Below are 57,671 nucleotides of genomic sequence, written 5' to 3'. Positions count from 1 at the left end.
GTTTTTTTCCCAAGTATAAAAATCCTTTAGCGGGGAAAATTGACCTTTTACGGGAAATGGTACAAACTTATAATTTCCATTTTCATCTTTTTTCAATAACCCTGACAGCAAGTTCTCAACTTTGTATTTGGCTGCATCATGTAGCAGAGACTTATCAAATAAATCATCTGGCTTTTTGATTTGTGCATATTCTACATAGCTTGAATGCTTCTTTTTTATAGAAGGAATCTGCTTGATCAAATCATCACGTGAGGCAAATGGAACTAGCTTTTCTCCCATGTAATGAAAAATGACGGGATCTTCCTGTTCATTGCCATCAAAATCATAATGATACAGCCAAAGAGGCCTTTCTGTACTTGCTTTCAATTTGCTGTTCAAACCTAAGTTTCCGATTAGTAAAATTGGATCAGAGTTAGATTCAAAAACCGAAATTGTATTGAAAAACCCAGCTCTTTCAGCATCTTCCCCAATGAAGGTTTGCCCAAAAAACAGATCCTCATTTTGCTTAAAAACCTTGATATCAGCCCACTCCCCTACCATTACAAGCTCTTTTTTCTGATCTCCATCTATATCAACCCAGATAGCCTTTTGTAGCATTCCTGTGTGAAAATCATTACCAAAAAACTGTCGAGTCCCATCTTTGAAACTCCCTTTGCCATCATTGATCAAAAGATAGCTATATGGCTTGGCTCCATAGTTTCCAGTGACAACAGAGGCTGTAATAAATAGGTCAGGTGCACCATCTCCATTCACATCATGAAAAGCGATTGAGGAAGTGTTTTCTCCAATAGGGGGGAGAGAATTTGGGGAAAACTGCAGATTTCCACTCCCATCATTGAGGTAGACTCGGTCAAAATTAAAAATATGTTGTTGTGGATTTTCATTCCCTCCGCTGCCAACATACAGGTCCAAAAAACCATCCCCATTCAAATCAATAAACTCTGCGACCACATCCTCCCCAGGTTTTAGCATTTCGAATACCGGATTTTCTTGAGCTACAAATGTACCATTGGCTTGTTGTATGTACAATGCAGAAGCTTGCCCTTTTGCCCCACCCACATAAAAGTCATCCAGTCCATCATTGTTAATATCGCCTATTGCTAAAGCAGGCCCTTCTGTGGAGTATTTTCTTGGAATTAAATATTCCCTTCGAGTGTCATCAAACTCTACATTCTCTTCATGTCTCCAGTTTATTCCCAAATCAACTACTCTAAATGCCGGCTCCGTAACTTTTTGAATGTATGTGAAGTCTTTCCCTTTCCCCTTTTCAATAATCAATCTTTTGTTAACTTCATTTTCATAGAAAATCTCTTTGTCTTTGGCATTCCAAACTACCATAACAGAATCAATTTTACTTCTATTTCCCAAACCAAAAGTCAAAGTGGTGGATGAACCAGATTGAAAACCTCTAGATGTGCTTAGCAGTTGATGAAAAATTTCACCTTGAGAAAACACAGTCACACCTGCACCAATACCAAACAAATTGCTTTTTTCACCCTTTAGATCTAATTGGACAAAGTTGTTTTTTAGGATTTGCTGAGAATTGTTTTTGTAAATAAAAGCATGATCATTGATATTATTGATAACCAAATCCAATGCACCATCATTGTTCAAATCTGCATACGCTGAGCCTGAAGAATAGGAAATGTGATCTAAACCCCATACCTCCGACACATTTGTAAAATCCAAAGCCCCACCATTTCTGAATGAATAATTTGAGAGCTTCATGGTTGGGAGCAACTCTATCAATCTATTAAACACCTCTTCTTCAGACAAATTTGGATCTTTTGATTGACTGTATTGCACGAAATCCAGGTCATTTGGTCTCTTTACAATTCCGTTTGTGATATGAATATCTTTGAATCCGTCATTGTCCATATCAAAAATCAAAGGAGACCAACTCCAATCGGTAGCAAAAGTATTTGTCAAAAGACCAATTTCAGCAAAGCGTTGATTCCCTTGATTCAGCTGAAGGTGATTTCTAACATACTGATCACCATAGCCGAATTTCTTCTTAATATCATATACCTCCTGCTTATCCTCACCAATCGATTTCATCCAAATCACAGGATCCTCCGGCAACATATCCGTAGTAAAAATATCTGGTAGGCCATCATTATTGATATCATTGATATCATTGCCCATGCTATACCTACTCGTATGGCTGATAAATTCACTTAAAGACTCCTTAAAGGTCCCATCTCCCTGATTGATATAAAGATAATCATCCTCGGTAAAGTCATTTGAAACATAAATATCCAGCCAGCCATCGCCATTGACATCTCCGATGCCTACTCCTAGACCAAAACCAAGACTACTTGACAAAATGCCCGCGTCTTCTGTAGCTTCCATCATTCTCATCTCCCCCTGAGACACCAAGCTTTTAAACAATTTATCTCCTCCCTTTTCATCTTGATCGGAAAATTTTGTGTCTGCATGGGTGAACACCTCAGGTTTTTTGATCGAATGATTCAATAAATACAAATCCAAGTCCCCATCTTGATCGTAGTCAAAAAACAATGCATGCGTAGAGAAACCCGTAAAATCAACACCAAATTCCGCACCTTTTTCTGAAAAAGTCAGATCTCCATTATTGATGTAAAGTTTGTTTTTACCCGAAATCCCCTTGTAATCTCCGACCTGACAAACATAGATATCCAGCAGACCATCACCATCTATATCCGCCATAGTCACCCCTGTAGACCAACCTCCATCCCCCACCACACCTGCAGACTCGGTGATATCTATGAATTGAAAATCTCCTTTGTTAAGATAAAGCTTATTTCCCCCTTGATTTGATGTGAAATAAATATCTACCAAACCATCATTATTGATATCGCCAATTGCTATTCCACCACCATTATAAAAATACAAGTATTCAAGGATATTCAATTGATCAGAAGAGACCAAATCATTCCTGAAATCTATGCCAGTTTGTGATATAGGAAGTAGAGAGAATAGCTTTATTTCTTCTTCCTTTTTCAAACAAGAAAACAATCCCAAAAGAACTAAACCTACTATATATTTATTCATCCAATCTTATGCTTTCAAATAATTATTTGACCACCTACTCACCAATAACTTAATTACTGATTACTAAAAAGACCACCACTCCAAAGGCTTATTGTTCTTCACAACCATCAACATTCTTTGCCCTTTGATATTTACTTCGTGCAAATTTCTAATATCACCTTCGAGCTTCAAACCATGAGTTCTGTTTTCCAAATATTCAAAAGTACCATCACCTTTCCCAATCATTACTTCTCCGTAGCTAGCATCATATTGACCTGCTTCTGGCTTGGCACCTTCTAAATTTCCTGCCATGATGATATCTTGAATGCCGTCGCCATTAATATCCGTCACAAGAGCCGCAAACATCCATGATCTTTGAGCTTTTCTAGGCAAGGGCTTTACTTCAAACCTACCTTCCCCTAGATTCATCATTACGGCAGAAGCTGCAAAATTGAATTCTTGAACTACAGATTTTGCCAATACTTCCGCTCCAAAAATATCTTCGATACTCTCTCTATTATAACTACTATATTTAAGATATTTTTTCTTAACAGATGGGATTTGTTTTTCAAGTTCGTGTTTTAGAATATAAGGAATATGCTTTTCTTCAATTTTTTTGGTATGGATTTGCTCGACACTTCCATTCTGATCAAAATCATTCACAAACATTCTTATTGGAGAATCGCTAGAAGGCTTAAACCTACTATTTAAACCATGATTCCCAAGTACGAAATCAGGTAGCCCATCATTATTAAAATCTCCGATTTCTATCGTTCTGTACCAGCCTTTATAAGCTTGAAATTCTGGCATTTCTATCTTCTCCAATTTACCTCCTGTATTTTTGAATAAAGTGGGAGCCATCCATTCACCTACCAGAATCAAATCATCTCTACCATCCCCATCATAATCTATCAATGCTGCGTCCGTCACTAGTCCAATCTCATTAAGTTCTGGAGCAAAACGGGATGTTTCATCCTTGAAATTACCACTTCCATCATTGATTAGAATAAAACTGCTTGCATTGACACCATAGACAAAAGGAATAAGTCTACCTCCCACAAACAAATCCAAATACCCATCACCATTGATATCCAACACTTTGACGACAGAGGTGCTATGCCTCAAGGTTTCCAACCCATTACTCTCTGCTTTAGTAAAAACACCTTTACCATTATTTATATAAAGCCTATCTGCCAATTCAGAAACTCCAAATGCGGCTTCGTTACTTCCGGAAGTCACCAACAGATCCAAGAATCCATTTCCATTGGCATCAAAAAAAACAGCGTCAGTATCTTCAGAAACCTTATCATTTTCAAAAGCCTTTTGATTGGATTGGACAAATGTGCCCTTGGAAGTTTGAATAAATAATTGCCCTGCGAAACCTTTTGCTCCCCCAAGAAATACATCTTCCAATCCATCACCATTCACATCCCCGAAAGTTGCTTTTGGCCCTTCAGTGGAGAGTTTGTGGTAAGTCAATCTGTCTCTATCAAAGTCCACAAATTGGTTCTCAACATGTACAAAATCCAAGATGTTATTTTTCTCTATTTTTTCGAACTTGGAAAGATTTGGTATTTCGAAAAAATCAAACCCCTCCGGGTTTTCTTCGGCGTTGCCCCATGTCAAGGTCAATAACTGATTAGCTGTGATTTCTTTCAAAATGGACACTTTACCATCAGGCCACCTTACCTGAATTTCATCTAATTTATCCACATTGCCTAGCCCAAAGGTTATCTTAGGATCTACAGAAGACTGAAACCCTCTATTAGGCATATGCTCTTGATAAAAAATTTTATCTCCTGATTTGAGTCGTATCTGCGTACCAATTGCTGATGTGTTTCCAAGTTTGCCCTCTAGTTTTATCTGGAGAAAGTTATTCTGCGGAAAAAACTCCCTACTTCTATTTTTATAGATAATGGCAACTTGATTGACATTATTGATAACCAAATCTAGAGCTCCATCATTATTTAGGTCTCCATAAGCCGAACCATTAGAATGAATAGGCTCCCCCATTCCCCATTCATGAATTACATTTGTAAATTGTAGCTCGCCTTTATTTTGAAAAGCATAATTAGAAACTGGGTTAATGGGAATTGGGTCTACAAGTGCATGATAATCGACGCCTTGCTGTGTGATTATCTTTCGCTTAGTATCTTCATTATCTATAAAATTCAAGTAATCGAGATCTGTGATATCCTGATAGATTCCATTCGCCACAAAAATATCTTTGTGACCATCATTATCCATATCAAAAAACAGTGCCGCCCAGCTCCAATCTGTTGCTTCCACATTGGAAAACCTTCCCATATCACTAAAACTACCATCTCCATTATTGACATGAAGCATATTTCGATTGAATTGGTAATGATATCCATACTGAAGGTTAAATTGAAATTTATCCCAGCTTTCAAATGTCGTCACCTGCTTCAGACGGTCTAAAGGCTCAGGAAGCATATCAGTTACAAAAATATCCAAAAAACCATTATTATTTATATCTGCTATATCAGCCCCCATAGAAGCTGCACTTGTCGAACGCATATAGCTTTCTAGGGATTCTGTGAAGGTTCCATCTTGATTATTGATATATAGGTAATCCTTTTCAAAAAAATCATTTGAAATAAAAATATCCATCCATCCATCTTGATTGACATCACCTATGGTAATCCCCAATCCAAAACCAATCAAACTACCATAAATCCCAGCTTCTTCACTGACATCTATAAATCTCCCGCCTTCGTTTCTAAACAATTTATCTCCACCTACAGAATCCCTTTTGGGCCTCTCGTTTTGCATCTTATTGAAGCTGCCTATTGCGGTATAGCTGTTGTTTAGCAAATACATATCTAAATCCCCATCATTGTCATAATCAAAAAATACGGCGTGTGTAGAGTAGCCTTGATCTGCCAAACCATACACTTCAGCCGATTCTGTGAATGTCCCGTCACCATTGTTGATAAATAGCTCGTTTTGCTTGTTATCCCCTGCCAAATCTCCTGAATTACAAACATAAATGTCCAAAAAGCCATCTCCATTCACATCCGCCATGGCTACACCTGTACTCCATGCTCTATTTCCCGCAACTCCAGCAATATCTGTGATGTCTTTGAATTTGAAATCACCTTCATTTAGATACAATTTGTTGTCACCTTGATTGGAGGTGAAATAAATATCTAAAAGTCCATCATTGTTGATATCACCCAAAGCAACACCTCCTCCATTATAGAAATTTCTATAGGTGAAAATATTAAACGCATCATCAAATTTCAGATTATTGCTAAATGTAACTCCTGAACTTGAAGATGGAATTGATTCGAACAAAGTGTCCTTCTCTTGCTCTTTTTTGTCGCAAGAAAAAAACATAGAAAGTCCAGATATTAATAATACAGAAATGTGGTTATGAAATTTCATTAAGCAATGTCTTTAATATCCTTTATCCTTAAATCCAAAATATCTACCCTCACGGCACTTAAGCTTTTTATATATACTCTAACCATCCTATTCCCATCTATTTTCACCATTGCAAAAGTACCTTTTGAATCTTCTACCTTAAAAAACCCTTTGCCATAAAGCTCCTCAAAATAACCAACAACATCTTCCAATAAATTTTGAGAGCTAAAATCTGGATTTGTGGGGAACCATCCGCTATATTGAAACTCAACTGGCATATAAAAAATCTTCCCATTTTCAAACTCAGGATAGAAAAACATACTTGCTGTTTTTCCAGATGGCAAACTTGGTTTGAATTCTACCATTAAAGAATGAGCTCCTTGCATAAGGATACCCTCTTTATTCATTTCCCAACAGGTACTGTAAAAATCTTTTCTTTCCATGCCAAATTTTAGTCCTAAAAATAATTCTTCCTCTACTCTTCCCGAGCTTAACTCTTTTTGTTTTACTTTTTCATATTCAGTCTTTCTTTCGCACGAAGAGAAAAGAATTATAATCAAAACAACAACCAATAGTCTAAATTTCATATCAATATTTTTTTCCACTTATTCAACTTCCTTTTTCAAAAACAACAATATCACAATTGTTTCTCACTACCAAATACTTGAAACCATCTACCCCTCTTAACTTCTTTATATCGCGTATTTCTCCATCTACAAACAACCCTGATTTTTCAGAGGATACAAGTTGAGGTATATGACCACCGTCACTCTTCAAATACCAACCATAACTCCCCATATTAATCCCTAGTTCAGGTTTTATCTTTGAAAGATTACCACCCAATATAATCTCCCAATTTTTCAGAGTATCTTTTTCTGCAAACACAGTAAATACCGGACTGGATTGAACTAATGAGGGAAGTTCAGAATGTCTATAAGTACCTTTACCATCATTTATGTATAGTTGACTTTCTAAAATCTGCGTTTTCAAAACTAGAGAGTTATCAAGTACATCTTGAGAAAACAACGTTTCCAAGGTTTTATTTTTGTAAGCATCATAATTCAATAATTGCTTCCTTAAATATGGCAACTGCTTTAGCAAAGGCCCCTTTAATACTAAGGGAAATGAAGAATCTCCTTCATATTGAGTTAAGATTTGTTCCACACTTCCATTTTGATCGAAATCATTCACATATAGTTGTAAAGGTTTTTCTATGGAGGCCTTCATCCTAGTGTTGAGCCCCATATTGCCGACTATAAAATCAAGTTTCCCATCATTATTTATATCCAACACTTGGATGGTATTCCATAGGCCATGAGTATTGGTCAAACCGAATTTTTCCGAAAAATCTTCATATTTCCCATTTATTTTTTTTAAAATATTTGATTGGCATCCACTCTCCCACAAGGATGATTTCTGACTCCCCATCTCCATCAAAATCTGCTATTGCAGCATCTCTTGTCATACCAATTTTCAAAAACACTTCTGCTACTGCAATAGTAACATCTTCAAAATATCCATTTCCGTCATTTTCCAAAATCCTCACATCCATGGGTAACCCATAGGCAAAGGGAATCGATCTCCCCCCAACCAACAAATCCAGATGCCCATCACCATTGTAGTCAAATACTTTTACAAAAGATGTACTCTCGGGCCTTGTTGGAATTTTGTCAGGAGACTTCGTAAACTTCCCCTTTCCATCATTGATGTAAATTCTATCCTGATAATTTGAATTGCCCAAGCCAAACTCAACACTTCCTGATGCAACATACAAATCCAAATGACCATCGCCATTGGCATCAAAAAACAATGCTTCTACATCTTCGGAAAGTTGATCTTCAGTAAACTCCTGAGTCATTGCAAAACTACCATCCCACGATTGCTTCCAAATCGAAGTTGCTTGTCCTTTAGCTCCTGGCAAGACAATATCATCCAGTCCATCACCATCTATATCGCCAACTCCGATTTTTGGCCCTTCATTGCTGATCATCCAAAACCTAAGCCTATCTCTGTCAAAATCCACATAATCACTTTCCTGATGCTTCCAAGGAATTTGATTTTTGGATTTTTTCAAGATTGGGCTTTGAGCGATAAAAGTTGGAGTCAAACTCTTAGGCGAAGCATTATCAGAAGACGTTACCAACAACTGATTTACTTCTACACTTTTCAGCAAAGTGATTTTAGAGTTTGGCCACTCAATCAAAATAGAATCTATCAAGTCTATTTGCCCTAGTCCAAAATGCATTCTGTGATCCACAGATGACATGTATCCTTTGACAGGATTATGCTCTCCGTAGAAAGTTTCGGATCCAGAATACAAGGAGACCTTAGCTCCAAAATTTCCGTTAAGATCTATTTGTAAGTAGTTGTTTTTGTTAATTATGTTGCTGTTATTTCTAAAAATAGAGGCCTCACCATTCAGGTTATTGATCACCAAATCCAAATCTCCATCGTTATCTAAGTCTGCATAAGCTGCCCCTGTAGAAAAGGTCAGTTGATTCATACCCGAAATAGCTGCAATATCCTCAAAAACAAATTCTCCTTTATTTCGAAACATAAAGTTTTGCTGTGGAACCGAAGGGAATTCATCAATCATTTTTGTTAGTAGAATAGAATCCTTCTTGTATTGGGATATCAAGTTCTGATTGTTCACATAATAATCAACATAATCAAAGTCTGTCAAATCTTTAACTATACCATTGGCGACAAAAATATCCCTCAAACCATCATTGTCCACATCAAAAATCAAAGCACCCCAGCTCCAGTCCGTTGCGTGCACGCCTGCTTGCCTTGCTACTTCTACGAAATGGACTTCATCCGAATCAGGTTTGAAACCCATATTTCTTTGTAAAGTATTTCTAGTAAATTGATGAAAATACCCAGCTTTAACATTTGCCTGATATTTATCCCATTCTTCAAAGGGAGTTTTGGTTTTGACCCGTTCCAAATCTGAGGGGAGCATTTCAGTAACAAAAATATCTGGCCAGCCATTATTGTTAAGGTCAGCGATATCCGCACCCATTGACCCCATGCTAATCTCTGACATCATACTTTCCAAATTTTCTGAAAAAGTACCATCACCATTGTTGATGTACAAATAATCTTTTTCAAAAAAATCATTAGAGACATACAAATCAGGCCATCCATCTCTATTTACATCAGATACTGTCACACCTAGACCATAACCTATTGTACTACCATAGATCCCTGCCTCTTCACTAACATCATGGTATTTCCCATTGTCATTGCGATAAAGCTTGTTACCACCCAAAGGATCCCTTACCTCTCTCTGTCCTAACCTCAGATCATTGATCCCAATAGATCTTGCCGAATTATTGAGCAAGTACATATCTAAGTCCCCGTCTTTATCAAAGTCAAAAAACACTGCATGTTGGGAAAGCCCTTCATCTGCCAAACCATATTCCTTGGACATCTCTGTAAATGTCAGGTCTCCATTATTTATAAAAAGTTCATTATGTCTTTGCTCACCACCAAGTGGCCCTGATTTACAAATATAAATATCTAAATAACCATCCCCATTGACATCGGCCATACTAACGCCTGTTGACCAAATCCCAGACACAGCCAAACCTGCCATTTCTGTAATATCTTCAAATTGAAAATTCCCCTTATTTAAATATAACTTATTCTCAACTTGGTTTCCCGTAAAAAAAATATCTACTAAGCCATCATTGTTGATATCTCCAAGTGCTACTCCACCTCCATTATAAAAATTCCTGAAAGTATAAGGATTGAATTGTTCTGTATAGCTCAACTCATTTTTGAAATTCACACCAGTATGAGACTTATCCATTAGTTCAAAAAGTAGTGGTTCTTCCATTTTTTCAGAACAAGAAAATGAGAGAAAAAAAAGAAACAAGGAATAAATTTGTACGGATGTAGTTTTCACTGAGAAGATTCGAATTAATTACAGATATATCCTCCTGCAGGATAAATGTACTAGCTTATAATTAAAAAGAAGTGTGCAAATGCACACTTCTTTAAAAAAACATATAGGATTTAAATTTAGTATCCAGGATTTTGAGTCAATCTCACATTTCCTTGAATCTTACTTAAAGGAATTGGGAAGACATTCCTTGTAGCAGGGGAGTTTGGTTTTTCCCACCAAGGAGATCCAAATCTATTGAATCTAATCAAATCAGATCTTCTCCAACCTTCTGCAAACAATTCTCTACCTCTTTCTTCCAATAAGCTATCCATTGTCAAAGTTGTAAAAGGATCTACACCTGCTCTCTGCCTCACTTGATTTACTAAGACCAAAGCCCCAGCTGCATTTCCTTGTCTCAAAAGCACCTCAGCTTTCATCAACAATGCATCAGCATATCTAAATACAGGGAAATCATTATTTAAATTAGACTGTGATCCAATAGGAATCTCAAATTTATTAACTCTTGCACCTGCTTGTCTAAAAGCATTTGGCTCCAACTGATTGATATTAGGAGTGAAATTAATATCAACACCGTCAGGATCACCATCAAAACCAGCATCATCCCTTAGGACAGTAACCCCATCAGATGCAAATTGAAGTCCTACCAAGAAGTTGTTTTTTCTCAAATCATCATCTTCATAGCTATTGTAGAATTCTTCTAAAGCTGCATATCCATTCCAAGGTTGTTCTACAAGTTCAAAAGTTTTTTGTGACTCGTAATGAAATGTCATATGGTGAATATTAAATCCAGGAGCATTGTTTGCATCAAAAGGTAACGTAAACATGTTCTCAGAAGAGTTACTATTAGCTGCAGAGAAGTTTGCAAAGTAATTTGGAGTCAAGCTATAAGGACCTTCATTGATAATAAAATCAAGCATCGCATTAGCTTCTGTCCATTTTGGCTGACCAATATACACTTCTGCATTCAAATAAAGCTTAGCAAGTATCATGTGTGCATTCCAATAATTGAAATTGGATCTTCTATTGTCTCTTGTCAACAGATCTGCATTCTCCAAAACACTAGTCTCAATAAAGTTAAACAACTCTTCTCTTGAAGAACTTGGAGGATTTGCATCGGTGGTTGTTTCAATTACCAATGGCACTCCACCACCAAAATTATCCAAAAGAACCAAATAACAGAACGCTCTTAAGACCTTCATTTCTGCTGACAATTCTACGACATCAGGAAACTGTTGGATCAAAGAATTAGTTTCTGCAATTACCCTAAAAGGCACATCCCAAATACCATTCAATCCGCCATCATCAATATTCCAAGTATGTCTATGAGCTCTCACCCAAATCCCTCCATCATTCCAGTCACCACCCTTTACAGGTATGGAGAGTTCATCAGAAGATATCTCTTGATAACTGTAGAACCCACCGTGAGAACCCCAGCTGCCATCATTCAATAGCCTACTGTAAGCAGATTGTTTCAGTACTTCTGCCAATTCAGGCGGAGCTTCGTTCAATAGTCTTTCCTGAGTCACCCCTGTCAAGACTTCCTGCTCCAACTCACATGAAATCATCGTCAAACCGACAATTCCCCCTACACATATTGCTTTTATATTTCGTAACATAGTATAAATCAGTTTATGTTATTTAAATGTTATTGTTAATCCAGTTGTCCATATTCTAGGTACAAAGTAAGTGCTTCTTCTTTCAATACCTGGCGCCAATTGGTCTGGGTTCATTGGGTCTAGTGTATCAGTCCACCTAACTTCTGGATCTACACCCGTGAAATTTGTGATAGTAAATAGATTCTGTACACCAGCATAGAATCTAAGGTTAGAAATGGCACTCGACCTAGTAGGTACATTGTAACCAATCTGTAAGTTATCCAGTCTTAGGAAATCACCTCTCTCAATGTAGAAATCTGAAATCTGCTCTGGAGCATTTGAAATCACTGGATTTGTAGGAGTGTTTTTTGTAATTACAGAGTTCCAAGTAGCATTTCCGTCACCTTCATAAAACAATCTGAAAGAGTTCAACATTTGATGCCCCCAAGACCCTCTCAACAAGAAGTTCATATCCCAGTTTTTGTAGTTAAACTGATTGGTAAAACCAAAGTCTCCCGTTGGCAAAGCATTTCCTAGCCTTTCGAATTCGTTTGGTGTAGTAGTAGAAAGTACAGCTGTACCATCAGACTCTATACTTACCAATCTTGGCCCATAGATATCACCTACGCGTTGACCTTCTATGTTTCTGATTACATCAGAATTGTTTACCCCTGGAGCACCAGGAATACCTCTTCTGATTTCAGGAAGAGTAAGTCCACCAGTACCTATATCTTGTATTCTAGCTCTTTTATACACAGTGAAAACGGCTGTTGGAGTCCAAGTAAAACCATTTCCTAGGTTAATGTTATTTGCAGTCATCAAGAACTCAAAGCCAGAACTATTCAATCCAGCAATGTTAGCCCAGATAGAACCAGCTGTATAATTTGGCTGAGAACCTCCTGGATTAAAAGGATTAGGCTGCCCAACATTTACACCTACGTTGAACAATAGATCTTCGATATTTCTTCTGTAATAGTCCATGCTACCTGTGATCTTACCATCAAACAAAGCATAGTCTAATCCAAATGTCAATTCTCTTGTTGTTTCCCATTTCAAGAATTGATTAGGGTTAGTAGTTTGTAATGGAGCAACCCAAGCAGTATTGATGTCATTTGCATCAAGTAAGATTCTATTTCCATTAAGGAAGATACTTTGAGCCAAATTCGGTGAAGGAGGTAACTGCCCAACAATACCAAAGGAACCTCTCAATTTGAATTGATTAAATGGTCCCATGTCAAAAATCTGTGACAAATCAGCACCTGCTGAAAAAGCAGGGAAGTAACCTGTTTGATTTTGAGCTCCAAAACCTGAATATGTTTCTGCTCTTAAAGTTGCAGAGAAGAAATATATGTTTCTAAAGTTAAAATTAGCACGACCAAACACAGAGTTCAAAGTAGACTTGGCTGCATTGCTATAGATGTTGGTATTATTACCAAATCTAATCCCCGCAGCACCAAGATTGTTCCAGCTTTGATCATATAAGAATTGTCTTACTTGAGCTCCAAAAGCTCTTTCTTCGAAAAGCTGTGTCTCTACACCACCCAACACTGACATATTCAAACCATCAAAAATCTCCTTTTCATATCTCAAATTACCAGAGATGACAGTATTTATTCTATCATAAGTGTTTTGTTGTGCTATACCATTGTTATTTCTACCACCATTTGGCGCTCCATCTAATCTAGACAGATACTGTCCGTTCAGTGTGTTTAAAATATCTTGGGAAAATTGTGCCGAGACAATCAAATCATCTGTGATATCATACTCTGCTCTGTAAGAATATAAAGCGTTTCTTACTTTAGTTTGATTTGTTCTCGTATTGATCAATGCAACTGGATTGTTATTATCAAATCCTGTTGGCTGAAAATACCCCCCATTCAATAATCCTTCTGGAGAATTGTCAAAAACAGGCATGGTTGGATTCAAAATTGTAGCAAACAATAATGCATCTCCTGGTATATCATTTGCCTCTGTATCTGTAAATGCAAGGTTTACATTCATTCTCAGCCTATTGTTTAAAGCTCCATGAGAAAGGTTTAATCTTGTATTTAATGTTTCTCTTCCAGAATTCTTAACGATACCTTGATTGCTTCTGTAATTGACAGATGCGAAATAAGATGTGTTTTCAAAACCTCCTGAAAGTGATGCATTTGTTGTTCCATTCAATGCAGTTCTCAATATTTCATCTCTCCAATTAGTATTATTACCAAAATCGGATGATTCAGGTCTTCTAGCACGGAATTCATCTGGTGACAACACTGGAATAAGGTTGGTAGCTTGTTCCGCTGATCCAAATGTATTTATGGTGACATTTGAGAATCCTTTCTTAGTACTTCCTTTTTTGGTAGTAATCAAAATCACACCCGACGCACCTCTTGTACCATAAATAGCGGCAGCAGAAGCATCTTTCAACACATCGATTGACTCAATGTCATTAGGATCTACAGCATCTATTGATGCACCAATCACACCATCCAAAACAACTAGCGGAGATGAATTCGCTCCAAACGAGGAAATCCCACGTAACCTAACTGTAGGCTGCGCATTAGGTGATCCACCAGGAGTTGAAATGTTCAATCCAGCGACCTTCCCTGTCAACAATGACTGTGGATTTGGAAAGTTACCTTTATTGAACCCTTCAGAACTTATACTAGCTACTGAACTTGTGATTTCCTTTTTATCTTGTGTACCATAACCAATTACTACGGCCTCCTGAAGAGATTGAATATCCTCATCTAGCTCTACATTGATTACACTTTGGTTACCAATGGTAATCTCTTGTGCACTAAAGCCTACAAAAGAAAACACCAATACTTGATCTCCTGGTTGAAGAGGAATGGTAAATTTCCCATCTAAGTCAGTGTTTGTTCCTCTGGTCGTTCCTTTGACCAATACTGTTACTCCAGGAAGGGGATCACCCATGGTTTTATCCAGGACTGTGCCTGAAACCTCCCTGCTTTGTGCGTTTGCCGATACTACAGCTGCAAAAAGCATTGCTGTAACCATCAGAAAAACTTTCATTTTTTGTAAATAATTTCTCATAGGGTTTGTTGTTTTGAAAAAAACGGTTTTCGGTTTAATAGTTAATTTCTCATCCAAGTTGAACGTTTAATTTTAATTTTGCAATTTTTAACAAACGCACAATGAGCCATTTGTAAAATCACGTGTTAACAGAATAAAGGTATTTTTTGCTAATCATCAACTTAAGCACACTTTTATTGATTAATCAGCAACCGAAAACGATTGAATTTTTCGAATAGTTAAAATTTTCGGATTTTATTATAAATGTGAAAAAAAAGGCTTTTTGAGTTTTGTCAGTCTTTACATTTTATCAAAATCAGCCTTCAATTACTTGAAACTGAATTTTACCAAATATTATATTGAATAATATTATATCGAAGAATCTTATGAAGAAAAAGTAGATTTTTATATAAAAACACACAAAAAACCTGATCAAGACTAAACCGTTAATTTTTGCAAAAACTTACCTGATAAGAAAAGCGTTTGATAAAAATGTTTTACTTTTCACATGCATAAATTTGAACGAGATGGTGAAATCAATAGATACTTTAAAGTTTTTTCTATTTTTTATCTTGATATGTGTCTTTGATAATAGCAAAGCTCAAGGTATTAGAGGTAAAGTAAACTCAGACTTAGGGGAACCTCTATCATATGCTTCTGTATATATAAGGAATCTTGGTGATGGGGTTCCCACCAATCAAAATGGAGAATACGAATACAAACTCAAACCAGGCTATTATGATATTGTGGTACAGTATCTAGGATACGCTGCTGTAGTACAAACAGTAGAGGTAAAAACTGAATGGGTTGAATTGAATTTTGAACTTCAGCAACAAACCTACGCCCTTCAGGAAGTTACTGTAAATAGTAAGGCTGAGGACCCTGCTCTTACTGTAATGAGAAAAGCTATTTCTAAAGCAAAATATCATAGACTACAAGTTCAAGAGTATAGTATGATGGTATATCTCAAAGGCACAGGGCAACTTACCAATGCTCCATTTTTTATAAAAAAACAATTAGAAAAAGAAGGTTTGAAACTCAATGAAGCATATACAACCGAATCTGTTTCTGAAATAACCTTCAAACAACCAAACACTATTGAAGAAAAAGTAATCAGTATCAGAACTAATGGAGAAAACAACCAAACATCCCCTGCCCCATACCTTGCTACAAGTTTTTATAATGAAAAAATCAATGAAGCGATTTCCCCTTTAGCACCTGCTGCATTTGCTTATTACAGATTTAGGCTTGAAGGCTCATTTGTTGAAAATGGCAATACGATCAATAAAATAAGAGTCACTCCACGATCTAGAGGAGAAAAGGTGTTTGAGGGAGTTATATTCATAATCGAAGACCTTTGGGCTATCCATAGCCTAGACCTAAAAACATCTCTCCTTGGCTTTGAGATCAATGCAAGACAACTGTATACTGAAGTTGCAGAAAATGTTTGGATGCCCACAACACACACTTATACTTTTGGAGGCAAATTCTTTGGCTTTGCAGGTGAATACAAATACCTCGCTTCGACAAGGGATTATAAAGTTCAATTAAATCCAGACCTTATTGTTGAAACAACCATTATTGATGAAAAAATCGAAGACATCCCGCAAGAGCGAGGTACTTTCGACAAAAATCTTTCAGCCTTGGATCAAATGGCTCAGGCAGACAAAATGACTCGAAAAGACTTTCGAAAGCTCATAAACGAATATGAAAAAGAAGCTGAGAAGGAAAGAGAAAACGTAGAGGTAATATCAAACAGGTCCTATAAGATAGATAGTTTAGCCAAAAAAAGAGATTTGAGCTATTGGGACAGTATCAGACCTGTAAAACTCACTCAAGCAGAAATAAGAGGCTACAAAAGAGATGACAGTGTGGCCGTAATTGAGGCTGCCAAGATCAGTGAAAATGATACCATCATTAAAAAGGCAAGGAGAAAATTCAACGCTACGGACATCATATCTGGAGGCACCTATAATTTTGGCAGGGGAAGATCAGCAGGTTTCAAGCCAAACATCTCCAAACTTTCATTCAATACAGTAGAAGGTTATAAAATGGGCTTAGCGGGTTTTTACAGAATAAGTAAAAGCACCAAAATGGCTGACAGTGTCACAAACCATGTTAAATCTTGGTATTTTGAGCCAGTGGTTAGATATGGATTCTCAAGTAAGCAATTTTATAGTGCAATGGATATCAGGCATTCTGTAAACAAAGGAAGACCCGGATACACTTTGGGTCTAAAAGGAGGTTCCTATATTTTTCAATACAACGCTGACAATCCTATCAACGAACAAGTCAATGCATTGTATTCCATTTTGCTAAGACAAAACTATATGAAACTATATGAGCAGGATTTTGCTACACTCTATTTTGCAAATAGGAAAAATGATGCCATCACCTACAGAACCAACCTGACATATGCCAACAGAAGAACCTTGGATAACAACAGCAATTTTAGCCTTTACAATAAGCCCGAAAGAGAATACACTGAAAACATTCCAGAAAACGTTGAGGCTTCAGCAAATGCTTTTGACAACCATAGGGCACTAATTTGGAACAGTAGTTTTGATTGGAGGCCTGGGGTTAAGTATGAAGTTAGGAATGGACGAAAATCTCCAATATACACTACAGCCCCTTTGTTAAAATTCTCATACACAAAAGGGATTAAAACCGGAAACTTCCAAGATCAAGCAGACTTTGATCTGGCTGAAATTGGACTTGAGCATTTCTTCAATTTTGGAGTCAGTGGAAAACTTGACTTCAACCTAAGGGCAGGCTCATTCTTAAACAACAACCAAGTCTATTTTCAAGACTTTGTGCATTTTGGAGGCAATAGAACCATATTTGCCAACATGGGCGTTGCATCAAACTATAGATTTATGGATTATTATAGATACAGCTCCCAATCAGACTATGTGAGCGGAATCGTCCATTATCAATTCAGAAAATTTTTACTTACTCAATTACCTATGCTTAGGTTCTCTGGTGTGAGAGAAAACGTTTTCTTCAATTATCTAAAAACAGCCAATTCTCCACATTATTGGGAAGTCGGTTATTCTTTGGACAATTTATTCAGGATTTTCAGACTTGAAATGGGCGCAGGATTTGAAAATAACCGTTATGAAAGAGGTGGAGTGAGATTGGGAATTGCTAGTTTTATCAATATAAATTGAAATTGATGAAAATTGGAAATTGGAAAAGTAATCAAACACAAACTTCAGCTAAATGTCTTTTTATGAGTATTTGAATAAGTGGACATGGATCATAAACAACCATATTTGGCAAGACTTTTTTTCTTCAACGGAAGATTAAGGCCATATGTGCAAATTTCATTTTCATCAATTAGCTAAAATGAAATCCTCAATCCAATTGTATGCTTTGTTTGGAGAATATAGAAATTGGATAATCATTGGTGCATGTTTCTTATTCTCTTGAAGGTGAAAATCAGGCTTGGGATTTATCTTTTTGTACGCTTCCAAAAATCTATCGGTAGTCTGTTTTATACTCGTCAATGTTTCTCCACCCATCATTATCATCATCGGTGGATCATTTTTATCCAAAAAATAAATCGGTGAAGTAGCTTTCCAAACTTCGGGATCATCAGTAAATGTCTTTAGGTATTTTGTTCCTGGAGCATATTTCTTTTCTTTCAAAAACCAATACATATCCAAACCCGCTGCATCAATAAGAATAGTCCCCCTGATTGGATTATCGATCTCTAAATCATCAAAATAATTATTTTTTACAGAAATCAAGCTTGCCAAATGCCCCCCTGCAGAATGACCTGAAACAAAAATCCTTTCCGGATCCCCTCCAAATGCTTGGATATTTTCATGTGTCCATTTCACAGCTTGAGCCGATGCAAGAGCCATTTCGCAAACTTGATATTCGGGACTGAGCGGATAATCAATTATTACCGCCACAATTCCTTTTCTCGCCAGCCTAGAACCAAAAAAACTATAAATTTCTTTTTTCCCAGAATCCCAGCTTCCTCCATGGATAAAGATCAAGACGGGATTTTTTCCATTAGCTTTTTTTGGAGCAAATACATTCAGTTGCTTTTCCGGAAGCTTTTCAAATGACTCTTTTTTCAAATATGTTATGTCTTTTGTTCTATTGACCGTCTTGAAAGAACAGGAAAAAGAAACAAGTGTGAGAAATAGGATCACTATAGTAAATTTGAAATATTTCATCGCAGCAAATTTATAGCATATACGAAAGAAGTAATCAATTGAAGCACTATATGATTTATTTAAAAAAAGAACCTAATTAAAAGTCTATATATCAAGTATCAACACAATCCCAATAAAAAAAACTACTCTTTCGATTTTGGCTTATAATCAGTATTTTTACTTTATGAGACAGGATGATTTGAAAAACAAAGTTGAAGAACCAACTGCCGATTATTTACCTACTGGACAAGTAGACGGTCACTACACCTATGCAGACTACCTGACTTGGCAGATGGAGGAAATGGTCGAGCTGATCAAAGGAAAAGTTTTTAAGCAAGCTGCAGCTCCGAGAGTTAATCATCAAAGAATAGCCGGATCAGTATTTACGGCTTTTTTTAGTTTCCTTAAGGGTAAAAAATGTGAAGCTTTTATCGCTCCATTCGATGTTCGACTACCTGTGAAGTCTAAAAAAAACGAAGATATTGACACTGTTGTGCAACCAGATATCTGTGTGGTTTGTGACCCTGAAAAAATTGATGAATTAGGTTGCGTGGGAGCTCCGGATTTAGTCGTAGAAATACTATCTCCGGGCAACAACAAAAAAGAATTGCAAAACAAGTACGAGGTTTACCAAGAATCTGGAATTAAAGAATATTGGGTTATACATCCCAATGAATGTACCTTGATCATCTATACCTTGATTGATGGCAAGTATAATACTTCCAAAATCTTTACTCATGGGGACAAAGTGAGCTCCCAAGCTGTACAAGGTTTTGTACTCGATCTTGAGGAAGTTTTTGACGGAATGATGTAAATGATTTTGTTATGGAAAAGGAAGAGTTGATAAATATGATGGGAGAACCTTCGATCAAAAAGTCAAAAATTCACATGTTTTTTGTAAAAAAAAATCGTGTGAAGTAATCTCAAACAATTAAAAATCAATTAGGTATCAATTAGATTTTTAAAACACATGTTATTTGAATACTATTTTTATGTTTTTCAAACAAAAACAATCGTATTTCATTATTTTTTTCTTCTTTTCTCAATATTTTCTTTTGCATTGCTGATAATTATCTTTAATTTTCAATACTTTCGAGTAAGATAAGCCTATAATAAGTAACGGAAAATTCACCCACATTTCCAAAATCCTTATCAAGTGAACCACATTTCGTCACCCAACGAAAAAAAACAAAATTATGAAAATAGGAATTTTAGGAGGCACGAAGCTTTCGTATTCTTTGGGCAACATGTACCTGTCCAAAGGAGCAAAAGTGGTATTTGGAGTCCGAAAAGGCTTTGAATGCAAAGACGTAGAATGGAAAATCCTAAACATGCACACTGATAAAGTTTTTGGATACAAACAAGCCATTGATCAATCGGACATTATCATGATTTGTAGTGAAAATGAGCATCTTGAAAAAGTATGTGAAGCACTAAAAGAAGTTGATTTAAAAGACAAACTTTTGATTGATTGTACTAATAGCGCATACAACAAATATTTTTATTGTAACACGACCTTCATTCAAGAAAGTATTGGCGGCACTCCACCTATCTACAAAGCTTTTAACAACTTGGGAATAGACTATCCTAAATCAGACATGCTAGGAATGATCAAAGAAACCTATTATTGCGGTGAAAAGGGAAGTGATAAATATCGAGTAAAAAAACTGATCGAACTAATCGGATTTAAAGCTATTGATGCTGGTGAAATTGAAAGCGCACAGCTTTTGGAAGCATTTTATCATCTAAAAAAAGAAATCACTTTTACCAAACAGGAAAACACTGATTTTCATTTTAAACTGATTTCCTTTTAAATCACATATTGAGTTTGATTACTAGAAAAAATGAAAAACATGAAGTTTATTTCTGGAGATTCCTCGACTCCATGATCCTGAAAAACAATATGTGAGCCATTTTCCTTGCATGCTCTTTTGCATAATCAGCGTGATTTCCTACAAAATTTTCATCCAAAGTTTCAAACCACAATTCCAGCCAATTTCCAAAATGCTTTTGCTCTATTGAATGATCTACTTTTTTATCCACAGCTTTATGTACTGGAACAGGATTAAATTTCCCTGCGCCTGGGCCTGTCTGCAATAACACCATTTCCCAAAAATCAGTCAACCTTTCTAAGTGCTCTTCCCAATCCTCCACGATACCATTGAAAATCGGCCCTAAAGAAGCATGAATTCTGATTTTGGAATAAAAAGTACGTACCAAACACGAAACTTCTTCCCTACTTTTAATTTCTTTCAATTGGCTCATCTCTTTTTATAATTTTCTCCAAAACCTTCAAGTCACCATCAATACCTTGCGGAATAGGCAAACCCAGCAATTCCGCTATCAATGGATATACATGAATATTTTGAAAAGCATCTATTTCAAACCCTTCTTTTATTTTTGGTCCATTTGCATAAAAAATAGCCCGCATTTCTTGATACTCAGGACTAAAACCATGCTCTCCAAAAACCTCCGTCTTCAACATCGCAGCTCTATTTTGATATTTTACCATATCGGAGGTAGTTGCTAAGTAAAAGCCCAAATCAGGCAAAATCAACAATTCTCCCAAGCGGTTTCCATAGGTTTCAATATTCTTGTAATATTGTTTATCCTTAACTTTGACTACATTGAAAGGCCCCTCTTTTATTTTTAGCTCTAGATATACCTGCTCGAGCTCTAGTGGATTGTCCAAATAAACATGTGCCATAGCACCGTTATTGACTATTTTTCCAGCAATCTTTTCTGTGATATGGTCTAAATTCAATAAATTCTGCCTAGGCACGTTAGCCATTCCATGATCTGAAACCAAAAACACATTAACACTCAAATCAAAACTTTTTAACCCTTCAAATAATGCTCCCAATTCATTATCAAGTTTTTTCAATTTTTTACTGAGTTCTGCATCATTATTTGGTCCATAAGCATGACCCACATCATCCATATCAGAAAAATAAAGCGTTATCAATCTAGGCCTTTCATCATCTGGCAACTCTAGCCATTCAAAAACCTGAGAAATTCTAGACAAATTTGAAACTCCAGCATCATAATTCCTATAATAACTTGGTCTGACTCCTTGTACATCTGCCTCCGAACCTACAAAATAATAACTTGCAGCTTTTATTCCATTTTGTTCAGCCAATACCCATAAAGGAGTTCCTCCATACCAATACCCATCCTCCACTATACTTCTTTCACGAATGCTATAAACAGTATTTTTAGCAGGTTCAAAGAACGCATTGTTCACAAGACCATGATTCTCAGGCTTCATTCCCGTAGCTATGGTATAATGATTTGGAAAAGTCTTTGTCGGAAAGGAAGGTATCATCGATTTTGCAGCAGTGCCTTCTTGAACAAATTTACTGATATTTTCTGGCTGAAAACGCTCCGTGTAGTCGTATCTATACCCATCCAAAGAAATCAGAACCACATAAGGCTCACCTTCTTGAGCAAAAGAACCTTTGAGCATAAGCATCAATGAAAAGAACAACATTGATGCAAATTTAAATTTTGACATTACACCTTCTGATTTTAATTCCCTAAAGGTAAGACTTGCCAATTGCTCAGACAATGATTCTAGGTAAATTAAGTATTACAAACCAAAAAGCCACACATCAATATCCCTCACTTTGAGAAATGTGATAAAAATCAAACCTACACGCAGTACAAATACACAACAATTAAAAGACCACTAGACTTCAAGAAGTGAACATTTTCTTCGATGGCTAATTTTATTCATATATTTGCATCAACCAACCCAAATATGTTTGTATATGAAAAATAAAATTATTGCACTCGCTGCTTCCACTGCTTTACTTTATGCTTGTGGCACAGCTGAACAAAAAACAGAATCTATGAATCCATTTTTCGAACCTTACGAAACTCCTTTCGAAGTACCTCCATTTGATAAAATCAAAAATGAACACTTCGCTCCAGCTTTGAGGGAGGGGATCAAAGAGCACCAAAAAGAAATCGACAAAATAGCCAACAATACAGAGGTTCCTACCTTCGAAAATACCATCGAAGCTATGGAATATTCAGGTGAATTGCTTAGTAAAGTTTCTAGAGTATTTGGCAACCTCAACTCTGCCAATACCAATGACGAGCTTCAAGCAATCGCAAAAGAAATGTCACCTGAACTTTCAGCTCATAGTGACAATATATCACTCAACTCAAAACTTTTTGAAAGAGTGAAGGCAGTTTGGGAAAGTAAGGATCAACTTGAACTCAATGCAGAACAACACAAGCTCTTGGAAAACTCTTACAAGTCTTTTATACGAAATGGAGCAAACTTAAATGATGCCGACAAGGATAAGTTAAGGGAAATCAACACAAAGCTTTCTTCACTTACCCTTCAGTTTGGTCAAAACCTTTTGGCAGAAACCAATGCTTTCAAGCTGGTAATCGATAGGGAAGAAGACCTTTCTGGGCTTCCTGAAGGACTGATCAGCTCTGCAGCAGATGATGCCAAAGCAGCAGGAGAAGAAGGAAAGTGGCTTTTTACACTTCAGAATCCCAGCGTGATGCCGTTTTTACAATATGCTGACAATCGTGAATTGAGAAAACAAATCTGGGAAGCGTACAAAAACAGATCTGATCAAGGAAATGAATTTGACAACAAAGCTGGACTAATCGAGATTGCAAACCTGAGAAGGGAAAAAGCGCAACTTTTGGGATACAATACGCATGCAGATTATGTTTTGGAAGAGTCTATGGCTAAAAATGCTGACAATGTTTACAAATTGCTAAACCAACTATGGGCACCTGCTCTGGCAAAAGCGAAAGTCGAAAGAGACGAAATGCAAGCGCTCGTTAAAGCAGAAGGCAATGACTTCAGTATCGAGCCATGGGACTGGAGATATTATGAAGAAAAATTGCGTAAGCAAAAATTCGATCTTGATGAGCAAGAAATCAAACCATATTTTTCTTTGGGAAAAGTTCAAGACGGTGTATTCATGGTAGTCAAAAATCTTTGGGGCTTAACTTTCACCGAAATTAAAGACATCCCAGTCTATCATGCAGATGCTAAAGCTTATGAAGTGAAGGAAGCAGACGGATCGCATGTTGGAGTTTTGTATATGGATTTCCATCCAAGAGCTTCCAAGAGAGGTGGCGCATGGATGACTTCCTACAGATCACAAAAAACAGAAAATGGTGAAAGAAAAGCTCCAGTTATCTCAATTGTATGCAATTTCTCAAGACCTACAGGCAATGCACCTGCATTGTTGACTTTTGACGAAGTGACTACTTTCTTCCACGAATTTGGCCATGCTCTTCATGGTTTGCTCTCTAACGTGGAATACCAGAGTCTTGCTGGCACTTCAGTCCCTAGAGACTTTGTAGAACTTCCTTCACAAGTAATGGAAAATTGGGCTACAGAGCCTTCGGTGATGAAGCAATATGCTTTTCACTATGAAACTGGAGAAGTTATTCCTGACGATTTGATTGCTAAATTGACTAACAGCGGAACTTTCGGTCAAGGTTTTGGCACCACGGAGTATTTGGCAGCTTCATTGCTTGATTTGGATTACCATACCAGAAGTGAAAACATCACGAGCAATGCCACTGATTTCGAAAATGCTTCTTTGGAAAAAATCGGTTTGATTGATGAAATCATCCCAAGATATAGAAGCCCATACTTCCAGCACATTTTCGCTGGTGGGTACTCTTCTGGGTACTACAGCTATATTTGGTCTGGTGTATTGGACACAGATGCTTTCCAGGCATTCAAGGAGACTGAGCTTTTCAACCAAGAAAAAGCACAAGCCTTCAGAAAAGAAATCCTTGAAAAAGGTGGAACGGAAGACCCTATGAAAATGTATGTGAATTTCAGAGGTGCAGAACCAAAGATCGATGCCTTATTGAAAAAAAGAGGGTTAGACCAAATCCCAGTGCAAAGAAACAAATAATCCAAAGATTTTTTTTTAGTAATTCAAAAACGCCCCAAAAAACGCTGATTTTTGGGGCGTTTTGCTTAAAAGAACATCTCATACAACCTCCCTATCCTCGACTTCAATTCAGAAACAGTCACAACTCCTGCAGACCTGAAAAACTCTTTTCCATCAAAATACAAAATAATTCCCGGTACAGACAGCATCCTGATTTGCGCTGCAAGCTCTCTGTTTTGTTCAGCATGAAGAATAATCATTTCCATTTTAGGGAAATCTTTATCAAGCATTTCACAAACCTTTGGGTATAATACAGTACAAATACCACAATCCTCTTGATAAAGATAAATCAAAGCTGCAGGAAACTGAATCAGCAACTGATTAAATTGATCCATTGACAATTTACTTTTCACTTCCATTTATTTCTATTTTGATTATTTATTCCTATATCAAAAGGGTCAATCCCAAATACCTACAGTAGTATTGAGTCAACCTTTATAAACCGATGCGGGTATATCATAAATACCACATCAATCTGGACTGATGTAATATTAACTTAGTATTGGAATGAATCAAAACATAAGAACTTACATCTTCTCTGACTAAAAACAGCACAAATTTCACTTTAGGGCAATTGATGTATTGGCTTCTTTAATTGGCCTGAACGGCCCGAATTTATGTTGATTTTCCAAAAACCCATCTACATAAGGTCCAAATGGGTGATCGAAAGGTTTCTTACTAATATCTGGCCAATCCATAGAAATATCTTTTTGTGGTCTTTGCATAGAATTGACATAGGCTGCTACGTCCCAAGCCTGCTCATCTGTAAGAATTGGATTTTGATAAGTACTTCCCAAAGGCATGTTTGCTTTAACATAGCCTGCAAACCTAGACAATCTATAAAGCCCTGCTCCATCATTATAACTATTTTCACCCCAAAGAGGGGGATATGTGTAACCATACCCATCTACCCTTAATACTCCTTGTCCTTCTTCGCCATGGCAAGATTTACATTGATTTTCATACACCCTTTTGCCGGCTAAAGGATTAGCTGCTCTATCCAAATATTGTAATTCAAAAAGCCCTGCTCCTTTTGGAGTTTCCCCTTTAGGAACATCCTTTCCCAGCCATTCCATGTAAGCAACTATTGCGATCATTTCTCTACTGCTTTGGGAAAGAGGTTGTCCATTTAGGCTCCGCTCAAAACAATCATTGATGCGCTTAGGAATATCTTCGATTTGTCCAGATCTTGCTCTTACTTTAGGATATGTCGCAAACACTGCAGAATAATTATTCCCCAATGGCATAGTCCCAGAATTAATATGGCAATTTTGACAATTCATCCCATTAGAAATCTGACCCACTTTACCATTTGGCCCCAAATATTCTGACGTATTGCTTATTAATTCTTTTCCATAGATTATCAGTTCGGAATTTGGTTCCAGATTCACCAAGGCCCAATCTGGTGGTAGCCATATCCCATCTTCACTAATCAAAGGAAAAATGGTCTCCAATTCAGAAGGGGGGTTTATGTCTACTTGAAATTCTGGTAACTTTCCACCTTGATATATAAAAATAATTGACCCAAAAATCAATATTACAATTGTAACAACCGCCATGATCAACACGGAAATATGAGAAATCAATTTTGTAAAAGTGTCAAATGATTCTTTCATAATTTTGGGTTCGATTGCAAAATCAAAAATGCAATTTTTAATAAACTACAAATGTGATATTTCTCACACGAGCTTGAAATATCTGAACTTCCAATATTAAGTTGTGTGATTATCCGCAATTACACCATTAGATGAATGTCTCATATACATTTAATGTAAATAATAATCAACTGTCTACAGTCAAGAAGACGGATCATCATGTTAAGTTCTATATAATATAAAACAAAAAAAACATAAGTTCATCACTGCTATTATAAACCTAACGCAATCAATTCTGTTCGTTTTCAAAAACCTCAAGGCGAATACTAGACAAAAGCGTAATCCCTAAGCCTGCAACTGCTATAAGAATAAACGATGCCTGAAGGCTCAATAAATCAGCTATAAACCCAATAAGCGGTGGACCTGTAAGAAACCCAAAGAATGAAATCGTGGAAACAATAGCCAAAGCAATTCCTGGTGAGTAAAGCTTGGATCTTCCAGCTACACTATATGATACAGGGATGATCGCTGCTACTCCAAACCCAACTAATAAAAAACCAACAGTAGCATAAACTGGCGTAGGTAAAATTACAGAAATCAAAAGCCCTACAAATATCAAAACCCCACTTAACCTTAGTATATACAATTTCCCAAATTTGTTGGTCAATCTATCCGCCAAAAACCTTCCTGAAGCCATTGCCCCCATGAATGACACATATCCAAGAGCCACCAAACCAGCCTCAATCTCTACTACTTTTTTGAAATAAACACCGCTCCAATCAAACATACAACCCTCAGATAGCATACCAAGAAAGGCTATTCCCCCGATCCGCAAAAGTAAAGCGTCTGGCTTTTTCATTACAAATCCCCCTCTGTCTTGATCTTTCTCCTCTTTAACCAAAAAACTATAAGATATCATCAAAATAAGCAATGCTATTACTGAAATCACCAGATAATGAAAACGAGGTAGCACATCAAGATATATCATAACAGCACCTATACCTGCCCCACTAAACCCGGCCAAACTCCAAAGACCATGGAAAGAACCCAGAATACTTCGTCCATACATATCTTCTACTGCTAATGCTTGCGTATTCAAAGAAATATTCATCATATTTCCAATCATCCCAAATACAATTACAACAGGTACCAATATCCAAAGTGTAGAGCTAAATCCTATTAGTGGCAAAAATATCATGTAACCTAAAGCCCCTAATATAATCACAATTCTGCTCCCAAATCTATGAACTGCCCATCCCGCCAATGGTAAAGCCGCCAAAGAGCCTATTGGCAAGCCTAACAAAAGCGTACCCAATTGAGACTCTGATAGATCAAACTTTGATTGTACATCTGGTATCCTCGATGCCCATGATGCAAAACATAATCCAGCAAGAAAAAACAAACTGCCCAAAGCTGCTCGGCGTTTTTGTAGGATTGTCATAATAAGAATTGTAGGTTTAAGAAATAATATGCAAGTTAGCTACAATAATCAAGACCAATACACTTATTACCTAGCTAATTACTTCTTGGTAATTCAAACGTTTGAAAAAATAATTTTTGATTGATAAATGGTTATTGCAAACAAAAATTCCACTGTCTAGTTAAAAAACAATGGAATTTGTAATAGCAGGAACAGTCGTCTTAGCAGCTATCTTATTGATAAGATTTGTGATAAAAAGAGTATTTGATTGAGAACAGCTGCCGGTATTTGCAGCTGTTCTCAATCAAAAAGCATATTTTAGTTTGGTAATTTATGTGAAAACTTACCGTACACCCATGTACCAGCAATTGCACTTATAAGGGTGACTACAATCACAATAAAACCACTACCGATCTGAGCAAATAAGGGTCCTGGGCAAGCGCCAGTCAAAGCCCATCCCAAACCAAAAACAAACCCTCCAATGATTTGGCCTTTTCTAAATTCTTTTTTTGGAATTTTGATAGATTCTCCTTTTATGGATTTGATATTAAATCTCTTGATCAATTGAATTGAAATCAAACCAACCAAAATAGCAGACCCGATAACTCCATACATAAAAAACGACTGCAACCTAAACATTTCCTGAATTCTAAACCAAGAAATAATCTCAGCCTTGACAAATACCGCTCCGAACAATATTCCAATAATTAAATATTTTAATAAGCCGTCACTGTTTTCTTGCATATTTGGAGCTTCACACTCGACTGGCTGTATATTTTTCACTTTCTCTTCTACTTTCATCTTATATCAAAATTAAAACCCTACTAATTTCATCAATTGTTCTAGCAACACGTGTGTCATCATAAATCCTCCCAACATAAAGAATATCGTAGCTACCAACGAAGGCCACTGAAGTGAGGAAATACCCATTATGGCATGTCCTGAAGTACATCCTCCTGCATACCTAGTCCCAAAACCTACCATAAACCCTCCAATGACAAAAAAGAGAAGACCTTTGGCCGTAAACAGGTTATCAAAGGAAAATATCTCCACAGGCAGTAACCTAGAATAATCGGTAATTCCCAATGCTGCTAAATCTCTTTGGGTTGATTCTGCGACTACAATTGTATCTGGGTTTGAAAAGAAAGAAGTCGCTACAAATCCCCCAAGCAAAACACCAATGACAAATACAATATTCCACATTTCTTTTTTCCAATTATATGTAAAGAAAGGAATGTTAGCAGGCACGCACATTGCACACACATGCCTTAATGATGATGATATCCCAAACGATTTGTTACCTACCAGCAGTAATACAGGTACCGTTAACCCAATCAGTGGGCCTGCCACATACCAAGGCCATGGTTGACTTATCCATTCAATAATTTGTTCCATTTTTTTCTATTTATTTTTATTTATTGTTTTTCGTATTTGTCCTCTTCTGATTAGAAACCATTTTTAAAACTGCTTATTTAGCATATTTGAACTGTTATCTGAATGGCATCTTTTGACTCTTGTAATCATGTCCAAATGGAAGACCAATTGTTATAGTATTTTTATTCAATATACTTTTTCTGGCTTTAAGGCTGATCATTATACTCTTTTATCAATAAAAGCCAAAAACCTTCTTAAATCATTATTTTACTGACAGTTAACTAAATTAATTTCTAGAATTTATAATCAAGAATAAAGTTAAAATTCCACATATCTACTCTATTTATTTTATTGGAATCAGACAAACCAACCCTATCTTGAGCTGTTTTATTGACTGCCAAAAGTTGAAAGTTCAACCCTTCGAAGTAATCCTTAAATCTATATTCCAACATACCAGTAAAATGATAGTAACTTGGAATCCCATACTTATTGGTGGTAAATGAAGTCATGGAAGAATGACTGACATATCCGGCACCCATTTGAACAAATAACCCATCTACAGATGTCACCAAATCATATTTCAACACATAAGCATTCATTGCTCCGCTTCCTTCATACCTTTCTCTAGGCAAGCTTGCAAAGAACCTCTCCCTTCCCCACTCTCTGGGAAAAAGGAATCTCCCTTGTCCATTAATCCCAAGATAGTTTATTGATACATTGTGCTGCCCTCTAAACAAACCTACTTTAGCTCCGATTCCGGAAGGTTTTTCTTCTGGCAGAATATATGTCAAGTGTGTATCTGGATTCCCTCCATTATTGACTGCATACTGATGAAAACCCTGTACACCTATATGTAACCTTGTGCTTTGAGGTAAGTTGACAGTATAATCAACTTGTCCGAAGGACATATTGAAAACATTTTCTGCCGTATAGTTCCAAGCCTGTGCTGTTAGACCCTTATCATGATATTGAAACCCAATCAGACCAATTCCTTTTGAATTAATCCTTCCCTTATAATTTGAAGGTTCGCCAAAGGGATTTCTGCCAAAACTATACACACCAAAAGATTCATCTATCCCATACCAATCTACTGTACCTCTGATAGTCACTTGACTGATCCACATCGCTGTAGTCTTCAGTTTAAGTCCTGAATAAGTAACTGATAAGCCTTGGAAGACATTTGGGCGCATCCTATTATCCTGGTCGTTTAGAAGTGGGGTGATTACTTTCTGCCTACCCAAAATGAGCTTTACCTTATTTTTTCTATAAGCCATATAAAGCTCCTCTAACCTATCTAGCTTACTTGTGTTTTCTATGTCATTCATATCATACAATAGGATTTCATATCTATTCCCAGCTCCTGTGATTGGATCAGCAATTCTTATGTTGCTTTCGAATACTTGATATGTAAAGAAGCCATTGAACCTAAATTGAAAACCGTTCCACTCTGGGCTTGTATAACCTATCCCCGCACCAGCTGCAAGAGTTGCATAATCTATAATCTCACCTGAATTGAGTGTTGACATAAGATAGGACCTAAAGTGAAAATCAAACTTTCCGCTTTTAAGATCTTCTTTCAATGAGGTCTTAATTACTGATGTAGTATCGCCTACAGAACTGCTAGTCTGAGCTATGCTATGCTGAGCAAACGATAAAATCAAAACAAAACCCAAACTCTTAATCATTTTCAAAATTGGTCATTTCATTTTCGCAAAAAAGTGACAAAGATCACTTAATCCTATACTATATCAAAAATGGCAAGACCAAAGCCTTGCCATTCTACAATAAAACTGAAGTAAGACGCTTAGTTACAATAAGGTCGAAGGACACACATATTCACTTACATCAAATTTCTCAGATTCTTTGATAGCCTTAAATCCACCCTTAACATCAATTAAATTATCATACCCTCGGGCTTTCAGTATTGAATTAAATACCATTGACCTGTAACCGCCTGCACAATGCACGTAATAAGTTTTGTTTTTATCAACCAAAAGCATACTATCATTGATGTAGTCGAGTGGTGCATTTTCTGCACCTACTACATGTTCACTCAAAAACTCACTGTTTTTCCTGACATCTAGGATATTTACATTTTGATTTTCCGCCTGAATTTCAGAAAGTTCTTCAACAGAAATAGACTTTATGGTATCTATCTCCCTATTATCAGCTTTCCATGCGTCAAACCCTCCATCGAGATATCCAATAGAATGGTCATAACCTACACGAGCTAACCTTGTAATCACTTCCTCTTCAGTGCCAGGTTCAGCTATTATCAAAATTTCTTGCTTGAGGTCTGGAATCATTGCACCAACCCATACGGCAAAACTACCTTCTATACCAATATTTATTGCATTAGGAATGAACCCTTTGGCAAAAACCTGAGCATCCCTAGTATCTAAAACAATTGCTCCTGTCTCATTCGCGGCAGCCTCAAAAGCTGCTGGTGTTAATGGATTCACACCTCTTGCCAGTACATCATCTATACTATCGTAACCCTCAATGTTCATCATCACATTTTGAGGAAAGTACGCAGGTGGCGGAGTAAGACCTGTCAATACCTCCTTCACAAACTCTTCTTTGGTCATCTCTTGAAGCGCATAGTTTGTCTTTTTTTGATTTCCAAGAGTATCTGACGTCTCCTTACTCATGTTTTTACCACATGCTGATCCCGCCCCATGTGCAGGATAGACAATAAGATCATCTGACAATGGCATAATTTTATTTCTCAATGAATCATACAAATGAGCTGCTAATTTTTCTTGTGTAAGCTCGGCAATTACTTTTTGAGCTAAATCAGGTCTCCCGACATCTCCAATAAACAAAGTGTCTCCAGTAAAAATCGCCTCCTCTTTACCTTCTTCATTGTACAGTAGATAACAAGAGCTCTCCATTGTATGGCCTGGTGTATGTATCAACTTAATTTTAACCTTTCCCACCATAAACTCTTGTCCATCTTCTGCTACTATAGCATCAAATCCCATTTTCATCCCTGTTGGACCATATACAATATCTGCCCCTGTCTTGGCCGCTAAATCTTGATGTCCCGAAACAAAGTCTGCATGAAAATGAGTTTCAAAAACATATTTGATCTTTGCATTGTTTTTTTCCGCTTGATCAATGTATGGCTGTACTTCTCTCAACGGATCAATGATGGCTGCTTCTCCATTTGATTCGATATAGTATGCGCCTTGGGCAAGACAACCGGTATAAATTTGTTCGATTTTCATATTCGTTTTATTGATAGTTTGAAGTTTTTTACAATACACAAATTTAAAAGAGCTAAGGCTTCTCTTAAATGACTTTTATCACCTTAAACAACTTTTAGCAAATTCTCGTTGATGACATTGACTAGCTGATGTGCTGGTACTACTCCTGATTGCCTCCACAAAACTTTCCCTCTTTGGAAAAGAATAAGTGTAGGAACCCCTCTAACTTGAAAATTACTAGCTGCCAATTGGTTTTTATCCACATCTACTTTGATAATCTTAACTTTGTCTCCAACTTGCTTTGCTGTATCCATAAGAATTGGCTGCATCATTTGACATGGACCACACCAAGTCGCAAAAAAATCTACCAAAACAGGTTCATCCCCTGAAATCAATTCATTGAAAGTTTTTTGTTGAGTGCTCATGATTCATTGTTTAAATTGTATATCAAAAGTATAACATATCACCATCCATTACAGTAATTTTTATCACAGAAGCTTAAATGCTGTTAAAATTCCTGAGATTAGTGATTATTTGCTTATTTTCGCCCGACATCTATTTCAAAAACAATGCTTGATTACAAAAAGGTCAATAATCTGACAGGTTGGCTGATTGCCTTAGTCGCTACTTTAGTTTATGTATTAACAGTTGAGCAAACGGCAAGCTTTTGGGATCCAGGAGAATTCATCGCCGTATCCTACAAGCTGCAGGTCCCCCACCCTCCGGGAGCACCGTTGTTCTTATTGATTTACAGAATGTTTGGATTCCTCGCAATGGGCGATGGACTTCAAGTAGCCTACTGGATGAATATCGGTAGTGCAATATTTTCTGGATTTACCATTCTTTTCCTTTTTTGGTCTATCACTTTGCTAGGAAGAAAGCTATTCAAAATGGAAGCCGGAAAAGAAAGCAAAGGCCAAACCATTAGTCTGATGGGAGCTGGGATCGTGGGTGCTTTGGTTTATACCTTTTCAGATAGTTTTTGGTTTTCGGCTGTGGAAGCGGAAGTGTATGCCATGTCTTCATTCTTTACGGCTATTGTAATTTGGGCATTTCTCAAATGGGATGTAATCGAAGACCCTGTTTTGGAAAACAAATGGATGATCTTTATTGCCTATCTGGTAGGCTTATCTATCGGTGTCCATTTGCTCAACTTGGTTACCTTGCCTGCATTGGCTTTGATTTATTATTTTAAGAAATACAAAGAACCAAACATCAAAGGTGGTGCCATCGCACTCATACTAGGTGGTGTAGCGCTGATCATAATCAACAACTTTATCATTCCAGGCTTACCAAGCTTGGCAGGATCCATCGAGATCTTTTTTGTAAATAGCATGGGGCTTCCGTTCGGCTCAGGAATAGTATTCTTTAGTATCATCTTCATTGGGTCGTTAGTTTATGCAATACTTTATTCTATCAAAAAAGAAAAAGTAATTCTCAATACAATCTTGTTGTCCTTGACTTTTATTCTGATTGGCTATGGATCATATGCTTTGATCGTCATCAGAGCAAACCAAGATCCTATCATCAACGAAAATAATCCTAAGGATATCGTCAGCTATGTATCCTACCTCAAAAGGGAACAATATGGGTATAGACCATTGCTACATGGGCAATATTTCACGGCTCAAGTAGAGTCACAAGAAGATGGTGCTCCAATCTATCTTAAAGGGAAGGACAAATATGAAATCGTAGACTACAATACAGTCACCAAATACGATAAAAACAAAACAACAATACTTCCGCGAATCTACTCTACACAAGAACGTCACAAACAGATCTACCGTGCAAAACTAGGATTGAGTGCAGGTCAGGAACCTACTTTCTCTGATAATATTTACTTCATGTTTACCCATCAACTTGGACACATGTATTGGAGATACTTTATGTGGAATTTCTCAGGGCGTGAAAGTGATTATTCGGATGCACCATGGTTGGGAATCACAGATGCATTCAGCGACAAATTCCCAGATTACATCAAGGAAAACAAAGCCCATAACAATTACCTAATGCTCCCACTTATTCTTGGGCTAATTGGGCTATTCTTCCAAGCTAAAAAAGATCCGAATTCATTTTATGTCACAATGGGGCTTTTCCTCATGATGGGTGTCGTATTGGTGATTTATCTTAACTCGCCTCCTGTGGAACCTAGAGAGCGAGATTACATCTACGTAGGCTCCTTCTATGCTTTTGCCATATGGGTTGGGTTTGGCGTATTGGCCATTGCTCATGGTATTGCCAAAATTAACAAAAACCTTGCTTTAGCGGGGGTTTTTGCAACATTGATCACATTCCCTATCCCTGTATTGATGGCAAACCAAAACTGGGATGACCACAACAGACAAGGAAGATATTTCTCTGTGGATTCTGCAAGAAACTTCTTGGCATCCTGTGAACCTAATGCAATTCTCTTTACTGGCGGTGACAATGACACTTTCCCTCTATGGTATGTGCAAGCGGTTGAGAACTTCAGGACTGATGTCAGAGTAGTCGTATTGAGTTATTTTGATACCGACTGGTATGTAGATCAAATGACAAGAAAAGCATATGAATCAGCCCCTTTACCATTTTCTTTAGAATATGAACATTACAGAAAAGGTACAAATGATGTGCTTTACTTGCTCGAAAGAGAAGGACTTGATGCTATTTCTGCTCGGGAATATCTAAAACTACTCAGAAACAAAAGTGATCTATTAAAACTTCAGGGTTCTAATAAAATGACTTTGAATATGGTGCCAGCAAGAAACATTATTCTAGATGTGGACATCGAAAAAGTTTATAATGATGGATTGATTCCTGAAGGCATGGAAGCCTTGATGGTAGATCAAATGAACCTAAGAGTAAAGGGCGAATATATGACTAAAGGCAATATGATGCTTTTGGATATGATCACTACCAACAACTGGGAGAGACCAATATATTTTAACAACACTTCACTGGCTACTATCGGATTGGATTTGGAAGATTATGTAGTCATGGAGGGAATGACTTATCGATTACTTCCAGTAAGAAAACCACAAAACTTCAGAGCTGAATTGGTAAATACTGAAAAGTCCTACAAACATATCATGGAAGACTTTGCTTTCAGGGGAATGGACAATCCTGACAACTACTTTGATGATGAATTCCGAAGATTCACTTCCAACCACAGAAGCTCAATCAACAGCATTGCAATTGCTCTTTTGGATGAAGACCAAATGGATAAAGCAGCAGATGTACTTAAGTTCAGTCTAGAGAAGATGCCAAATGAAGCCATCGCTTACGATTTGGCAAGTGGACAGTCTGTACCATTGTTGTTCGAAGTTGGTGAAGATGATTTGGCTTTGGATATAGTAGATAAGATGAGTGTAAGATCTATTCAGCTATTAGACTTCTATGCAAAGACTGATAGACCTTACGATCGGGAAGCCATGATCTCTTTGGAAATGCTAAGATATTTTGTTCCGCTTTTGGAAGAAAGGGGCTATGAGGAGCTTGCTACAGAATTAAGAAAAAATCTTGAAAGATTTATTGGAACTTCGAACAACAATAGATTGGACAGAAGATGATCAATAAATAGTTCAAAAAACCATCACAGACAATCTTTATATTATTGAAAAGAGCTCCTGATTGAATTTAGGAGCTCTTTTTTTTATAAACACTTAGTGAGACTTTGGTGTATCAAGTGCTGAAATAAAAAAAAATATCACCTCTTTTTCTCCAACACATAAAACAGATCTAACCCTTGATCTGAATGATCTACCAAGAGGTAATCAGTATGCTTGATATCCATCACTACATTTCCTTGTTGTTTGTGAAGCCTTTTTCGATTTAGCCTATTGAGAATCTCATAAGGTAATCTTAAAAGTGCAGAAGGCAATCTATGCTGCAAATCCAGCACATCAAATCTCATTATTTTATTGACAGATTTGCGATTCTCCTCATGATAACTCCATACTTTATCATTCCCTCCTATTCCCATAGCATTTACTTTGTCAAAAACTTCTTCGCAAAGATTAATCAATTCCTTTCCTGTATATTCTCTGATATGCCAAGGATTTCGCGATAGTGTATGCCTAATATTTGGAGTAGAAATGATTGCCTTTCCTCCTGGCTTCAATACCCGGTAGATTTCCTCCAAAAATAATTTATCATCTTGAATATGCTCTATTACTTGAAAACTAACTACCGTATCAAAACTATTGGATTCTATTCCCGCAAAAGGGGGGATCACCGCTTGCTCAAAAGCTACAGCTGGATACTTTTGCTTCAGCTCGTCGATTACAGCCTGTATTTTATCAATCCCCAAGTAACTATCCACTTGATCCAACAATTCCTCCACACCCCTTCCTTCTCCACAGCCTACCTCAAGCAATTTCCCTGAGACCATTGGCTTTGCTGCAATATAGGCTTTTAGAAGGCGTTGATGAATTGGGTTATCACTAACCAACTTATCCGATGCAATTTCCGTTGTATAGGTAGCCATTTAAAATTTTATTAATTTGAGCAAAAATAAGGTTAATTTTTGAACCAAATGACAACAAAGACAATAACAAAAAAAATTCAGCTACTTTTAAGTGCCTTGGCACTTAGCTTTACTTGTTCACTAGTAGGTGTAGCCCAGCAATCACTAGAATCTACTAATCAAGCACTTAGATACTCTCGGTATTCTAGAATTTCTCTGAAAATTATTCCAATACAAGAAAGCAGTAGAGATTTTGTATTACAAATGCCCATCGAAAAACTTGAAGACAATGCCGCATTTGGTGATTACAATTTTTATTTCACCATTCTTTCAGGATATAATCAAACATTCACTGACGAAAATTTGACAAAACTAGAAGAAAATGATCTAAAGTTAAATACCCAGAATCATTTCTATTTTGAGCAAAAAATCAAAATACCTGAAGAACAAAATGTAGCGATTGCTTTTCTGAAAGTAGTGGATACAAGGCAAGGTGATGAGTATTATTACCATGTGGATTTGATCAGTCCATTTGTTTTGGGTCATCCAAATTTTGGGGCATACTTTGGAAACAATATTCCATTTGATCAGAATTTCCTCATCCAAGAAGAGGCTTTACTTTTCAAAACAAAAGGGCCTGTATCCTTGCATACATTTTACTACCCGACGAAATTTGACTCACCATACCCTCCTATGGAAATCAAGCCAGCACCAGTCCCTAGGGAGATCCAGGTGGAAGACCAAGGTGATTTTCTGGCCAATACACCAAGAAATTTTGATGATTACGGATATTTTTTCATCCAATCTGACACTAATTCGACCCAAGGGCTAATGATCAAAACAGTTCCACAGGCATTTCCACGGGTAGAATCTTGGGAAGAAATGGTGGATATGGTCGTATATATCTCTACGAGAAAAGAACATGAAGCGCTATTGGAAGCTCAAGACAAAAAACTCGCTTTAGATAAGTACTGGTTTGGATTGACCAAAGACGAAGAAGCAGCCAAAACATTGATTCGCGAATATTTTAGACAGATTGAGTTTGCCAATATACTTTTTACAGATTTCAAAGAAGGATGGAAAACAGACAAAGGAATGGTCTATACAGTAATGGGACCTCCAAATGGCGTTACATTCAGACAAAATGCAGAAATATGGACTTATGGAAATCTTGATTCTAATTCAAAAATAAACTTTACCTTTGCACGCGTCAAAAACATTTTGACTCCCAATTATTATACACTCAACCGTTCGAGAGCTTTACAGCCAGAATGGTTCAAAAGCATTACACTATGGAGAAGCGGAAGGATGGATTTCTAATTGAACGAGGCGAGCAAGACAAAGATTTTATCTTTGGTACCCGTGCGGTCATGGAAGCTATTAATGCCCAAAAAGATATAGACAAAATCCTTGTCAATAAAGAGCTGAACAATGATTTGATCAAAGAATTATTGGCACTTGCAAAGCAGGAAAAAATCCCTGTAGTCCGTGTCCCTGAAGCCAAGCTTAACAGAACAACAAGAAAAAATCACCAAGGGGTTCTTGCCCATATTTCTGCAATTCAATACGCATCCCTAGACAATGTCATAGATGAATGCTTCAGCAAAGGAATAGCTCCACTGATTCTCGTATTGGATAGAATCACTGACGTAAGAAATTTTGGTGCCATGGCAAGAACTGCGGACTGTGCAGGTGTACACGCCATTGTCATTCCTGAAAAAGGAAGTGCACAGATCAATTCCGATGCCGTAAAGACTTCTGCTGGCGCATTGAACTTCCTACCTGTTTGTAGGGTGAAGAACTTATATTACACGGTGAAGGACTTGAAAAAAATGGGGTTGAGTGTAGTAAGTGTCACTGAAAAGACTGACAGAGAGATGTACGAAGCTGATTTCAGCATTCCCACAGCTTTGGTTTTGGGATCTGAAGAAGATGGTATTTCTCCAGAGATCATGGGAATCAGTGATGAATTTGTCAAAATCCCACTTTCTGGAAATATTGAAAGTTTAAATGTGTCTGTTGCTGCTGGAGTGGTGATTTACGAAGCGATTAGGCAGAGGAAGTAGTGAGTAATAAACGTTTTTTGTATTGAAAAACTAAAAAATAATTCTGTAACTATTTGCGATTTAATATATATATACGTTTGCAAGACAACTATAAACATATTAAATCATGAAAAATTTAAAGCAGTATCTCTCTGCTTTTTTAGTAATGGTAGTTTTCTTTGCTACATTGGCCATTTCAATTATTGAAGTTAGTGCTTTTGATGATACTAAACCACAAACTTGTAGGAGTGAATGTGTAAGAGATGAAGAGGCTGTATGTAGTATTTGGACTGTAGATCCCGAGAATGAACCTATATGGGGAAGTTGTGTACACTGGAGGAAAAAGGATGGTGGTTCAATTGAGCCTGTGGAATAAAATCCATTCTAGGCTAGAACAAGTTATTTGTTCTAGCTTTTTTTATATCTCGTGCAAATCAAAATTTATCAAATGAAAAACCACGTTTTATTTCAATTCTTGATCTTGCTTATTGTCACCGTTGGATGCTCAAAAAAAGATGAGTTCTATCTAATTGGGTCTATTGAAAAAGTTAATTTCGATAATTTACCACTGAGTGACACTTTGTTTAGCACCGAAGTTAATGAATTGTCAGATACCCTATTTTTACCAACAAGAATTCTCACTGTAGGCGATTATCTGATTATCGTTGAAAGCGTTTCTGATAATACTATGCATATCTACAATCTTGCAGAGGAGAAATATATTGGCTTATTTGGTAAAAGAGGTGCTGGCCCAGGTGAAACATTTTCTCTATGGCGATTCCATGTAAAGAATGCAAAAGAGTTTTTAGCTTTAGATACTGAACTTGCGAAAGTTGTATTTTATAATATCGATACCCTAATTTATAAAAACACACACTCAGATGAATTTTTAAATAAAGGCTTGTCATACACGAATGGCATAGTATTAAATGTCAATGAATTGACTCATCTTAGTACAGCAAGTTCACCGATTGAAGATCAGGCTAGGTTTTACACACTCGATCTAAAAAACCCAAATCCATCTTCAAAATTTGGCAGCCTACCTAGATTAAATAAAGACTACCCGAATGTCAAACCCTTTGACCAAAAAAACACTCTGGAATTTGCTCATCTTGCTCAAGAAAAAAATCTTGTTTTTTTGGCTTATGCATATATTCCATTAATTGAAATTTATGATTTAAACAACAAGACAAATCAAGCAATTAGAATTTCAGATAAATTACCTTCTGAAGAGTTTTTTATAGCAGCAAAATACTTCACCTCACCAAGTATTGAAGGTGATAAGATGTATGCTTTGTATTGGGAAGGAGATACTACTTACAAACGGACTACTGATATCATTATGGTTTTTGATAGAAATGGAAAGCCGATAAAAAAATTAATACTTGAAGAATCCATTTCGATGATGGTTATCCAAGGCGATTATATTTATGGACTTATAATTGATAGTGACAAGTCCGAGAATAAGGTATTAAAATTTAAAATAAACCAGACTAAAAGTAAAACTTAGCCGATCCAACAAATTCAAAAGTTGATCATGAAGTAAATATAGTTCTTTCCAAAATCTAATGCTTTAGCTTTTTTTTAACAAAATTATATTGACACGGATTTTTTTAAGCTTTAATAAGTCAGCAACAACAGGTGTAGTCATCTACAAAACGATCAGACAGAGTAAACAAAAAATGTGAAGCTGGTGGAGCTCCACATTTTTTTTCAACCTTTTTCTCCATCCATATCTTCTTTCTCCCTAAGATTTCCCAACTCTTCAATCTCAGCCCCTGATTTAATTTTCTCATCCAACAAGCCCGGAAAAGATTTGAAATTCAAATCTCGCTGAGGGAAAGGTATCTCTACGCCATTTTCTTTGAAAGCTCTAAAAATCCCGCGCATCACTTGATTTCTGATATTTATCCATAAATCAAAATTATCTACCCAAAATAACACCCTAAATTCCACAGCACTATCGGCAAAGCTTTGCAACAATACTCTAGGCTCTGGATTCTTCATTATTTCTTCGATTTCAATCTGTTCCGATAGGATTTGTGACACCAAGTCCATATCAGAATTATAGCTTACGCCGATTATGAGTTCTACTCTTCTCTTTTTATCAGAAAGTGTCCAATTGATCAGATGTTGAGACAATAAATCCCCATTTGGAATGATGATTTCTGAGCCGTCATAAGCTTGGATTTTACTTGATCTAATTCCAACTTCCTTGACTGTACCTGCCCTTCCTCCGACTTCTATTGCATCACCGATTTGAATTGGTTTTTCAAAAGCTAAAATAACTCCAGACACCAAGTTGTTCACAATCGTCTGCAAGCCAAAACCTATCCCAAGTGAAAGTGCTCCAAGAACAATGGCAATTTTGTCCAATCCTATCCCAGATGCCGCAACAGCAAATAAAAAACCTACTGAAAGCACACTCAGTCTGATCAGCAGTATAGAAGATCCTAGCCTTTTATCCCTAGATGATCCTTTTTGCTGATCCTTCATGGTAGCAAAATAGGCAACGTTGTTCGCTAATAAGCTCGACAAATAGACTATCACAAAAAACACCAAGATATTTCCAAAAGTAAATGAGCTATTCACTAACTTCCTAGGTTCCGAAAGGAATTGTTTGCTATTCTCAATCACTGTGTCTAGCAAGGAAAGATTGTCGAAGAAAAAGTAAACCCAAATAATGCCCGCTAGTCCAAACAACACCTTTTTTAGTCGCTTTTGAATCCTATGGAAATCGATATATGAAGTAAAATCATTTTCCCCTTTGCCTCTCAATTCTATTTGCAAATAGATAACTTCCAAAATAATCAAAACGAAAAGGTAGAGCACTACAGATTGAGTAAAACTGATCGTAGCAGCTACTCCAAGCATTTTACTCAAAGTAAATCTCCCAAATACATTGGCAATTATGGACAGACTTTGCATGACTATATAAAACTTTACCAAAACACTGATAAATGAAGGGAAGGAGTCAAGATTACTTTTTTGGAATTTGACAATGCGCAAAGCTAGATAAACGCCTATAACACTAAGAAGTATCAAATACCACCTCTCCGAATAATTGATATCTCTGTAAAGATTACTTACTGTATATACCAAAAACACCAAAACAAATATCACCCAGTTCCTGTAAAGTCCTTTTGGAAATCTTCCAATTAATAAAATTGTTACAGACAGCACTCCAACCCACAACAAAACGGTCAAAAAAGATATCGTGGGATTGGGGAAAAAGAATGGCATGATAGGAGTAAGAATAACCAAGACACTCAAAAAAGGATTGTTTGGAACATAGTGAGCTCTTTCCAAAATAATTTTTGAAAACTCCTTCTGAGATTTGATAGCGATCAAAATATTTCGAATCCATAGATATAGACCCAGAAAAAGAAATATAAAAAAGACACACAAGCCTATATTATTTTTCAAATATCTGAAAAATATCGCTTCGTTCAGCTTGATAGACTCCAAAAAAACGGTCCCCAATCCTGATGCATTTTGGTAGCTTCGTTTTTGCCATAGATAGTTAAAATCCTTAGTCAACAGCGCTTTTTCAGCACTTCTCAATTCTACTGCAATACTCTCGGAGAGTTCCGAAATACGGATAATCATCCTGGATATTCTTGTCTGAAAACTCGCAGTGTATATCCTCTGTTCACTCAATATTTGTTCTGTTTTCTGAACTTGTTCACGAAGCTGTGTAAGTGCACTTTGATATTCCGGCAGAATAGAAGCATCTCTCAAATCCAGTCTAAACAAGTCATCCTCTTTCATAGCCTCAAGCTCTTGCTTTACAGATACCAATTCTTCAATCCTACTAGAAACTTTCCTCTCAGCGGTAATGATTTGAGTCCTGATATTTCTAAGGAGATTATCAAGCTCTTGTAAGTACCTAATACTAATCTTTGAGTCGCTATTCTCAAGTCTATTTTGTACCACTGTAGTCAAGCGCTCTGCGCTGGGAAAATCCTCTATGATCTCTAAAGAATCCAATGACCTCCCCAAGGTGTAATTCATCCTATTCAGCTGAATAGTAAAATCTTGGCTCTTCCTGATACTACCTTCTAAGGATGGCTTTTTTACCTCCTCTACTTTCTGCTTATCAACTTCCTCAGAAGCCTTCAGCAAAGTATCAAGTCCCTGATCATCAAAGTGCATCGCATTGACTGCAAATCCAATAAATAATAGTACTATAAACAGACTGCTGAATTTCATACTTATTCCGATTTCATTTAGAAAATAATTCAATATACATGATAATTTAAAATAGTCTCAGCTAAATAGCCAAAGGTTTCGAGATTGTCAAGATGCATAGCTTGATAGATTCTTTTAAACTCATTCCTATAATTGATTGTTAAGTAAAGGTAACAGTATTTGGCAAGTGTTAAACCATGTTAAAAACATATTCTCATGTTTTAAAATGCTTGATTTTTGATAACTGTTACTCGTAAATTTCGTGTATCTTACATATAACTTAAACGCAATAAAAATGAATAAAAAGCAGTTTTTCCTAGGCATCGTTTTAGCCTCTCTTATAGGTGGTGTAGTTGCTTTGGCAGGTGCCAGCTATTTATCCAAACAAAATACAGCTACAAATTTCACTGAAAAACAAGATGCCAGCTTAGTAAATTGGCTTTCGGATTCAAAATTCACTGTACCTGATGGAATTAATTTTGTCGCTGCTGCCCAACAAGTAACACCTGCAGTGGTCCATGTCAAAAGTTCTGTCTCAGCCCCGCAGAGACAACAAAGAGGAGTGGATCCATTGGAAGAGCTCTTTGGATTTAGAGCCCCAGATAGAAATCAAATGCCTAGAGAAGCTAGGAGTTCGGGTTCTGGAGTTATCATATCAGAAGATGGATATATTGTCACAAACAACCATGTGATAGAAAATGCCTCGAAAGTAGACATTTCATTAGAAGACAATACTAGATACACTGCACGTGTAATTGGTACAGACCCTACTACAGATTTGGCTTTGTTGAAAATAGAAGCGAAAGGACTACCTTATGTGAGTTTTGGAGATTCCGATCAAACAAAAATTGGGGAATGGGTACTTGCAGTAGGTAATCCGTTTGATTTGACTTCTACAGTGACAGCAGGGATTATTAGCGCAAAGGCCAGAAATATAGGAATTCTTAGAACTGCAGAAAACCAATTATCAATAGAATCATTTCTCCAAACAGATGCCGTAGTCAACCCTGGCAATTCTGGTGGCGCCTTGGTAAACCTAGCAGGAGAACTTATTGGTGTAAATACTGCTATTGCATCGAGAACAGGCACTTTCAACGGATATGCTTTTGCGGTACCAAGCACATTGGTGAAAAAAGTAATGGATGATTTATTGAAATATGGCACAGTTCAGAGAGGTTTACTCGGTGTCACCATCATCGATGTATCGCCTGAACTCCAAGAAGAATTGGATCTAAATCTTGGTGTATCGCAAGGTGTCTATGTAAGAGGCGTAAATGAGGGAAGCGGTGGAAAAGAGGCTGGCCTCAAAGAAGGTGATGTCATCATCGGTGTTGATGGTGTAAGAACCAATTCAGTAGCCACATTACAAGAAATGGTAGCTAGAAAAAGACCAGGAGATCAAGTTACTATAAAATACCTAAGAGACGGAAAAGAGATAGAATCAAAGGCAACCTTGAAAAACATTTCCGGAGACACCAAAATTGTGAAAAAAGAAGCCCCAGTAGTAGCTAGCTTCAGCGGAGTGACTTTTGAAGATTTGAAAGAAAACATAAAAGAAAGGCTAAAAATACAGGGAGGAGCAACCATTCTCACTATTGAAAATGATGGCTGGAAAAAATCAGGTGCAAGGCCTGGCTTTATAATCACTTCGATCTTGGGAGCAAATGGAAGGTTTAGGATCTCAAGTGCAAGCGATGTAGTATCAATACTTGAAGAAAACAGAGGTGAAGAAGTAGTAATCCTTGGTCTTTACCCTAACGGACAAGAATATTACTTCGAACTAAAAGTAGAATAAAATAAATTTAGTGTTTGAGTTGTTTAAAAAAGACCGGTTATTAAATCGGTCTTTTTTCATGGCCAAACATTGTCCAAACTATCAAACAGGATATCAACGAATATCTCTCCACCTTCCCTATCCAAATGATCCATATCACTAAACAAAGAATCTTGCTCCAAAAACAAATCATCAAAATCAATTACAAAAATATTATTCTTGATAAAAAGAGTGTCAGCTCCGTAGCTTTCTTCTGCCAACATACCATAATAGGTTTTTGACAATGGAAATCTCAAACCAATCAAATCGATATCATTTGACTCGCAAATAAGAATAATTCTTTTTAAGGCTTCAGTCATGATATTTGATGGTAATGGTTCATCAAAATAATTTTCAATCCGATCCAATGACTTTTCCTTTTGTTCTGCAATATCTAAATCTTCCCAGGAGGCTTTTGATCTAACTCCTCCCCATTTTGAAAAATCAAAAAGCTCATCCTGCAAAAAGTTCTTTATGATCAAGCTGTACCTGTCATTTAAAAACACACAATAGTATTTGAGATATTTGTTGTAAATAAATGCACCATAATCTGGATAATCGTCTTGGTCAGCATAAAATGATGACCTATCCAAATTGTTTTGATCTTCTCTGGTAGGCGAGAGTGTATGGTCATCCACACTGATATAAATCCTATTTACATGGGCATTTCGAATTAGATATTTCAATTTTCTCTCCATATCAAGGTAAGAATCGCTCTGCCCCGAAAAATTATGAACTTCATGGATTTCCGTGAAATCGCCCAAAGGCGTACCATGCGAATCGGCCAAAAGATATTCCGAAAATGATAGATCAACATCATCATACCCTTTGATATAAAAACCTCTTATCATGAAAAACAATAACACATTGATTACTAATAGGAGTGTTAGAAAAGTAAGAACCTGTCTGAGAAATAGTCTTATCATCATATCAAAACTGAAAATAAATAAATTCGATTTCCTCTGATGTATTCCCGAAAACATCAATAATCAAAATTATGAATACATAAATCGACCACCTGTACGCCTTATTTGAAATTAAATGCATTTCAGAAATTCCATATTCCCCGACACGACCTTTCCATTCTACAAACATAAATGCAACAATAAATATCAGTAAGGTGATCGCCCCAGGAAAAACAGAAAAATCAGGTATTGCAAAGAGGCCTTCTGAGAAAATTCCAAAAACATAAGAAAGAGCATGGCTCATATTCTCAGCCCTAAAAAATATCCATGAAAAAACAGTCAGGGCAAAAGTCCCTAGAATAGATAGCACCTCCCTAAAGCAAGGAAGTTTTTTACCTACTGCTACGATCTCTATGTTTTGCCTATTTTTGCCAAAAATCAATAGTGGAATGAAATAAATAGCATTCAAAGCTCCCCAGGCAATGAATGTCCAATTTGCACCATGCCAAAAACCACTAATAATGAATATGACAAACACATTACGTATTTGCAGAAACGTCCCAACTTTACTTCCTCCTAATGGAATATAGACATAATCCCGAAACCATGTGGTAAGTGAAATATGCCAACGACGCCAAAACTCTGCAATATCTCGGGAGAAATATGGAAACGCAAAATTTTGCATCAGATTAAAGCCAAAAAGTCTTGCAGTCCCAATAGCGATATCTGAATAACCTGAAAAATCTCCATATATCTGAAAAGTAAAAAAAAGTGCTCCGAGTATTAACGTACTCCCTTGATATTCTGTAGAGTTATTGAAAATCATGTTGGCATATTCTGCACAATTGTCAGCTATCACTACTTTTTTGAACAACCCCCATAATATCTGCCTCAAACCATTCTTTGCCATAAAATAATCAAACTTCCTTTTTTCGAAAAACTGCGGAAGTAAATTAGTGGCACGTTCTATTGGTCCAGCTACAAGTTGCGGAAAAAAGCTCACAAAAGCTGAAAAAGCAATAAAATCTCTTGTAGCGGTCAAACGCTTTCTGTACACATCTATTGAGTAACTCATTGTCTGAAAAGTGTAAAAACTAATCCCAACTGGTAAAATTATATTCAGTGAATTAGCTTTAATCGGCATACCAAAAAAAGTAAATGCAGTGATGAAATTGTCAAGAAAAAAATTGTAATACTTAAAAAACCCAAGAAAGCCAATGTTCACCAAAAGACTTAATATCAACAGTGACTTGCGTTTGAACCTGCCTTCTACCTTGTCAAGTCGCACTCCTACTGCAAAATCTATCAAAGTACTGAAACCTATCAAGGCAAGAAACCTCCAATCCCACCAACCATAAAAAAAATAACTGGTAATTACAATCAAGAAATTCTGAGACTTCAAGCTATCCCTAAACACAAACCAATATAGGATGAAAACTATTGGCAAGAATAAAGCAAAGTCAAGGGAGTTAAATAGCATGAAATTTTGATATTTGTTTTTATCGTAACATGCAATATTAACAAATTAAAAAGAATGATAATAATCAACAACTATAAATATCGCACAGACTACTTTACTCCTTTTTAGATTTTCGATCGAGTACTTCATACTCAAATTCATAATAACCAATCTTACCTTCATTACTCACAGCTTCGATGATAACTCGTACATCACCAGTCAAATCTCCATTATAATAAGAAGTTTCAGCTTTCCCATTTATGGTATTTTTAGATCTTTCCCAATGTAAGATTGCTCTCAAATCAGGCTTTATCCAACTCTCTGAATTGAGTACATCATATTTAGGCGTATAATATTCTTTGACCATTGCAAAGACAGGAACACTGAATTCGGACACTCCTTGTCTTCGGTAAGCTCCTGAAAGTCCCTTTCCTGCTTGGGTAAATATGGCAATTATGTTCAAACTTTTTGGAGGCTCATTACCTAGATCTGTAGTCCACCATAATGGCGCGAAATCTTGAGCAAACCTAATAATCTCAACGCTCGTCACCTCACTCGGGGGTATTCCATCTACAAATTTATATTCATCCCTTTTAATTGCTATCCCATCTATAACAACTATATCTACATCACCACCTCCTATTACCTTGGCTCTTAGTCCACCTCCTGGCTGTAAGTCAAAATCAGTATAAATTTGTATATCCTTGGGAAAGGAAAATTTCAAAACACTGTACAAACCAAAAGACCATTTTTTCTCTTCTTCACGGATTTCATCACCATCAATTACTACATCTGGCTCACCATGATCTTTATAGAGCTTTTCTCGCTCAGGTGACAATCTGGTGTCTCTCACCTCTACTTCTTCTAACTCAAAGCCAGCCTCTTCTAAGCGAAAGGCATTGTCAATTGATCTTCTTAATTGATTTTGCTCTAAAAAATACTTTACTTTAGGACTAATCATATCCATTTCAAAATCCTCTTGAAAGTTAACCTCGGGTGACAATCTCTCTTCAATACTTATATTATATTCTAAATTTCTACCTCCTTCCTTTTTCTTGGATTGAATCAACACATCTATTTTTTCTCCATATTCATCCCTTAATGGGAAATAAAACATACCAAGGCTATCTGATTTCTGATTCTGAATATCAGTGATTGTTCCAAATGACATCATTGTTAAATCAATGCCTTGTCTTGTAGATTTTCTGGCTGAAATACCCTTTACTGTACCAGAAATTTCCAAACCTTTTTCTGGCGAAAACTCTATAATTTCGCTACCAAGTTCTGAGTAATTATACTTTCTCCAACCTTGAGTAAGTAAAAGATCATCAAGATACTTATAGTTGACAACCCTTCCTTGTGTAAAATACTCATACGGCTTTTCAATGATTCCATTTAACTCTGAAGTTAACAAGACATGGCTGACGATGCTATTTACACCTTTCTGAACATCTCCAAGCTGATCAATATTAATGACTTTTATCGATAAGTTGGCTTCGGAAATTTTCCCGTTGGGTTCTAGAACTTCAAATGAAAACTCAGACTTATCTCTTTGAAATAACTCATTCTTATCATTACCATATCGATGGCTTATAATTAATCTTTGATCTTCCCTTTCATTGAAAATCAAGCGTTCAGCAATAGAGTTATCTTTCTCTGACAAAACCCTCAAAACCAATAACCCTTCCGGTAAATCCCCACAATTTATTGTGGCATAAAATTTCCCATCGCTCAACTTTCCCTTCAAATTGAAAAAATTGTATCCACGACTTATCACTTCTATTGAAATACTATCATGACTATTTGTAGATTGAATTCCTAATTTAAAAACATCCGAATTTTTATCAACACTTAAAACAGTTCCAAAGTTATTTACATCAATAAACTTCTGTCGCTGCCATATCGAATCATTCAAACTTTTTGCTCTTACGCTATACTTCTCTTTATGATTAGGATAAAAATAAAAACTTCCCATTCCCAAATGATTACTTTCAGATTTATGAAGCACATCTCCATCTTCACTTAGAAGTTCAAATATCCCTTGAAAACCCTTCCCATATTTATCACAAAACTTAAAACCAACTCTAGAAACAATTCCATTGACCAACTCCCCACCCTCGGGGAAAAACTGCAAATCAAAATCATCTTCATTAATCCTGATGTATTTTGTCTCTAAGATTTTATTATCAGTGACAAGTGAAAGTTTAAGATTACTCAAATCTTCATCAAAAAAAAGTTCAGAAAAAAACCTTCCGTTTTTATCTTTTTGAATAATCACCTTCCTTTCAATTTTGTCATTGGAATACTTTAAAGAGTATTTTTTTATGTCTATAGTATCCCCGAAGTCAGAATTATACCTCACAGTCAAATTGGGAAATGATGATTGATGAAAAATTTCTGTATCCTCTATAAGATCTACTTTTTGTGAAGTAGAATAGATCTTAATATATTTTTCAAATATAAATTTATCCTCAAAATTCCTATCCCATTCAGTATAAGCTCTAAGCAAAAATGTCCCAGCTTGATATTCGGCATCTAAATCAAAATGACCAAGACCTATTCCCTCCTCTAGCTTAATCAATTTACTTTGTAATATCTCCTTAGAATCACTTATAAGCTCAACGATCAAAACCCCACTTAGCGTAGTTGGTTTATGATCAAAACTGTTCAAAACTATCGCTTTAAACCAAATCGTCTCATCATTTTCATAAATTTCATTGTCTAGTTGCATGTAAATTTTTTCAGGAAAAAGATTTTCATAAACAACCTCATTTACCTGAGAGTAACTGAAACATAAAAAAGAAAAATATATAAAAATAACTAGTGAAATCTTCTTTTGCTTCATAATCATTTACCAAACTCTAAACAACATTAAAACTAAAAATAATGTTAAAAACTACGATAAACAAGGAAAAATTAAATCAAAAACTAACAAGCTTAATTTCAAATATTTAACTACTGATTTTTTCAAAATTCAATTAATGTACCGAACATTTAATAATAAGTGTTTCTAATGTGGAATTAGATTTGTATCTTAAAGAAGATTAATGGTTTAAAATCAATCATGGGAAAATTTATTGAATCCAAGCAGAAAGGCATTTGCCTTCAAACGAAAAAGTCTATAAATGTTGGGGACTCTGTATTTTACTTTCCCGGAAGAGGGATGTTTTGTATAGAATCTCAAATATATCAAGAGCATTTAAAAAATGGTGCGTATTCAGAAAACACAGAACCTGAATCAAGAGAAGACGTTGTTGATATTTTTGCTGAATAGTATTTTGTAATTGGGGAATTTTAAATAATCATTATTACCCGAAAAGATCCAGCGCATATTTAAAATAATCAGGCTTACTTTCAAATAAGGTTGTTAGGGATCGGCATTGTATTTATCAGGACAATATATTAGTTCTTCAACGCCATATTTGGTTTGGCAATCAGAATGAACCTTCAAAATTCACAAACGAAAAAAAGCAGCCCTGAAGCTGCTTTTTTCGTTTACATAAAAGATTTACTGCTTATTTTTTAGGAAAAATAGCAGCATCTCCCAATTGTTCTTCTATTCTTAGCAATTGATTGTATTTAGCCATTCTATCAGATCTTGAGGCAGAACCTGTTTTGATTTGACCGCAATTCACAGCTACTGCCAAATCAGCGATAGTAGAATCTTCAGTTTCCCCAGACCTATGTGACATTACAGCAGTAAAACCAGCTTTATGAGCTAGAGATATTGCATTCAAAGTTTCAGTCAAAGTCCCTATTTGGTTTACCTTAATCAAAATTGAGTTTGCAGATTTTTCTTCAATACCTCTTTGCAAGAATTTAACGTTCGTTACAAACAAATCATCTCCTACCAACTGTACTTTGTCTCCAATTTTGGCTGTCAACAAAGCCCATCCTTGCCAATCTTCTTCTGCAAAACCATCTTCTATAGAATCAATAGGATATTTTTCGGTCAATTCTGCTAGATAAGCTACCTGCTCTTCTCTTGATCTTATTTTACCAGAATCTCCTTCGAATTTCTTATAGTCATAATTACCATCCTTATAAAACTCAGACGCAGCACAATCCAAAGCGATAGTAACATCATCGCCTGCTTTATATCCTGCATTTGCAATAGCATCAAGAATGCAAGCAAGCGCTTCTTCAGTGCCACCAGAGAAGTTTGGAGCAAATCCACCTTCATCACCTACTGCAGTACTCAAACCCTTGTCATGCAATATTTTTTTCAAGTGATGAAAAATTTCAGCACCCATTCTGATAGCTTCAGAAAAACTACTTGCACCAACAGGTCTTACCATAAATTCCTGAAAGGCAATAGGCGCATCTGAATGCGATCCTCCATTGATGATATTCATCATTGGAACAGGAAGTGTATTTGCATTTACACCACCTACGTAGCGGTAAAGTGGCTGACCTGCTTCCATTGCTGCAGCTTTAGCTACTGCCAAAGAAACACCAAGAATTGCATTAGCTCCAAGCTTGCTTTTGTTTGGAGTTCCGTCCAAATCAATCATTATTTGATCAATTGTATTTTGTTCAAAAACATCAAGTCCTAATAATTCTGGAGCGATAACATCGTTCACATTTGAAACCGCCTTTAAAACACCTTTTCCAAGATATTTCGATTTGTCGCCGTCACGAAGTTCTACTGCTTCATTGATCCCTGTAGAAGCTCCACTAGGTACTGCTGCTCTACCGAAAGCGCCATTTTCAGTAAATACATCTACTTCTATGGTTGGGTTACCTCTTGAGTCTAAAATTTGTCTTGCGTGAATTGATTGAATTAATGTCATAATTTAAAATGGTTTAATTAGGTTTTAATTTTTAGTCATTAAAGATACAAAATCATCGAATAAATACCTCGAATCATGTGGTCCAGGTGATGATTCTGGATGATATTGAACAGAAAATGCAGGTTTATTTTTAAGCTTAATACCAGCCACAGTACCATCATTAAGATGAACATGAGTAATCAAAAGTTCTTCATTTCCTTCAACTTCCTCCCTTTTCACCACAAATCCGTGATTTTGAGAAGTAATCTCACTTTTACCTGTTTCCAGATTTTTGATCGGGTGATTGAGACCTCTATGACCATGATGCATCTTGTAGGTAGAAACACCACATGCTTCAGCTAGTAGTTGATGTCCAAGGCATATACCAAACACCGGCTTACCTGTATTCAAAATATCCTTAGTAGTATTTACAGCATAGTCCATCACAGCAGGATCACCAGGTCCATTTGACAAAAAATAACCTGTAGGATTCCAAGCTGAAAGTTCTTCTATTTTTGTTTTAGCAGGAAAAACTTTACAATAAACACCCCTATCAGCTAAATTTCTAAGGATATTTTTCTTAATTCCAAAATCTAGACAAGCTACCCTCACTGGTGAGTTTTCATCTCCAAAATAATAAGCTTCTTTCGTACAAACTTTAGAGGAAAGCTCCAAGCCATTCATATCTGGAACAATATTGAGTTCAGCCTTAAGTCCTGCTAAATCATCTTCATACTCGGAGCTAATAATTGCGTTCATAGCACCTTGAGATCTAAGGTGTCTTACAAGTTTTCGTGTGTCAATATCTGCTATACCAGTAATATTATGACTAACAAGATAATCTTGAAGAGAACCACTTGCGTCGAGTCTACTGAAAACATCAGAAAAAGAATTCACAACAATCCCAGCGATGGTAGGATTATCGGATTCTACTTCTTCATCAATAACTCCATAATTACCAATATGGGGAGTAGTAGATACAATAATTTGCCCAGTATATGAAGGATCGGTATATATTTCCTGATATCCAGTCATTCCTGTATTAAAACATATTTCACCGCCATTTGTACCTGGCTTACCAATTAGGGTGCCATGGAAGATTGTTCCATCGGCCAATAGTAGAGTAGCTTTTTGTTTGTTCATTTTTTCTTTAAGACTGGTCAAATTTAAGAAAATTCTAAAGATATGTCTTGTTAAAATTGAAAGGATATAAAAAAAGGGATTGAACCAAAGTTCAATCCCTCTATATAAAGATTATAGCGACATATTATTCTGCAGCGTTATCTTCTTTCTTATCATCTTCCTTTACTTCTGTTGCACTATCATCAGCTTTTACAGCAGACTCAGCAGCAGCACCTGAACCTCTTCTACTTCTTCTAGTAGTTTTCTTAGCAGGCTTCGCATCTTTCAACATCAATTCGTTGAAATCTACAAGTTCAATGATACACATTTCAGCGTTATCACCTAGACGATTACCTGTTTTGATAATTCTAGTGTATCCACCTGGTCTAGTTGCAACTTTCTCAACAACTTCGCCAAAAAGAGTCTTGATAGAATCTTTGTTTTGAAGGTATGAAAATACAATTCTTCTGTTATGCGTAGTATCTTCCTTAGCTCTAGAGATAAGAGGCTCTACATATTTTCTCAATTCCTTAGCTTTTGCAAGCGTTGTAGAAATACGCTTGTGAAGAATCAGTGAGGAAGCCATGTTAGAAAGCATTGCTTTTCTATGACTTGCTGTCCTTCCAAGGTGGTTAAATTTCTTACCGTGTCTCATTTTATTTACTCTTCATCAAGTTTATACTTAGACAAATCCATTCCAAAAGTCAAACCTTTTTCTTGGATTAATTGCTCCAATTCAGCCAAAGACTTCTTACCAAAATTTCTGAATTTCATCATATCTGAAATTTCTAATTTAGCAAGATCGCCCAAAGTCTTCACATCTGCTGCTTTCAAACAATTGAATGCACGAACTGAAAGATCCAAATCACCTAGAGAAGTTTTTAACAACTTTCTCATGTGAAGGAATTCTTCATCAATCGGCTCTGGTTCAGAAACTCCCGAAGAGTCAAGTACCATTGTTTGATCAGAAAACAACATGAAATGCTGAATAAGAATCTTAGCAGATTCTTGAAGTGCCTTCTCAGGATGGATCGAACCATCCGTAGTTACTTCAAGGATCAATTTTTCAAAGTCAGTTTTTTGTTCAACCCTAGTGTTTTCGATACTATATTTTACGTTTTTGATAGGCGTGAAAATAGCATCAATAGGTATAACTCCAAAAACCTGCTCTTTAGGTTTAGACTCCTCAGCTGGAAGATATCCTCTTCCTTTTTCTACTGTTAGTTCAACTTCTAGACTTTTTGATTCATCCAAGTGGCAAATCACCAAATCGGGATTCAGAACCTCAAAAGAAGAGGTGAATTTCGCGATATCTCCTGCAGTAAAAACTGACTGATTTTTAACTTCTACGGTAATTTTACCGTCGATAGCTTCATGTACTTTCTTAAACCTAACTTGCTTAAGGTTAAGAATAATATCTGTAACATCTTCTACAACCCCTTCGATTGTGGAAAATTCATGAACCACCCCTGGAAGTTTCACAGATGTGATGGCATAACCTTCTAAAGAAGATAATAAAATTCTCCTCAAGGCATTACCAATGGTGACCCCATAGCCTTTTTCAAGTGGCTTGAAGGTAAATAAGCCGTGAAAATCATCAGCTTTTTCCATCACCACTTTTTCGGGCATTTGAAATGCTAGTATGGACATATCAATAGTTCTTTTTAAGTCTGAATTAATATTACTTAGAGTAAAGCTCGACAATCAGTTGCTCTTTGATATTCTCTGGAATATCTTCTCTCACTGGGATGCTTACGAACTTACCTGCTAATGATGCGTTATCCCACTCTAACCAAGAATAACGTGCTGTACCCTTACCTGCCAAACTTGCAGTAATTGCTTCAAGAGACTTAGAACGCTCTCTTACCGATACAACATCACCAGGTTTTAAGGAATAAGATGGAATGTTTACTAATTCTCCGTTTACCAAGATATGCTTGTGAGAAGTCAACTGTCTAGCAGCTCTTCTTGTAGGAGCAATACCCAATCTATAAACAACATTATCCAATCTAGCTTCTAGCAATTGCAACAAGTTTTCACCTGTAATACCTTGCTTTCTTGAAGCTATATCAAACATTTTGGAGAATTGTCTTTCCAAAATACCGTAGATGTATTTAGCTTTTTGTTTTTCAGCAAGCTGAATAGCATATTCAGACTGCTTTTTTCTTCTACCTCTTCCATGTTGTCCAGGAGGGTAATTTTTCTTTTGAAGTGCCTTGCTTTGTCCTTCAATAGGCTCACCGAATTTTCTAGCAATCTTTGCCTTTGGACCTCTATATCTAGCCATTCTATATCTTCTTTAATGAATTAAACTCTTCTACGTTTTGGAGGACGACATCCGTTATGCGGAAGTGGTGTCACATCAATAATCGTAGTTACGTCAAGACCTACATTTTGTAAAGTTCTGATAGCAGATTCTCTTCCTGCACCTGGTCCTTTAACAAAAACCTCAATTTTTCTCAATCCTAAATCATATGCAACTTGACCGCAATTTTGTGCTGCCATTTGTGCTGCATAAGGTGTGTTCTTCTTAGAACCTCTGAATCCCATCTTACCGGCAGAAGCCCAAGAGATCACCTGTCCAGAATTATTGGTAATAGAGATGATGATATTGTTAAACGAAGCTTTGATATGTACTTGACCTACCGCTTCTACTTTAACTACTCTTTTTTTACCTTTAGCTTTATCGTTTCTTTTCTGAGCCATAATCTAAATCAAGATTTATTTAGTTGCTTTCTTTTTGTTAGCAACAGTCTTTCTCTTACCTTTTCTAGTTCTAGCGTTATTTTTGGTTTTCTGACCTCTCAAAGGAAGACCTTTTCTATGTCTCAGACCTCTATAACAACCAATATCCATTAATCTTTTGATATTAAGCTGAATCTCAGATTTCAAAACACCTTCAGTTCTGTGTTCTTCAGCTATAATATTTCTAATAGCGGTTGATTCTTCATCATCCCACTCACCCGCTTTCTTGTCAAAGGAAATGCCCGCTTTCGTAAGGATAGCTTTCGCCGCACTCCTACCTATACCGAAAATATAGGTTAAGCCAATTTCTCCTCGCTTGTTGTCTGGAATATCAACTCCTGCAATTCTTGCCATAATTATTAACCTTGTCTTTGTTTAAACTTAGGATTTTTTTTGTTGATCACATAAAGCTTTCCGTTTCTTCTGATCACTTTACAGTCAACACTTCTTTTCTTAATTGATGCCTTTACTTTCATGACAGTTTATTTGTATCGATAAACAATTCTACCTTTAGAAAGATCGTAGGGAGATAACTCTAACTTAACTTTATCTCCTGGAAGAATCTTTATATAATTCATTCTCATTTTCCCAGAAATATGTGCAATCAATTGATGCCCATTTTCTAGCTCCACTTTAAACATTGCATTTGACAATGCTTCTATTATTGTACCATCTTGTTCAATAGATGTCTGCTTAGCCATATTTAGAATTTATAGTTTTCTTCTATATATTGATGAGTAGTCAAGATCTCGGTTCTATCTTTGAAAATGGCTACTGTATGCTCATAGTGTGCTGATGCCTTCCTATCAGCTGTCCTGATAGTCCATCCATCTCGCTCTTGTACAATATTTCTGGTACCTAGATTAACCATTGGTTCTATTGCAATTACCAAACCTTCATTGAGAAGTGGCCCACTGCCTCTTTTTCCATAATTGGGAACTTCTGGTGATTCATGAAGATTTTTACCCAAACCATGACCTACCAATTCCCTAACTACGGTATAACCTTTGGACTCGACGTACTTTTGGATAGAATGACCAATGTCACCTATTCTATTTCCAAAAATAGCCTTTTCTATTCCAAGATATAAAGACTCCTTTGTTGCTCTAAGCAAAGACAAAACATCTGAAGAAACTTCACCGACAGGGTAAGTATAAGCGCAATCGCTATGAAAACCTTGGTGAAAGACTCCACAATCTACTGAGATTATATCGCCATCTTTCAAAACATAATTACTTGGAAAACCGTGCACTACTACCTCATTTACAGAAATACATAGTGATGAAGGAAATCCATTATATCCTTTGAAGGAAGGAACACCATTGTGATCCCTAATATATTCCTCCGCTATTTTGTCAAGAAAAGAGGTTGAAACACCTACTTTTACATGCTTGGCAACTTCCCCATGGGCTTTGCCTAATATTTGAGCACTTTCTTTAATTAACTGGACTTCCTCGAAAGTCTTGTATTGAATCATATTGCAGCAGCGTAATTCGAAGGATTATTTTTCATATTCCCGCTCTTCATCATGCCTTCAT

General features: G+C 36.5%; 45 protein-coding genes (2 of these 45 running past the window's edge). 11 read left to right on the top strand and 34 right to left on the bottom strand.

The genetic code is table 11. The features are described 5' to 3' along the window. The 7 genes from MM213_RS04505 to MM213_RS04475 all read right to left on the bottom strand — a co-directional run. On the bottom strand, positions 1–3,033 hold the 5' portion of the coding sequence (locus MM213_RS04505; RefSeq protein WP_241410284.1) for a VCBS repeat-containing protein. 255 nt of this gene lie to the left of the window's left edge; 3,033 of the gene's 3,288 nt are visible here — the first part of the coding sequence; the start codon lies at positions 3,031–3,033; the stop codon falls past the left edge of the window. Between the two features lie 63 nt (positions 3,034–3,096). Next, positions 3,097–6,420: a VCBS repeat-containing protein gene (locus MM213_RS04500; RefSeq protein ID WP_241410283.1), complete on the bottom strand. Its 3,324-nt coding sequence runs from the start codon at positions 6,418–6,420 to the stop codon at positions 3,097–3,099. Next, complete coding sequence (locus MM213_RS04495; RefSeq protein ID WP_241410282.1) at positions 6,420–7,004, bottom strand: hypothetical protein; 585 nt, start codon at positions 7,002–7,004, stop codon at positions 6,420–6,422. The genes MM213_RS04500 and MM213_RS04495 overlap by 1 nt, the downstream gene beginning before the upstream one ends. 4 nt (positions 7,005–7,008) lie before the next feature. After that, positions 7,009–7,728: a hypothetical protein gene (locus MM213_RS04490; protein WP_241410281.1), complete on the bottom strand. Its 720-nt coding sequence runs from the start codon at positions 7,726–7,728 to the stop codon at positions 7,009–7,011. Positions 7,729–7,750: 22 nt separating this feature from the next. Then, a complete protein-coding gene (locus MM213_RS04485) occupies positions 7,751–10,240 on the bottom strand; it encodes a VCBS repeat-containing protein (RefSeq protein WP_241410280.1) in 2,490 nt (829 codons plus the stop codon). 185 nt (positions 10,241–10,425) lie between these two features. Next, positions 10,426–11,925 (bottom strand): RagB/SusD family nutrient uptake outer membrane protein, encoded by a 1,500-nt coding sequence (locus MM213_RS04480; protein ID WP_241410279.1) that lies wholly within the window; start codon positions 11,923–11,925, stop codon positions 10,426–10,428. Between the two features lie 18 nt (positions 11,926–11,943). Then, the gene (locus MM213_RS04475) at positions 11,944–14,946 is read right to left on the bottom strand and encodes a SusC/RagA family TonB-linked outer membrane protein (RefSeq protein ID WP_241410278.1); all 3,003 of its coding nucleotides are present in this window, start codon (positions 14,944–14,946) and stop codon (positions 11,944–11,946) included. 506 nt (positions 14,947–15,452) lie between these two features. Here MM213_RS04475 and MM213_RS04470 point away from each other — a divergent pair. Then, a complete protein-coding gene (locus MM213_RS04470; RefSeq protein ID WP_241410277.1) occupies positions 15,453–18,095 on the top strand; it encodes a DUF5686 and carboxypeptidase regulatory-like domain-containing protein in 2,643 nt (880 codons plus the stop codon). Positions 18,096–18,260: 165 nt separating this feature from the next. Here the strand turns inward: MM213_RS04470 and MM213_RS04465 are convergent, their stop codons facing one another. Continuing rightward, on the bottom strand, positions 18,261–19,115 hold the full coding sequence (locus tag MM213_RS04465; RefSeq protein WP_241410276.1) for an alpha/beta hydrolase: 855 nt from the start codon (positions 19,113–19,115) through the stop codon (positions 18,261–18,263). 163 nt (positions 19,116–19,278) lie between these two features. Between MM213_RS04465 and MM213_RS04460 the strand changes: the two genes are divergently transcribed. Together MM213_RS04460 and MM213_RS04455 are read left to right on the top strand one after the other, a co-directional pair. Next, the gene (locus tag MM213_RS04460; RefSeq protein ID WP_241410275.1) at positions 19,279–19,908 is read left to right on the top strand and encodes a Uma2 family endonuclease; all 630 of its coding nucleotides are present in this window, start codon (positions 19,279–19,281) and stop codon (positions 19,906–19,908) included. A 382-nt stretch (positions 19,909–20,290) separates the two neighbouring features. Then, positions 20,291–20,908: an NADPH-dependent F420 reductase gene (locus MM213_RS04455; protein ID WP_241410274.1), complete on the top strand. Its 618-nt coding sequence runs from the start codon at positions 20,291–20,293 to the stop codon at positions 20,906–20,908. Between the two features lie 46 nt (positions 20,909–20,954). On the opposite strand, the gene MM213_RS04450 is transcribed toward MM213_RS04455, so the two are convergent. Next, the gene (locus MM213_RS04450) at positions 20,955–21,359 is read right to left on the bottom strand and encodes a group III truncated hemoglobin (protein ID WP_241410273.1); all 405 of its coding nucleotides are present in this window, start codon (positions 21,357–21,359) and stop codon (positions 20,955–20,957) included. Beyond that, entirely contained in the window at positions 21,337–22,608 is a 1,272-nt protein-coding gene (locus tag MM213_RS04445) for an alkaline phosphatase family protein (RefSeq protein WP_241410272.1), read from the bottom strand. The genes MM213_RS04450 and MM213_RS04445 overlap by 23 nt, the downstream gene beginning before the upstream one ends. Before the next feature lie 256 nt (positions 22,609–22,864). On the opposite strand from MM213_RS04445, the gene MM213_RS04440 reads away from it, so the two are divergent. After that, complete coding sequence (locus MM213_RS04440) at positions 22,865–25,000, top strand: M3 family metallopeptidase (protein ID WP_241410271.1); 2,136 nt, start codon at positions 22,865–22,867, stop codon at positions 24,998–25,000. 65 nt (positions 25,001–25,065) lie between these two features. Here MM213_RS04440 and MM213_RS04435 read toward each other — a convergent pair whose 3' ends face one another. The 8 genes from MM213_RS04435 to trxA form a co-directional block, all read right to left on the bottom strand. Next, positions 25,066–25,398, bottom strand: a complete 333-nt coding sequence (locus tag MM213_RS04435; RefSeq protein ID WP_241410270.1) for a thioredoxin family protein — start codon at positions 25,396–25,398, stop codon at positions 25,066–25,068. A 201-nt stretch (positions 25,399–25,599) separates the two neighbouring features. Next, positions 25,600–26,655: a c-type cytochrome gene (locus MM213_RS04430; protein WP_241410269.1), complete on the bottom strand. Its 1,056-nt coding sequence runs from the start codon at positions 26,653–26,655 to the stop codon at positions 25,600–25,602. Between the two features lie 268 nt (positions 26,656–26,923). After that, positions 26,924–28,075: an MFS transporter gene (locus MM213_RS04425; RefSeq protein WP_241410268.1), complete on the bottom strand. Its 1,152-nt coding sequence runs from the start codon at positions 28,073–28,075 to the stop codon at positions 26,924–26,926. Positions 28,076–28,372: 297 nt separating this feature from the next. Beyond that, a complete protein-coding gene (locus MM213_RS04420) occupies positions 28,373–28,855 on the bottom strand; it encodes a DUF6691 family protein (RefSeq protein ID WP_241410267.1) in 483 nt (160 codons plus the stop codon). Positions 28,856–28,867: 12 nt separating this feature from the next. Beyond that, positions 28,868–29,449, bottom strand: a complete 582-nt coding sequence (locus tag MM213_RS04415; protein ID WP_241410266.1) for a YeeE/YedE family protein — start codon at positions 29,447–29,449, stop codon at positions 28,868–28,870. A 272-nt stretch (positions 29,450–29,721) separates the two neighbouring features. Next, positions 29,722–31,113 (bottom strand): OprD family outer membrane porin, encoded by a 1,392-nt coding sequence (locus MM213_RS04410; protein ID WP_241410499.1) that lies wholly within the window; start codon positions 31,111–31,113, stop codon positions 29,722–29,724. A 123-nt stretch (positions 31,114–31,236) separates the two neighbouring features. Then, the gene (locus MM213_RS04405) at positions 31,237–32,658 is read right to left on the bottom strand and encodes an MBL fold metallo-hydrolase (RefSeq protein ID WP_241410265.1); all 1,422 of its coding nucleotides are present in this window, start codon (positions 32,656–32,658) and stop codon (positions 31,237–31,239) included. 83 nt (positions 32,659–32,741) lie between these two features. Then, entirely contained in the window at positions 32,742–33,062 is a 321-nt protein-coding gene (gene trxA, locus MM213_RS04400) for a thioredoxin (RefSeq protein ID WP_241410264.1), read from the bottom strand. 144 nt (positions 33,063–33,206) lie between these two features. Between trxA and MM213_RS04395 the strand changes: the two genes are divergently transcribed. Next, the gene (locus tag MM213_RS04395; RefSeq protein ID WP_241410263.1) at positions 33,207–36,185 is read left to right on the top strand and encodes a glycosyltransferase family 117 protein; all 2,979 of its coding nucleotides are present in this window, start codon (positions 33,207–33,209) and stop codon (positions 36,183–36,185) included. Between the two features lie 137 nt (positions 36,186–36,322). Here the strand turns inward: MM213_RS04395 and MM213_RS04390 are convergent, their stop codons facing one another. Further along, positions 36,323–37,102: a class I SAM-dependent methyltransferase gene (locus tag MM213_RS04390; RefSeq protein ID WP_241410262.1), complete on the bottom strand. Its 780-nt coding sequence runs from the start codon at positions 37,100–37,102 to the stop codon at positions 36,323–36,325. A 48-nt stretch (positions 37,103–37,150) separates the two neighbouring features. On the opposite strand from MM213_RS04390, the gene MM213_RS04385 reads away from it, so the two are divergent. From MM213_RS04385 to MM213_RS04370, 4 genes are all read left to right on the top strand, one after another. After that, complete coding sequence (locus MM213_RS04385) at positions 37,151–38,401, top strand: GWxTD domain-containing protein (RefSeq protein ID WP_241410261.1); 1,251 nt, start codon at positions 37,151–37,153, stop codon at positions 38,399–38,401. After that, positions 38,374–39,147, top strand: a complete 774-nt coding sequence (gene rlmB / locus MM213_RS04380) for a 23S rRNA (guanosine(2251)-2'-O)-methyltransferase RlmB (RefSeq protein ID WP_241410260.1) — start codon at positions 38,374–38,376, stop codon at positions 39,145–39,147. The genes MM213_RS04385 and rlmB overlap by 28 nt, the downstream gene beginning before the upstream one ends. 106 nt (positions 39,148–39,253) lie before the next feature. Next, complete coding sequence (locus MM213_RS04375; protein WP_241410259.1) at positions 39,254–39,502, top strand: hypothetical protein; 249 nt, start codon at positions 39,254–39,256, stop codon at positions 39,500–39,502. Positions 39,503–39,574: 72 nt separating this feature from the next. Then, positions 39,575–40,636, top strand: a complete 1,062-nt coding sequence (locus tag MM213_RS04370) for a BF3164 family lipoprotein (protein WP_241410258.1) — start codon at positions 39,575–39,577, stop codon at positions 40,634–40,636. A 203-nt stretch (positions 40,637–40,839) separates the two neighbouring features. Here the strand turns inward: MM213_RS04370 and MM213_RS04365 are convergent, their stop codons facing one another. Continuing rightward, positions 40,840–43,338, bottom strand: coding sequence for a mechanosensitive ion channel domain-containing protein (locus MM213_RS04365; RefSeq protein ID WP_241410257.1), 2,499 nt, complete (start codon positions 43,336–43,338; stop codon positions 40,840–40,842). A 274-nt stretch (positions 43,339–43,612) separates the two neighbouring features. Here MM213_RS04365 and MM213_RS04360 point away from each other — a divergent pair, with 274 nt between their 5' ends. Beyond that, entirely contained in the window at positions 43,613–45,112 is a 1,500-nt protein-coding gene (locus MM213_RS04360; protein WP_241410256.1) for a trypsin-like peptidase domain-containing protein, read from the top strand. A gap of 56 nt (positions 45,113–45,168) precedes the next feature. Here MM213_RS04360 and MM213_RS04355 read toward each other — a convergent pair whose 3' ends face one another. The 3 genes from MM213_RS04355 to MM213_RS04345 form a co-directional block, all read right to left on the bottom strand. Continuing rightward, complete coding sequence (locus tag MM213_RS04355) at positions 45,169–45,981, bottom strand: hypothetical protein (protein ID WP_241410255.1); 813 nt, start codon at positions 45,979–45,981, stop codon at positions 45,169–45,171. Positions 45,982–46,060: 79 nt separating this feature from the next. Continuing rightward, complete coding sequence (locus MM213_RS04350; RefSeq protein ID WP_241410254.1) at positions 46,061–47,515, bottom strand: MBOAT family O-acyltransferase; 1,455 nt, start codon at positions 47,513–47,515, stop codon at positions 46,061–46,063. A gap of 94 nt (positions 47,516–47,609) precedes the next feature. Beyond that, a complete protein-coding gene (locus MM213_RS04345; protein ID WP_241410253.1) occupies positions 47,610–50,225 on the bottom strand; it encodes a hypothetical protein in 2,616 nt (871 codons plus the stop codon). A gap of 333 nt (positions 50,226–50,558) precedes the next feature. On the opposite strand from MM213_RS04345, the gene MM213_RS04340 reads away from it, so the two are divergent. Continuing rightward, complete coding sequence (locus MM213_RS04340; RefSeq protein ID WP_241410252.1) at positions 50,559–50,768, top strand: hypothetical protein; 210 nt, start codon at positions 50,559–50,561, stop codon at positions 50,766–50,768. A gap of 241 nt (positions 50,769–51,009) precedes the next feature. Here MM213_RS04340 and eno read toward each other — a convergent pair whose 3' ends face one another. The 11 genes from eno to secY all read right to left on the bottom strand — a co-directional run. Further along, positions 51,010–52,287, bottom strand: a complete 1,278-nt coding sequence (gene eno / locus MM213_RS04335; protein ID WP_241410251.1) for a phosphopyruvate hydratase — start codon at positions 52,285–52,287, stop codon at positions 51,010–51,012. Between the two features lie 24 nt (positions 52,288–52,311). Beyond that, positions 52,312–53,409, bottom strand: a complete 1,098-nt coding sequence (carA, locus tag MM213_RS04330; protein WP_241410250.1) for a glutamine-hydrolyzing carbamoyl-phosphate synthase small subunit — start codon at positions 53,407–53,409, stop codon at positions 52,312–52,314. Between the two features lie 124 nt (positions 53,410–53,533). After that, positions 53,534–54,043, bottom strand: a complete 510-nt coding sequence (gene rplQ, locus MM213_RS04325) for a 50S ribosomal protein L17 (RefSeq protein WP_241410249.1) — start codon at positions 54,041–54,043, stop codon at positions 53,534–53,536. Positions 54,044–54,048: 5 nt separating this feature from the next. Continuing rightward, positions 54,049–55,038 carry a DNA-directed RNA polymerase subunit alpha gene (locus tag MM213_RS04320; RefSeq protein WP_241410248.1) on the bottom strand — a complete coding sequence of 330 codons (990 nt, stop codon included), beginning with the start codon at positions 55,036–55,038 and terminating at the stop codon, positions 54,049–54,051. A 31-nt stretch (positions 55,039–55,069) separates the two neighbouring features. Next, entirely contained in the window at positions 55,070–55,675 is a 606-nt protein-coding gene (gene rpsD / locus MM213_RS04315; protein WP_241275209.1) for a 30S ribosomal protein S4, read from the bottom strand. Positions 55,676–55,695: 20 nt separating this feature from the next. After that, the gene (rpsK, locus tag MM213_RS04310) at positions 55,696–56,094 is read right to left on the bottom strand and encodes a 30S ribosomal protein S11 (RefSeq protein WP_014772316.1); all 399 of its coding nucleotides are present in this window, start codon (positions 56,092–56,094) and stop codon (positions 55,696–55,698) included. A 15-nt stretch (positions 56,095–56,109) separates the two neighbouring features. Beyond that, positions 56,110–56,487: a 30S ribosomal protein S13 gene (gene rpsM, locus MM213_RS04305; RefSeq protein WP_241410247.1), complete on the bottom strand. Its 378-nt coding sequence runs from the start codon at positions 56,485–56,487 to the stop codon at positions 56,110–56,112. Between the two features lie 5 nt (positions 56,488–56,492). Continuing rightward, positions 56,493–56,609 carry a 50S ribosomal protein L36 gene (gene rpmJ / locus MM213_RS04300; RefSeq protein ID WP_014772314.1) on the bottom strand — a complete coding sequence of 39 codons (117 nt, stop codon included), beginning with the start codon at positions 56,607–56,609 and terminating at the stop codon, positions 56,493–56,495. Between the two features lie 6 nt (positions 56,610–56,615). Next, complete coding sequence (gene infA, locus MM213_RS04295) at positions 56,616–56,834, bottom strand: translation initiation factor IF-1 (RefSeq protein ID WP_040480068.1); 219 nt, start codon at positions 56,832–56,834, stop codon at positions 56,616–56,618. A 2-nt stretch (positions 56,835–56,836) separates the two neighbouring features. Then, on the bottom strand, positions 56,837–57,610 hold the full coding sequence (gene map / locus MM213_RS04290) for a type I methionyl aminopeptidase (RefSeq protein WP_241410246.1): 774 nt from the start codon (positions 57,608–57,610) through the stop codon (positions 56,837–56,839). Beyond that, a protein-coding gene (gene secY, locus MM213_RS04285) for a preprotein translocase subunit SecY (RefSeq protein WP_241410245.1) crosses the window boundary here: on the bottom strand, positions 57,607–57,671 show its final stretch. It continues 1,258 nt past the right edge of the window; only the last 65 of its 1,323 coding nucleotides appear in the window; its start codon lies off the right edge, out of view; its stop codon occupies positions 57,607–57,609. Before secY ends, map begins: the two co-directional genes overlap by 4 nt.

The organism is Belliella alkalica, assembly GCF_022549785.1.
GTDB classification, from domain to species: Bacteria; Bacteroidota; Bacteroidia; order Cytophagales; family Cyclobacteriaceae; genus Belliella; species Belliella alkalica.
Note: the sequence above shows the minus strand (reverse complement) of the source record. Positions and strands in the feature narration are given on the sequence as shown.

What these genes read in the sequence shown, in the direction of transcription:
- MM213_RS04500 (WP_241410283.1), bottom strand. Translation starts at nt 6,420, where the DNA reads ATGAAATTTCATAACCACATTTCTGTATTATTAATATCTGGACTTTCT.
- MM213_RS04485 (WP_241410280.1), bottom strand. Translation starts at nt 10,240, where the DNA reads ATGGAAGAACCACTACTTTTTGAACTAATGGATAAGTCTCATACTGGT.
- MM213_RS04480 (WP_241410279.1), bottom strand. Translation starts at nt 11,925, where the DNA reads ATGTTACGAAATATAAAAGCAATATGTGTAGGGGGAATTGTCGGTTTG.
- MM213_RS04475 (WP_241410278.1), bottom strand. Translation starts at nt 14,946, where the DNA reads ATGAGAAATTATTTACAAAAAATGAAAGTTTTTCTGATGGTTACAGCA.
- MM213_RS04470 (WP_241410277.1), top strand. Translation starts at nt 15,453, where the DNA reads ATGGTGAAATCAATAGATACTTTAAAGTTTTTTCTATTTTTTATCTTG.
- MM213_RS04465 (WP_241410276.1), bottom strand. Translation starts at nt 19,115, where the DNA reads ATGAAATATTTCAAATTTACTATAGTGATCCTATTTCTCACACTTGTT.
- MM213_RS04460 (WP_241410275.1), top strand. Translation starts at nt 19,279, where the DNA reads ATGAGACAGGATGATTTGAAAAACAAAGTTGAAGAACCAACTGCCGAT.
- MM213_RS04455 (WP_241410274.1), top strand. Translation starts at nt 20,291, where the DNA reads ATGAAAATAGGAATTTTAGGAGGCACGAAGCTTTCGTATTCTTTGGGC.
- MM213_RS04450 (WP_241410273.1), bottom strand. Translation starts at nt 21,359, where the DNA reads ATGAGCCAATTGAAAGAAATTAAAAGTAGGGAAGAAGTTTCGTGTTTG.
- MM213_RS04445 (WP_241410272.1), bottom strand. Translation starts at nt 22,608, where the DNA reads ATGTCAAAATTTAAATTTGCATCAATGTTGTTCTTTTCATTGATGCTT.
- MM213_RS04440 (WP_241410271.1), top strand. Translation starts at nt 22,865, where the DNA reads ATGAAAAATAAAATTATTGCACTCGCTGCTTCCACTGCTTTACTTTAT.
- MM213_RS04435 (WP_241410270.1), bottom strand. Translation starts at nt 25,398, where the DNA reads ATGGAAGTGAAAAGTAAATTGTCAATGGATCAATTTAATCAGTTGCTG.
- MM213_RS04430 (WP_241410269.1), bottom strand. Translation starts at nt 26,655, where the DNA reads ATGAAAGAATCATTTGACACTTTTACAAAATTGATTTCTCATATTTCC.
- MM213_RS04425 (WP_241410268.1), bottom strand. Translation starts at nt 28,075, where the DNA reads ATGACAATCCTACAAAAACGCCGAGCAGCTTTGGGCAGTTTGTTTTTT.
- MM213_RS04420 (WP_241410267.1), bottom strand. Translation starts at nt 28,855, where the DNA reads ATGAAAGTAGAAGAGAAAGTGAAAAATATACAGCCAGTCGAGTGTGAA.
- MM213_RS04415 (WP_241410266.1), bottom strand. Translation starts at nt 29,449, where the DNA reads ATGGAACAAATTATTGAATGGATAAGTCAACCATGGCCTTGGTATGTG.
- MM213_RS04410 (WP_241410499.1), bottom strand. Translation starts at nt 31,113, where the DNA reads ATGATTAAGAGTTTGGGTTTTGTTTTGATTTTATCGTTTGCTCAGCAT.
- MM213_RS04405 (WP_241410265.1), bottom strand. Translation starts at nt 32,658, where the DNA reads ATGAAAATCGAACAAATTTATACCGGTTGTCTTGCCCAAGGCGCATAC.
- trxA (WP_241410264.1), bottom strand. Translation starts at nt 33,062, where the DNA reads ATGAGCACTCAACAAAAAACTTTCAATGAATTGATTTCAGGGGATGAA.
- MM213_RS04395 (WP_241410263.1), top strand. Translation starts at nt 33,207, where the DNA reads ATGCTTGATTACAAAAAGGTCAATAATCTGACAGGTTGGCTGATTGCC.
- MM213_RS04390 (WP_241410262.1), bottom strand. Translation starts at nt 37,102, where the DNA reads ATGGCTACCTATACAACGGAAATTGCATCGGATAAGTTGGTTAGTGAT.
- MM213_RS04385 (WP_241410261.1), top strand. Translation starts at nt 37,151, where the DNA reads ATGACAACAAAGACAATAACAAAAAAAATTCAGCTACTTTTAAGTGCC.
- rlmB (WP_241410260.1), top strand. Translation starts at nt 38,374, where the DNA reads ATGGAGAAGCGGAAGGATGGATTTCTAATTGAACGAGGCGAGCAAGAC.
- MM213_RS04375 (WP_241410259.1), top strand. Translation starts at nt 39,254, where the DNA reads ATGAAAAATTTAAAGCAGTATCTCTCTGCTTTTTTAGTAATGGTAGTT.
- MM213_RS04370 (WP_241410258.1), top strand. Translation starts at nt 39,575, where the DNA reads ATGAAAAACCACGTTTTATTTCAATTCTTGATCTTGCTTATTGTCACC.
- MM213_RS04365 (WP_241410257.1), bottom strand. Translation starts at nt 43,338, where the DNA reads ATGAAATTCAGCAGTCTGTTTATAGTACTATTATTTATTGGATTTGCA.
- MM213_RS04360 (WP_241410256.1), top strand. Translation starts at nt 43,613, where the DNA reads ATGAATAAAAAGCAGTTTTTCCTAGGCATCGTTTTAGCCTCTCTTATA.
- MM213_RS04355 (WP_241410255.1), bottom strand. Translation starts at nt 45,981, where the DNA reads ATGATAAGAGGTTTTTATATCAAAGGGTATGATGATGTTGATCTATCA.
- MM213_RS04350 (WP_241410254.1), bottom strand. Translation starts at nt 47,515, where the DNA reads ATGCTATTTAACTCCCTTGACTTTGCTTTATTCTTGCCAATAGTTTTC.
- MM213_RS04345 (WP_241410253.1), bottom strand. Translation starts at nt 50,225, where the DNA reads ATGCAACTAGACAATGAAATTTATGAAAATGATGAGACGATTTGGTTT.
- MM213_RS04340 (WP_241410252.1), top strand. Translation starts at nt 50,559, where the DNA reads ATGGGAAAATTTATTGAATCCAAGCAGAAAGGCATTTGCCTTCAAACG.
- eno (WP_241410251.1), bottom strand. Translation starts at nt 52,287, where the DNA reads ATGACATTAATTCAATCAATTCACGCAAGACAAATTTTAGACTCAAGA.
- carA (WP_241410250.1), bottom strand. Translation starts at nt 53,409, where the DNA reads ATGAACAAACAAAAAGCTACTCTACTATTGGCCGATGGAACAATCTTC.
- rplQ (WP_241410249.1), bottom strand. Translation starts at nt 54,043, where the DNA reads ATGAGACACGGTAAGAAATTTAACCACCTTGGAAGGACAGCAAGTCAT.
- MM213_RS04320 (WP_241410248.1), bottom strand. Translation starts at nt 55,038, where the DNA reads ATGTCCATACTAGCATTTCAAATGCCCGAAAAAGTGGTGATGGAAAAA.
- rpsD (WP_241275209.1), bottom strand. Translation starts at nt 55,675, where the DNA reads ATGGCTAGATATAGAGGTCCAAAGGCAAAGATTGCTAGAAAATTCGGT.
- rpsK (WP_014772316.1), bottom strand. Translation starts at nt 56,094, where the DNA reads ATGGCTCAGAAAAGAAACGATAAAGCTAAAGGTAAAAAAAGAGTAGTT.
- rpsM (WP_241410247.1), bottom strand. Translation starts at nt 56,487, where the DNA reads ATGGCAAGAATTGCAGGAGTTGATATTCCAGACAACAAGCGAGGAGAA.
- rpmJ (WP_014772314.1), bottom strand. Translation starts at nt 56,609, where the DNA reads ATGAAAGTAAAGGCATCAATTAAGAAAAGAAGTGTTGACTGTAAAGTG.
- infA (WP_040480068.1), bottom strand. Translation starts at nt 56,834, where the DNA reads ATGGCTAAGCAGACATCTATTGAACAAGATGGTACAATAATAGAAGCA.
- map (WP_241410246.1), bottom strand. Translation starts at nt 57,610, where the DNA reads ATGATTCAATACAAGACTTTCGAGGAAGTCCAGTTAATTAAAGAAAGT.